Here is a 57,671-nt window from a genome sequence, read left to right as displayed (position 1 = left end):
TCGCCGCCGTGATGGTGGCGTCGATCGGCTTTTCCGCCACGATGGCGCTGTCGCTCACGCCGGCGCTGTGCGCCACGCTCCTCAAGCAGGTGCCGGCCGGCCACCACGAGGAGAAGGGCGGCTTCTTCGGCGCCTTCAACCGCGTGTTCCAGCGCACCGCCAAGGGCTACGAATCGGTCGTGGCCCGCATCCTGCGCCGCGCCGCCCGCTACCTGATCATCTACGCGGCGATCGCCGGCGTGGCGGCGCTGATCTACTCGCGCCTGCCCACGTCCTTCCTGCCGCAGGAGGACCAGGGCAACATGCTGGTGAACGTGCAGCTGCCGCCCGGCGCGACGCTGGAGCGCACCCGCAGCGTGATCGAGCAGGTGGAGGCGTTCATCCTCAAGCAGCCCGAGGTGCAGAGCATGGTGGGCGTGCTGGGCTTCTCCTTCTCCGGCCAGGGGCAGAACGCGGCGCTCGCCTTCGTCACGCTCAAGGACTGGGACGAGCGCAAGGGCGAGCAGCATTCCGCGCAGGCGCTCGCCGGCCGCTCCTTCGGCGGGCTGTCCGGCATCCGCGATGCCTTCATCTTCCCGCTCAGCCCGCCGCCGATCCCGGAGCTCGGGACGGCTTCGGGCTTCACCTTCCGCCTGCAGGACCGCGGCGGCAACGGACACGAGGCGCTGCTGGCCGCGCGCAACCAGCTCCTGGGCATGGCGGCGAAGAGCAAGGTGCTGGCGCAGGTGCGCCCGGACGGCCTGGAAGACGCGCCGCAGCTGCAGGTGGACATCGACCGCGACAAGGCGCAGGCTCTGGGCGTGAGCTTCGACGCCATCAACGGCGCCCTCTCCACCGCGCTCGGCTCGGCTTACATCAACGACTTCCCCAACCGCGGCCGGCTGCAGCGGGTGGTGGTGCAGGCCGATGCGCCTTCGCGCATGCAGCCGGAGGACCTGCTGCGCCTGAACGTGCCCAGCACGCAGGGCAAGGTGGTGCCGCTGTCGGCCTTCGCGACCACGCGCTGGATCACCGGCGCGATGCAGGCGGTGCGCTACAACGGCTATCCGGCCATGCGCATTTCGGGCGCGCCGGCCCCGGGCTACAGCACCGGCGCCGCGATGGACGAAATGGAGCGATTGGCCGCGCAACTGCCCGCCGGCTTCGCCTACGAGTGGACCGGCCAGTCGCGCGAGGAAAAGCTGGCCGGCTCGCAGGCGCTGGTCCTGTACGGCTTCGCCATCCTGTCGGTGTTCCTGTGCCTGGCGGCCCTCTACGAAAGCTGGTCGATCCCGCTCGCGGTGATCCTGGTCGTGCCGCTGGGGGTGCTGGGCGTGCTGCTGGCCACGCTCCTGCGCGGCTACGCGAACGACGTGTACTTCCAGGTCGGCCTGATCACGATCATCGGCCTGTCGGCGAAGAACGCCATCCTGATCATCGAGTTCGCCAAGGACCTGCAGGCGCAGGGCAAGGGCGTGATCGAGGCGGCGCTGGCGGCGGCGCACCTGCGTTTCCGGCCGATCATCATGACCTCGATGGCCTTCGGCCTCGGCGTGCTGCCGCTGGCCATCGCCAACGGCGCCGGCTCCGCCAGCCAGCGGGCCATCGGCACCGGCGTGCTGGGCGGCATGCTCACGGGCACGGGCCTGGCCATCTTCTTCGTTCCCATCTTCTTCGTGGTGGTGCGCGGCACCTTCAAGGGCAACGAGCGGCAGAACAAGCTGTACCGGCACGAGCTGCAGCGCGAGATTCCCGCCGGCGCCACCGCGGGAGATCAGATATGAGTTCGCCCGTGAAGACCCTCTGCGCACTGGCCGCGGCGCTGGCGCTGGCCGGCTGCACCTCGCTGATCCCGGCCTACGAACGGCCGGCGCTGCCGGTGCCGGATGCCTTCCCTTATCCGGCGGCGGAGCAGGGCACGCCGGCGGCGGCGCTGCCCTGGCAGCAGTTCTTCGACGACGAGCGCCTGCGCACGCTGATCGCGACGGCGCTGCGCAACAACCGCGACCTGCGCGTGGCGCTGCTCAATATCGCGCAGGCCCGCGCCCAGTACGACATCCGCAATGCGGACCTGCTGCCGACGGTGGCCGGCACCGCCAGCGCCTCGCGCGGGCCGAGCCCGGTGAGCGGCAGCCAGGTCACCACGCTGCAGGCCAACGTCGCCTTCAGCGCCTGGGAGATCGACCTGTTCGGCCGCATCGCCAGCCTGAGCGAGGCGGCGCTGGCGCAGTACTTCGCCACCGAGGAAGGCCGCAGCGCGGCGCAGACCGCGCTGGTGGCGAGCGTCGCGAACACGTGGCTGAGCCTGGCCGCAGACGAGGAACTGCTGGCGATCACCCGGCAGACCCTGAGCACGCGCGAGGAGTCGCTGCGCCTGACGCGCCTGCGCTTCGAGAACGGCGCCTCGTCGGAGATCGACTTCCGGCTGGCGCAGTCGCTCTACGAGACGGCGCGGGCGACGCTGGCGCAGCTGCAGCGGCAGCGCGCCACCGACATCAACTCGCTCGCGCTGCTGGTGGGCGAGCCGGTCGCGCCTCAGTACGAAGTCGGACTCACGACGGCCAAGGTGAGCCTGCCCGACGTGCCCGCGGGCCTGCCCTCGGACGTGCTGGTGCGTCGGCCCGACGTGCGGCAGGCGGAGCAGCAGCTGCTCGCCGCCAACGCCAACATCGGCGCGGCCCGGGCGGCGTTCTTTCCCCGCATCTCCCTGACCGCCGGCGTGGGCACCGCCAGCTCGGACCTGGCCGGCCTGTTCAAGGGCGGCTCCTGGGGCTTCACGGTGGCGCCGACGCTGGTGCAGACGCTGTTCGATGCCGGCCGCAATCGCGCCGGCCTGGCTTCCGCGCAGGTCTCGCGCGACATCGCCGTGGCGCAGTACGAGCGGGCGATCCAGCAGGCCTTCCGCGAAGTGGCCGATGCCCTGGCCGGCCGTGCGACCTACGGCGAGCAGGTGCGCGCGCAGGGCGCCGTGGTCGAGGCGGAAGAGGTCCGCTACCGGCTGGCGCGGCTGAGGTACGACAACGGCGTGGCCAGTTACCTGGACCTGCTGGACGCGCAGCGTTCCCTCTTCACGGCGCAGCAGTCGCTGGTGCAGGCGCGCCTGGCCGGCCTGCAGAACCAGGTGCAGCTCTATCGCTCACTCGGGGGCGGCTGGAACCCGTGATCGCGGGATTTCAGTAGCGCGTGCGCCTCAGTAGCGCGTGCGCCGCGGCAGGGTCGACACCGCGCGCAGCCACTGTCCGAAGCGGGACTGGGCGATGGAAGAAAGCAGCGAAATGGCGAGCATCGTTCCGTCCTCGAAAATCGTTCAACGGATGCGATCTTCGGGCCGGAGCCGTGGCGGGCCCGTCGGTGCGGTGCGCAACCGTGGGTGGCGCAGCTTCCGACGGGCGTAGGAACGGTCGGGCGACCGACCTTCGCTCGCTTCAGGGAGCGGCCTGGGCCGGAACCTGGTGATAGACGCTCGTGATGGCGTAGCCCTTTTCGGCGATCTGGGCGCGCGGGTTGTCGATCTCGTACGGGTGCAGGTGTTCCTGCGTATCGTCCACGTCCACGCTCAGCTGGCGGACGTGCCAGTCGACGTTGTCCGCTTCCGGGGGAATATCCTGTCCCTGCGGCACGATGAGGTAGCTGAACTTCTGCTGCGCTTCCTCGCGCCGGTAGATGTCGACTTTCATCGGAGGGGGTCCTTTCAGGGTGGGGTACGGACCCATTCTGGTAGGCCGCCATGCCGGCGCGAGTAGGACAAATACCATTCAGCCGATGGACGCCCGGGCTGCCACGGTCGGGCTGTCAGAGGGTTTCGATGCGCTGTGCGCGCACGACCAGTTCCTTTTGCCGCATGCGGGCCGTGAGCTCCTCCCGGTAGGCCTGCCACCAGCTGCGGTCCAGCGTGGCGACCATCACTTCGTAGACCACGATGTCGTCGTGCTCCACGCCTTCGCCGGGGCCTTCGGCCCAGAGACCGGTGGCGGGCGCCCGCGAATACGCCGTGAGCCCGCCGAAGCGCTGCACCAGCTCCGCGCGCACGGCGCCGAACAGCGCCGCCGGCAGCCGCTCGCCATCGTGCGCGTAGAGGGGAAGCAGCAACTGCACGAGGTGCATGGCACGCACACGCGATGGTCAGGTGTCGGTCAGGTCCGGCTCCTTCGCCGGTGCGGGCGGGGGTCGGCCCTCAACAGGATACGCCAGCTCCCTAATTCTTGTGGCTGGGCATCCGGTCGCGCAAGCCTTACACTGTCGCCTCTGCTCCTTCCGCTACTCGATGATCGACAGATCGCACCATAGTGTCCTTGTCGTGGACGACAACCCGTCCACCCGGTATGCCACCGCACGCACGCTGCGCGCTGCCGGCTTCAACACCGTCGAGGCAGCGGCCGGCGCCGAGGCGCTGGAGCTGGTGGAGTTCGTGTCCGCCGCGGTGCTGGACGTGCACCTGCCGGACCTGCTCGGATTCGAGGTCTGCCGCCTGCTGCGCAAGCGCGCGGCCACGGCTTCCCTCCCCGTGGTGCACGTCTCGGCCGTGTTCGTGAGCCCCGCCGAACAGGCTGCCGGCATGGAAGCCGGCGCAGACGCCTACATGGTCGCCCCGGTCGACCCCGAGGCGCTGGTGGCCACGCTCGATCACCTGATCGAGGAACGGCCGATGACCACCCAGCACTAGACCACCATCGGCGTCGCCGCCCCGTCCATCGACAGGATCGCGCCCGAGATGTAGGAAGCCCGCGGCGAAGCCAGGAACAGCACTGCCGCCGCGACTTCCTCCGGCGTCGCGATGCGACCGAGCGGCAGCTTCTTCTCCGCCTGGCGCTGCACCTCCTCCTGGCTCGTGTTGCGCAGGCGCGCGTCCACCGCGAAGCCTTGGGCCAGCCGCTGCGTGAGCGTCAGCGTGGGGTTCACGGCGTTGATGCGCACGCCGCGCGGCCCCCAGGCCGCCGCCAGGCCGGCGGTGGCCAGCATCAGCGCCGCATTCGCCGCGCCGCCGGCCAGGTGCGTGGTCGTGGCCACCTTGCCGCCCATGCCGATCACGTTGACGATGGCGCCCGTGCCGCGCGCCCCCATGCGCTTGACGACCGGGTCCATCACGTGGATGTAGGTGAAGAACTTGGCCTGCATCGCGTCGTGCCAGGCCTGCGGCTGCAGTTCGTCGTGCGGGGTGCGGCGGGCCGCGCCGGCGGAATTCACCAGCACGTCGATCGGCCCGAGCGCCGCCTGCGCCGCGTCCACCGCTTCCAGGGCCGCCGCCGGATCCGCCAGGTCGGCGCAAAACCCATCGACCTCGCCCAGCGGCCGCAGTTCGGCCAGGGCGCGCTCCATGTGTTCCGGGCTGCGGCCGACCAGGCTCACCTTGCAGCCTTCGGCCACGAATTCGCGCGCGCACGCCAGGCCGATGCCGCGGCTGCCGCCGGTGATCAGCACGTGACGGCCGTGAAGTTGCAGGTCCATGTCAGTGGTCTCCCTGGGGAATGTCGAGGACGACGTTGCCGATCAGCCGGCCCTGCTCCACGGCGTCGTGGGCGCGGGCGATCTCCGCCAGCGGCAGGCGCAGCGCCACCGTGTGCTGCAGCGCGCCATCGCGCAGCAACGTGCCGAGTTCGCGCAGGCAGGCTTCGCGCTCGGCGGCTTCCATCTCGTACACGTAGACGAACTTCAGCGTGATGCGGTTGCGCATGAACCAGAAGGTGGGCAGGTTCGCCTCCATCTGTCCCATTCCGTACACGACGACCGTTGCGCCGGCGCGCAAGCAGGCGGGGTAGAGCCGCGCGTTGGCGGTGAAGTCCATCTCGATCACCGCGGCTGCACCGCGCCCGCCGGTGAGTTGCTGCACGCGCTCGCCCACGTCCTCGTCGCGGTAGAGGATGGTGTGCGCGGCGCCGGCGCGGCGGGCGTGGGCCGCCTTCTCTTCGCTGCTCACCGTGGCGAGCACCGTCGCGCCGCGCAGCTTCGCGAACTGGATCGCGTAGTGGCCCACCGAGCCGGCGCCGCCCGCGACGAGCACGGGCATCCCGGGCTCGATGTTCGTCAGCCGCACCGCATGCAGTGCTGTCAGGGCGGGAATGCCGAGGCAGGCCGCCTGCGCATCGTCGACGGAGCCGGGCAAGGCGACCGCCTGCGCCGCGGGCAGGGCGATCCATTGCGCCGCGGTGCCGGATGGGCGCATCCACTGCCCGTTCCAGATCCAGACCCGCTCGCCGACGCGGCTGGCCGCAACGCCTTCACCCACGGCGTCGATCACGCCGGCGCCGTCGCTCTGGGGGATCACCAGCGGATACGGCAGCGCCCGGCCGAAGCCGCCCTTGCGCACCTTGTAGTCGGACGGGTTGACACCGGAGGTGCGCAGCCGCACGCGGACCTCCCCGGCGCCGGGTTGGGGCGTCGGCTGCTCGCCAACCTGCAGCACCTCGGCCGCCGGACCTTGCCTGGTATAGAACGCTGCCTGCATGCGCTTGCCTCCGCCGTGAACAGGGACGTAGCGTACGTCAGGCGGCGGCGCGGCGCTGCAGGGCCCGCGCGAAGGCCCACCCGGCGCAGGGCAGCACCAGCGCCGGCACCAGCAGCACGGGCGCGGCGCCGAAGCGGTCGAAAGCCTGGCCGGCCAGCGACACGCCGATGGCCTGCCCGATGAAGAACGAGAACGCGAACAGCGACATGCCCGTCCCGCGCGCCGCCGGCGCCATCTGCGTGCCGTGCGTCTGCAGCGTGTTGTGGAACAGGTAGGTGCCGAAGCCCACCGCCAGGGCCACCGGCGCCGCGATCCAGCCGCGCGGGATCAGCCACCAGGCGAGGAAGCCGGTGCCCACCACGATGCCGCCCCACAGCACCATCCTGCGCTCGCCGAAGCGCCGCACGACGTGCTGCGCCACCATGGCATAGAACACGCCGCCGATCGCATACAGGGCCACGTAGCCCGCCGCCACCGACAGCGCCAGCCCGAAGCGCTGGTGCAGGTAGGCAGGCAGGTAGGCCAGCGGGCCGAGCAGGAAGATGCCCTCCGCCATCACCGCGGCCAGCACGACACGGGGCCAAGGCAGGCGCAGGATGTCGCGCGCCGGGGCGAGCCAGCTCCCGCGCGGTGCGGTTGCCGCCGTGTGCCCCGGGATGCTGCGCAGGCGCGCCAGCAGCAGCGTTCCCACCACCAGGTAGCCGCCGCACAGGGCCGTGAAGGCGCCGCGCCAGCCCCAGGCGGAATCCGCGAACAGGCCGCCCGCGAGCTGGCCGGCCGTCATGCCGGAAAGGGTGCCGAGCAGCAGCCGCGCCAGCGTGGCCTGCCGCTGTTCCCAGGGCACGTTGTCGCCGATCCACGCCATCGACATCGGGATCACGCCGCCGGCCACGGCGCCCCAGAACACGCGCAGCCGCACCAGCACCTCCAGGCTCGGGGCCAGCGTGCAGGCGAGCGCGCCGGCGGCGGAGGCGAACAGCGCGCAGCAGACGACGCGCGCCTTGCCGTAACGGTCCCCGAGCTGGCCGTACGCCAGCTGCGAGATGCCGTACGCCATGGCGAAGGCCAGGATCACCTGGCCGGCGGTCCCGGGCGTGACGGAGAAATCCCCCGCCAGCCGCGGCAGCAGGCCGTCGCAGATGCGCAGGGCGGCGCCGCTGAAGAAGCTGGCGATGGCGAGCAGGGTGACGGCGGCGCGGGTGGCCGCGGCGGGATCGTGGGCGGGGGCGGAGACTGCGGGAGAAGGCACGGGCCATCCTACAACGGGTGCGGCGCGGCCGCGGCGGCGCCATGGAAACGCGCCTACGGAGCGCGGCGCGGATGCGCGGCACCATACGATCGCATGAACCTTCCCCGCATGCAGCTCACGGCCGGAGAGCACACCCTGCTGGTGTACGTGGCGCGCAGCGCCGAGGAGCGGGCCGTCGGCCTGCAGCACCGGCGCGAACTTCCCGCCCACGAGGGCATGCTGTTCATCTGCGACCGCCGCGAGGTGCTGTCGTTCTGGATGAAGGACACGCCGCTGCCGCTGTCGATCGCCTTCCTGCACGAGGACGGCACCGTGCTGAAGATCGCGGACCTGGAGCCGCACGACCTGGAGGGCGAATCCTCCGAGCACCCGGTGCGCTTCGTGCTGGAAGTGAACCAGGGCTGGTTCCAGGAACGTGAACTCGGGCCGGGGGCGAGGTTCGACGGGCCGGTGTTCCTGGCACGCCGCGAGCAGGAACTCAGCCCGCAGCGCGGATGAAGCGCGCGGCCGCCTCTATCACCGCCTGCGGCTGGTCCCGGTGCGGCGAGTGGCCGCAATCCGGCAGTTCCAGCAGCTGCGTGTGCGGCACGGCGCGCGCGATGCCGCGGATCTGCTCCAGGGTTCCGTATTCGTCGTCCACGCCCTGCACGGCCAGCAGCGGGCAGCGGATGGCCGCGATCTCGCGCTCGATGTTCCAGCTGCGGAAGGCCGGGTCCAGCCAGATGTCGTTCCAGCCCCAGAAGGCGGAATCGGCATCGTCGTGGTAGCGGCCCAGGCGCTGCTTGAGATCGGTCTCCAGGTAGGCCTCGCGCGCCTGCTCGATGCTGGTGACGGACACATCCTCCACGAAGATGTGCGGCGCCAGCACGATCGCCCCGCGCAGCGCCTGGGGGAAGGCTGCGGCGTAGAGCAGGGCGATGGAGCCGCCGTCGCTGTGGCCGAACAGCCAGAGCGGCTCGCGCGCGGGATCGAGTTGCAGCGCCTGCAGCAGGGCGGGCAGGACTTCGTGCGCCTGCCGGTGCATGAAGCGGGGCGTCCAGCGTTCTTGCGCCGGGCGCGGCGTGGAGCGGCCGTAGCCGGGGCGCGAATACATCAGCCCGCGGGCGCCGGCGGCCTCGCACAGGCGCGCGGGGAAGTCGCGCCACATCGCCACCGACCCGAGCCCCTCGTGCAGGAACACGAGCACCGGGGCGCCCGGCGCGGCGCTGCCCACCCACTGGTATTCGATGTGCACCGGCTGGCCCGCCCAGTCGATCTGCGCGCGGCCGGCGTTTCCAACAGAAGCTGACATGGCACCGCAATATAGTGGATGCCCACAGGAGAGCTTCGATGAAGGAAACTGCCGCCCGCCCCGAAGGCGCCGAGGAAATGCCGCAGGCCACCCGCCTGGACGACGTGCGCATCCGCGACGTCCGGCCGCTGATCTCGCCCGCGCTGCTGCAATACGAACTGCCCGTCGACGAGGCGACGCTCGCGTTCATCGAGCGCAGCCGCGCGCAGGTGTCCGACGTGGTGCACGGGCGCGATCCGCGCCTGCTCTGCGTGGTGGGCCCGTGCTCGATCCACGACCACGGCCAGGCGATGGACTACGCGCGCCGCCTGCAGGCGCTGGCCGGCGAACTGCAGGAGGACCTGCTGCTCGTGATGCGCGTGTACTTCGAGAAGCCGCGCACCACGGTCGGCTGGAAGGGCTACATCAACGACCCGCGCCTGGACGGCAGCTTCCGCATCAACGAGGGCCTGCGGCTGGCCCGCGAGCTGCTGCTCGAGATCGCGCACGTCGGCATTCCCGCCGGCACCGAGTTCCTGGACCTCCTGAGCCCGCAGTACATCTCGGACCTGATCTCCTGGGGCGCGATCGGCGCGCGCACCACCGAGAGCCCCAGTCATCGCCAGCTCGCCTCGGGCCTGAGCTGCACGGTGGGCTTCAAGAACGGCACCGACGGCAGCGTGCAGATGGCGGCCGACGCCTGCATCGCCTGCCGCTCGCCGCATGCCTTCCTGGGCATGACCAAGATGGGCGTGGGCGCGGTGTTCGAGACCGAGGGCAACGAGGACTGCCACATCATCCTGCGCGGCGGCTCGCGCGGGCCCAACTACGAGCCGCAGGACATCGAGGCGGCGTGCGCGATCCTGCGCAAGGCCGGCACCATCGGGCGCGTGATGGTGGACTGCTCGCATGCGAATTCCGCCAAGGACTGGCGGCGGCAGCCCTGGGTGGCGCGCGAGGTGGCGCGGCAGATCCGGGCCGGCGAACAGCGCATCCTGGGCGTGATGATCGAGAGCCACCTGCGCGAGGGGCGGCAGGACCTGAAGGCCGGCGTCGCGCTCGCGCCCGGGGTCTCCATCACCGACGGCTGCCTGGGCTGGGAGAGCACGGAGGAAGTGCTGCGGGAGCTGGCCGCGGCCGTGCGCGAGCAGCGCCGGTAGCCGGCGCGCCGGACCCGTCCTCCGATCGCACGAGCCGCGCCGCTGCGCTCCTGCCTTCTGCCGCTATGCTGCCTGGATGACCGTCGCCGCCTGCGCACCCGCCGATCGCCTGCAGCGCCTGAGCGCGTACCTCGAGCAGGACCCCTCCAATGCGGCGCTGCTGGCGGAGGCTTGCGACACGGCGATCGGTTGCAGCCAGCACGAGCGGGCCGAGGCGTTCATCGCCACGGCCGAACGCCTGGGGCTCGATGCGGCGCAGTGGATGTTCCGGCGGGCGCGCATCGCGATGGCCCGCCGCGAACTGGCGACGGCGGCAGACCTGCTGCGAGAAGTGCGGACGCTGGCCGGGGAGCATCCCGCCATCGCGCACGATCTCGCCTACGTGCACCTGCTGCAGGACGATGCGCAGGCCTGCCGCGAGGCGGTGCAGCCGTGGCTGGCCGCCTGCGCGGACGCGCCGGACCAACTGGAAGCCCTGCAGCTGCTCTGGCTGCGGGCGATGCACCGCCTGCACGCGCTCGACGAGGCCATGGAATGGGCGCAAGCCCGGGTCGCGGACGGCACGCTGCAGCCCCGGGCCGCCGGTGCCGCCAGCCTGATCGCGCTGGACCTGGAAGCCTTCGCCGCAGCACGCGAATGGGCCGAGCTGGCGCTGGCCGCCGACCCGCAGCAGGTCGAAGCCCTGGTCGCGCGCGGCTCGGTGGCACTGGCCACGGGCGAACCGGCGCAAGCCAGTCACCTGCTGCAGCAGGCGCTTGCGCGCAACCCCGACGACGGCCGCATCTGGTCTGCCCTGGGCATGGCCAGCCTGCAGGCGCAGGACCTGCCGCAGGCCCAGGCGCAACTCGAACAGGCGGTGCGCGCCATGCCCGGTCACCTCGGGACCTGGCATGCGCTCGGTTGGGCGCGGCTGCTGCGGGGCGACCGGGAAGCTGCACTCGGCGCGTTCCGGGCCGCGCTGGAGATCGACCGCAACTTCGCGGAAACGCACGGGGCCATCGGGCTCGTGCTCGGTCTTTCCGGGCTCGGCGCCGAATCGCAGCATCACCTGGCGCTGGCGGACCGGCTCGATCCGGCCAACGTGACCGGCCGCTACGCGCGCGCGCTGCTCGCCGGCGAAGCGGGCGACCGGGAAGCGCTCGCCCGGCTGGCCCGGCGCCTGCTGGACCGCCGCGGCTTCTTCGGCGGGAAGTTGAGCGAGACGGTCCTGCGCCAGACGGGTCGCCGGGACTGAGCGGCCCTTCGGCTGGCGCCGGCTCTCCGTTCTGGCCCGCCGCGGTCGGCCCGCCGCCGCACACCACATCCCTCCGATCGCCATCGATGCCGGTTTAGCCCGCTAAACCGATCCGCTCCCGCACGGATGTACTGACCGAGGCGTCCACCCGGAATGCCGCAGTCATCAACCCGCATCGAAAGAGCAAAAGATGGTAGCGATTGTCAGCGGCATCAGGCCGGGTCTGGACCTCTCATCGCGTGAAGTGCTCGGCCAGGCCGGGATGATCGGCAACGCTGCGGAGGGTCGCAACGGGCAAGGGGTCTACGTCAACGTCGCCAACGGGCTGCTGGTCCTCCAGAGCCGTGACGAGCTCCTCGTCGGTCGGGGCGAGGATGCCGCGGTCGTGCGCACCTACAACAGCGCCGGCGTGTTCAACGACGACAACGGGGACAACTGGGCGAGCGGGGTCGTTTCGCTGCAGCTTGCCGGCGTGCTCAATGCGGCGGGCAGCACCATCAGCCGCACCGAGCGGGACGGCAGCACCGCCGTCTACACCTTCGATGCGGTGCGCAGCCTGTATGTCAGCACCGAAGGCGCGGGCGCCTACGACACCATCGCCTACGTGGCGGCCGACGCGCAGTTCGAATGGCGAGACGGCGGCACCGGCGCGACGCAGCGCTTCGAAGGCACCGGCGCGCGCAGGCTGCTTTCGAGCAGCGACACGAACGGCAATGCGCTCAGCTACGCCTATGGCGCGAACGGCTTCCTGAGTTCGGTCAGCACCGCCACGGGCGAAACCACCTTCTACGATTACGCCGGCAACAATCTCTCGCAGGTCCGCACCGTGGCCGGAACGGTCACCACCACGCGCGTGCGCTACGGCTACGACCTGAGCAACCGTCTCTCGACGGTCACCGTCGATCTCTCACCGGCGGACGGCAGCATCGTCGACGGCAAGACGTACCAGACCACGTACAGCTACGACGGCACGAGCAAGCGCATCGCCAGCGTCACGCAGACGGACGGCAGCAGTCTCGCCTTCACCTATGTCGAAGCGACGCCCGGCAACTTCAAGCTTGCCACCGTGCGCGACGCGCTGAACCAGACCACCACCTTCACCTATGGCGCGGGCCTGACCACGGTCACCGACGCCCTGGGCCTGGCGACCCGCTATTCCTTCGATGCGTCCGGGCGGCTGACGAAGATCGTCGCACCCGCCGTGACGGGCACGACGCCGGTGCAGCAGTTCGGCTACAACGCCAACGGCGACGTGACTTCGGTGATGGATGGCCAGGGACGCGCGGTCACCTTCGCCTATGACGCCAACGGCAACCAGGTCCTGCAGCGCGACCAGGCCGGCAATACGGTCACGCGCACCTTCGACGCGCGCAACCAGCTCCTGACGGAAAGCGTCTACGTCGTACCGGATCCTGACGGTGCCGGGCTGGCAGAGGCCGCCACCCCGCTCACCACGCGCTACGTCTACGACGCCGCGGGCCGCAACCAGCTGCGCTTCGTGGTGAGCGACGAGGGCCGCGTGACGGAGCATCGCTACAACGGCTTCGGCGAGCGCATTGCCTCCATCACCTATACCGCGGCGCTGTATCCCACGGCCGCGCTCGCCGCCGGCGCGGCGCTGGCCGAAGCGGGCGTCGCGGCGTGGGCGGCCTTACAGAACCCGGCGGCCACGCAGCGCGTGGACTTCGCCTACGACGGGCGTGGCCAGTTGCAGTCGCGCACCAGCTTCGCGAGCGTCAGCGCCACCGGCGCGGGCGTCGCCGACGGCTCGCAATCCGTGCAGGCCTACGTCCATGACCAGGCCGGCTTCCTGCTCAAGACGGTGTCCGCGGTCAACGGCACCACCAGCTACACCTATGACGGCCTCGGCCGCGTCTTGAGCACGACGGATGCGCTGGGCTCCGTCACCCTGACGCAGTACGCGGACAGCGCAGGCAAGACCGTCGTGACGCTCGCCAACGGACTCGTCAAGACTTCCACTTACGACAAGGCCGGTCGGCTGGTCTCGGTCGCCGAAGGCAGTGCTGCCGGGGCGCTGCTGGGCGAGACGAAATACTTCTACGACGCCGACAACCGCCTGCGCATGACGCAGGATCCCACCGGCGCGCGCACCTGGATCCTGTACGACGCGGCCGGCCGCAAGGTGGCGGACGTCGATGCGAACGGCTCGATGACCGAGTACGCCTACGACGGCAGCGATCGCCTCACCTACGCTATCGACTGGGGCAACGCCGTCGATACGGCGCTGCTGGTCGACCTCGCGGGCCAGCCGGTCACCACCGTGACTGCGGCGGCGCTGCGTCCGCTGGCATCCACCTCCGACCATGCCACCTGGCGCGAGTACGACGCAGCCGGGCGACTGCTGCGCCTGGCGGAAAGCTCCGGCAGCGGGCAGACGGCAGCCGTCACGGAGAACCGATACGACGGCGCTTCCCGGCTGCTGGATGTCGTGCGCTACGCCACGCTCGCCCCCACGTCGGGAGTGACGGGCGTGGTGAAGCCCGGTGCAGTGCCCGCCCCCGCTGCGTCCGTCGACGATCGCCTGACGCGCAACTTCTACGGCGACGACGGGCTGCTCGCGGGAACGCTGGACGCCGAGGGTTACCTCACGAGCTTCAAGTACAGCGCGGCGGGCCAGCTCGCGGAAACCATGCGGTACGCCACTGCCACCGCCGCCGCGCTGCGCGCCGAGGGCACGCTGGCCCAGCTCACGCCCGTGGCCAACAAGGCCGATCTCCGCAGCGTGAACCTCTATGACGGCAAGGGCCAGTTGATCGGCGCCGTCGACGCCGAGGCTTACCTCACGGAATACGTCTACGACAACAACGGCAACCAGACCGTCTCCATCCGCTACGCCACCCGCGTCACGGCCGCCGTCACCACCACCAGCAGCGTCGGTGCGATCCGGCCGGCCGCCAGCCCGCAGGACCGGACCACGTCGCGCACCTATGACCCGCTGGACCGGCTGCTGGCCGAAACGACGCCCGAAGGCGTGCGCACCGAGTACGGCTACGACCGGCTGGGCAATGTGGTATCGACCGTGCGGGCGGCGCTGACGACCGAAAAGCGCACCTTGCTCGCCCAGTACGACCTGCAGGGCCGGATGGTCGCCGAGTTGTCGGCGAAAGGCGCCGCCCTGCTCACCGGCGGCCAGACGCAGGCGCAAGTGGACGCGATCTGGGCGCAATACGCGAAGCGGCATACCTATGATGCCGCGGGCCGTCGCACCTCCACCACCGACGCGGTCGGCAACCGCACGCTGTTCTTCTACAACGTGGACAGCGCGCTCACCCATACGGTCAACGCGCTGGGCGAAGTGAGGGAAACGGTCTACGACGCCCGCGGCCGCGCGATCCAGCAGATCTCCTATGCCAACCGCATCGCCACGACCGGCCTGGTGGGCGGCCTCGTTCCCTCGGCGCTGACGACGGCCCTGGCCGCTGGCGCGAACGCGCAGCTGGATGCGAAGGTCACCTTCACCTACACGCGCGACGACCGGACGGCCACCACGATCGACGCGCTGGGCAACGCGACGAGCTTCAGCTACAACACCTTCGGCGACCAGGTGGCCAGTACGCAGGCACTCGGCGACGGGCGCAACCTCGTGCAGGGCTACACGGTGGACCACCGCGGCCTGCGCACGGCGGAAGCGGCGGATCCTGGCGGCCTCAACGCCGTGACTTCCACGGTGTACGACGCATTCGGCCGCGCCATCCGCACGGCGGACGCGAACGGCAATGTGCGCGAGCAAACCTTCGACCGCCTCGGCCGGGTGGTCGCGACGCGCAACCCGCTGGGCGCCGCGGGCAGCAGGAGCTACGACGCCATCGGCCGCGTCCTGACCGAAACGGATGCGCTCGGCAACGTCACCGCCTATGCCTACGACGCGGTGGCGCGCACCGTCGTCGTCACCACGCCCGAAGGCATCCGCACCACGACCGCCTACACGCGTCACGGCCAGGTGCAGAGCATCACCGACGGCAAGGGGCAGGTCACCAGCTACACCTACGATGCCGATGGCCATCTCCTGCAGACGACCACGCCGCTCGCGACGACGGACACGGCCACCTACGACGCCGCGGGCCGCCAGATCGAAACGAAGGATGCGAGAGGCATCAAGGTCGTGTACGCCTACGACGCCGCCAACCGTGTCCTCACCCGCCGCCTCGACCCCACCGGCCTGAACCTGACGACCACCTACGCGTACGACGGCAAGGGGCAGCAGGTCACCGTGACGGATGCCAGCGGCATCGTCACCACCCGCGAGTTCGACAACCGCGGCCGCGTCCTGCGGGAGACGGTGGATCCCGGTGGCCTCGAACTGCAGACGGTCTACACCTACGACGCGCGCGACAAGGTCCTCACCGTGACGTCGCCGGCCGGTACGGTCACGCAGTACGTCTACGACATGCTGGGGCGCCGCGTGCAGCAACGCGATGACCCGGCAGGGCTCGACCTGACGCGCAGGTGGACGTACGACGGCGAAGGCAACGTCGTCTCCAGCACCGATCCCCTCGGGAACATCACACGCTACGCGTATGACGCGGCCAACCGCCTCGTCTTCACGCTCGACCCGTTGGGCAACCTGCGCCAGAACACGTACGATGCCGCCGGCCGGGTGATCAAGACCATCGCCTACGTCACCCCGATTGCGACGATCGGCCTCGCGGCGGCGCCCACCGCAGCCGAGATCCAGCCCCTCATCGTCAAGCTGCCGGCCCAGGATGCCGTCGAACAGCGGGTCTACGACAAGGACGGCCGGGTCGTGGCCACGGTGGACGGCACCGGCGGGGTGGTGAAGTACGGCTACGACGCCAACGGCAAGGTGGTCAGCCGCACCGCGTACGCCAATCGCATCACGCTGGGCACCTGGGTCGTCGGCACCGTGCCGGCTCCGCTGGCCGACGCCGCGAGCGACGACACGACGCAGACCGTGTACGACGCCCTCGATCGTGCCATCTACACGATCGACGGCGTAGGGGCGGTCGTCGCCCAGACGTACGACGGCAACGGCAACGTGCTGCAGCGCACCGCGTACGGGGCCGCGATTGCGCCCACCACCGCGGCGACCCAGGCCGCGATAGCCACCGCAGTGGCCGCGGTGGCGAATCCCGCGCGCGATGCGCTCGTGCGCAATACCTACGACGCAGCGGGCCGGCTCACGTGGAGCGCGGATGGCACCGGCGCCGTCACCCAGCGTGTCTACGACAAGAACGGCAACGTGGTGCGCCAGGTCGCCTATGCCACGGCGGTCGCGGCGAGTGCGGCGCCGGCCAGCGTGCTGGCCAGCGCGAACGACCGCGCCACGGCCATGGCCTACGACAATGCCAATCGACGTGTGTTCACGGTGGATGCGCTGCGCGGCGTCACCGAGCTCGCGTACGACGCCGACGGCCAGGTCGTCCGGCGCACGGAGTACGCGAAGGCGATCGGCTCCATCCCCGCGCTGGGAAGCACCGGCACGGCGGCAGCCATCCGCAACCTGGTGACCGTCAACCCGGCCGCGGACAAGACGACACGCTACGGCTTCGATGCCGCCGGGCGCCAGGCGCTGGTGATCGACCCGCTAGGAGCCGTCACCGAGACCCAGTACAACGCGGCTGGCCAGGCCACCGCCGTGATCGCGTACGCAAGCGTGGCCAGCCTGGTCACCCTTCCCGCCGTCCCCACTCTCGCCGCGATGAAGTCGCTGGTGGAGCCCGACCCGAGCGCGGACCGCGTCACCAAGTACGCCTATGACGCCGCCGGCCGCCAGGTCTACGCGGTCGATCCCATGGGGGCCGTCACGGCCAGGCGCTACGACGGCGCGGGCCGACTGACCGGTACGACCAGCTACGCCACCACCCTTGCGGCAGCCACGCCCAGCAACGCAGCCGGCATTGCCGCAGCCCTGGCCCTGGTGGCCAGCGCCACGCTGGATCACGTCGAAACCTTCACCTACAACGCGGCCGGATGGCGGACCAGCGCGAAGGATGCGCTCGGCGCCAGCGAGACGTACACCTACGACGCGCTCGGACGCAAGCTCACGTTCGTCAACAAGCGCAAGTTCACCTGGACCTACACCTACGACGCCGCCGGCCGCATGCTGACCGAGACCGCGTCGCCGGTGTCGCTCACGACCGTCACGAACGTCGCGGGCAACCTGGTCGCAAGTGCGGCAACCGAGGTCCCGATCGTGACCCGGCTTGCGTATGACGCCCTGGGCAATCTCACGCAGCGCACCGAAGCCTCCGGCCTTCCGGAGCAGCGGACTACGAGCTACGAATACGACGCGCTCGGCCGCCAGGTCCGTGTCATCCATCCGCCAGTGGGCGTCTATAACGCGGCTGGCGATCCGCTCACGACGAACGGGGTTGCCGGCGTGGCAAGCCGGGTGGAAACGACCGAGACGCTGGAGCAACGCACGTACTACGACACTCTGGGCAATGCAGTGGCCAGCGTCGACGTGGGCGGCGCCGTCAGCCAGAGGGCGTACGACCTGCTCGGACAGGTCGTCTACGAAGTGGACGCCATGGGTTACGTCACCGGGCACACCCGGAACGCCTTCGGCGAGGTGACGAGCCTCAAGCGCTACGCCGTCGCGACGAGCCTCGCCAACGCCACCGTCACCGCTGCGGCGCAGGCGGCGACGAAGGCGCAGGTGGAGCTTGCGATCAACGGCGTCGGCGTGGACCACACGTGCGACCGCGTGCTGCTCACCACCTACGACCGCGCCGGCCGTGTCCTCGAGGTGTCGGAACCCGCGGTCTATGTCTACGATTCCAGTGCGGCGGCAGGCCTGCAGGGTGCCACCACCGGCAAGCGGACACGCAACACCTACGACGCCTACGGCCAGCTGGTGCAGGTGAGCAAGCTTCGCAACGCCAATACGAACACGTGGACCACCACGACCCACTACTTCGACGCGGGCGGGCGCGAAACGGCCACCGTCGACGCCCTCGGCTACCTGAGCGCGCGGACCTTCGACGCCTTCGGCAATGTCGTGGAGTCCACCGAATACGAGAACGCGGTGGCTGCGGGATACACGCTGTCTTCCTTTGCCGTGCCGCTGGCAGGCGACAACCGCACCACGACCTTCGCGTACGACCGCCTGAACCGCAAGACGGCGGAAAACCGGCTGAACGTGGAATTCAGCCTCACGGCGAATGCCACCAGCACCCGGGGCACCGTGAGCACGACCTACGCCTACGACGCGGTCGGCAACCAGACGCGCGTGACGGACACGGGGGGCAAGAACACCTTCACCTACTACGACGCACTGGGCCGCGTGACCGCGGTGGCCGCCCCCAGCCGCACCAGCACGGTCAACGGCGCCGCGCTCATCCCGCTGACCGAATTCAAGCGCGACGCGTACGGCAACGTGGTGCTCAAGGTGGAATACGTCAATGGCGCGGCCACGGGCGCCTTCACGGGTACGGCGGCGCCCTCCGTCACGACTTATTCGGTGGCCGCCGCCGACATCGTGGCCGACCGCACGACGCTCGCCCTGTACGACAGCTTCGGCCGCAGCACGCAGAGCACCAATGCCAACGGGGTGAACGAATACACCTCCTATGACGCCTTCGGGCACGTGGCCAAGCACTGGCAAGGCGTGACGGGCAACGACGGCCGCACCCGCACATCGTTCGAGTTCAATGCGTACGACAAGCTCGGGCAACTGGTGGAGACGCGCACGCCCGCGTCCACCTCCGTCGCCGCACTGGGCAGCATCTCCACGGTGGCGCAGTCGGTCGCGGGCGTGGTGAGCACCAGCCTGGAATACAACGCCTTCGGTGAATTGACCCGCAAGGCGACGCAGGGCGAGGAGCGCCAGGAATACTTCGACTACGACATCGCTGGCCGGTTGTGGCGTACCAACAGCGGTGACGGCGTCGACCGCATCAGCCTGTACGACGCGCTCGGCAACGCCACGGCGGAGATTCGCAGCTCGGGCAGCGGTCGCGACAACATCGACATGAGGGTCTTCGCCAGCGCGCAGGCGGCCGACGCCAATCCTTTCACCCGCCGCACCGACATCCAGTACGACGCGCTCGGGCGCGTGACTCAGCGAACGGAGGCTGCGCGGCAGGAACTGCTGGGTGGGGTGAAGGTGATGCGGCAGTTCACCTCCGCCACGGTGATCCCGAGTGCCTCGAGCCAGGTCGACGAAGCCAACATGGCGATTTCCGGCGAGGTCAACAAGGTCGCCCTGACCTGGAACAGCCTGGCGGCTCTGGGCAGCGGGGACGTGAAGGTGTATCTGGAGTACCGGACGCCGCTCGTGACCGTCACGGATGAGAGCAATGTGACGAGCGTCGAGGGCGGCATGGTGCGTTCCATCACCTCCGGGATCTTCAACGGAGACGCCAGCGCTTCAGGGCTGACCCTGCCGTGGGCCGAGATCTCCGCCACGACGAACATCACGCGCATGGTCGTCTACAAGAAGGACGTCGACGGAAACTGGCAGGTGGTCGTGGACCAGGCACCGGGCTACGGAGCCAGCGAGATCACGGTTGCGGCGCCGCCGGACCCTGGCACGAGCGTCACCCTGCAAATGCGCGCCGCCGGCAGCGCTGGCGATACGGGCTGGTGGACCGCAGGCCTCGTGGACTTCGGCAATGCCTTGCGCTTCGACGGTCGCGGCCTGGTAGCGGGCAACTACGAATACCGCGTGACCTTGACGCAGCCGAACCTGCCTGCGCGGGTGACAGGCACCGGCACGATCGGGATCACGCAGCCGCCCTTGAACACGATCACCACACCGATTGCCTACGGCGCGGCTGGCGTCGGCGTGCTGGCGTGGGCCAACCCGGGAGCCACCTACTCGCAAGTGCTGCGCTACCGCGTGAACGGCAGCACCGGCCCCTGGAACACGCTCGCCGTGGCTTTGCGCAACAACGGCCTCTCCGGCGTGGACACTTCCGGCTTCGCGGCCGGGACGTACCAGTTCGAACTGCTCTGGACGCCGGTTGGCCAAGGCGTCCCGAGCGCCCACGCCACCGGCTCCTTCACGGTGGTCGCGGCCGTGCCTCCGGTCGGGGTGCCTCCCAAGAACCTGCCCAACATCGGAGAGCTGTGGATCAGGAGCACGGTGGTGGGTGGGACCGTCGTTTTCCGGAGCGACGAGGCCGGCGGCCCCGTCCTTTTGGGCGGCACCACCGTGTACATGCTGGCCTGGGAGGCCGCGGGCGCCACCGTCGCAGCGTGGCGCGTGCCGGGCGGTGTCTGGAACTATTTCGCGATCGACAACACCTTCCAGTCCCCGGAGGGGGCGGGCTACGCCGGGGCCCAGATGGCGGCGCTCGGCGGCATCGCCCCAGGCACGTACGAAGTCCTCATCCAGGCCGGCTCGCCCGCGAACGCGCAAGCAACAGGCTTGCTGACGATCTCCGCCCCGGTCGCCGGCCACTATGAAACCCGGCTCGGGGTTCGGACGGCGTCCCGCGTGGTCTGGGATGACCCCCCGGCCATCATCATCAGCTACGACGAAAGCGGTGCGCCCGTCTACTACGACCCGCCCGGCTCCTGGCGGACGGAGTTCTACACCGAGACCTACTCGTACCAGGTCTGGATCGACGGGACGACGCCGCCGCCGAAGGTCACGGTCACGACGCCGCCGTACACGCCTGGCTTCTGGACGCAGCCGATCCCGGTGCGGTACGGCGTCAGCGTCACGACGGCGCCCGGTTCCGTCGCCCTGAGCACGACCGAGGGAGCCGTGGCCTCGCAGGCCGCCGTCACCAACGGCGACAACCGGTGGCTGCGGCCCACGATCTCGCAAAAGGTCGACCGCTGGGGCAATGTGCTCGAAATCACCGATCCGCGGACCGCCTACTGGAAGACCACGTACAAGTACAACTTCAACAACCAGGTGGTGCTGCAGACGCGGCCGGACACCGCGGGCAACATCAGCGCCAGCAGCCCCGTCACGGCGATCTTCTACGACCGGATGGGCCGCCAGGTCGCCGTGAAGGACGCCAGGGGCAACGTCAACGGCCAGGTGTTCGATGCAGCCGGCAACCTGGAGCGGGAGGTCCACGCCGATGGCGGCGTCGTGGTCAACGACTACAACGCGTTCGGCGAAAAGACGCAGACGACCGACGCGATGGGCAAGCTCGTCGCGTTCACATACGACAAGATGGGCCATGTGCTGAGCGTGGCCAAAGGCACCGCAGGCGTGTACCGCATCGACTCCGGGGGCGAGTTGGTCGGCGTCACGTTGACCAACCTCACCGAGCGCTGGAGCTACGACCAGCTCGGTCGCAAGCTCACGCAGACGAATGGCAACGCGGAAGTGCTCTCGTACACGTACGACCTGCGCGGCAACGTGGTGGAGACGCGGCAGCCGCTCGGGCAGGTGGTGCGCGCCGCGTACGACCGGCAAGGTCGCAAGACGGCGGAGGTCGACGCCAACGGCGCGAGCAGCAGCTGGACCTACGACTACTTCGGCCAGCTGAACGCGCGCGTGGACCTGGACGGCCGGCACTATACCTATCTGTACGACAAGGCGGGTCAACTCACCTCCCAAACAAGCGACCGCGGCCAGAACATCACCTACGGCTACGACGCGGCGGGCCAGCTGCTCACGATCCGGGATGCCGCCCTCGACAAGACCACCACCTACGCGTACGACCTGAGCGGCCGCAAGCTGCGCGAACGCGTGGTCGAGAAGGGCCTCACCTACCAGGACAACCACCTGGCGTACGACGCCTTCGGCAACCTCCGCGATATCTCCGATGCGCGGGCGCACATCGTCCTGGAGTACGACGCCGTCGGCAATCGCACGCGCGTGGCCAGCTACGTCGACTACCAGGGGACCGCCGGTGAGACGAGCTCGAGCATCGATCGCTACTTCAAGTACGACGCCATGAACCGCCAGACGACGGTGGATGCCGTCGACGCGCTGGGCAATCTCGGCACCCAAGGCCACCAGATCACGTACGACAAGAACGGCAACCGCACGAGCGACCGGTACTGGGGCAACGTCGTGGTCAGCTCGGGAGGCGCGCAGACCATCGTGGGCTTCAACGACGAGAGTGGCGTGGCGATCTACGCCACCACGCCGGTCACCTACACGCAGACGGCCGGCTACACCACCGAGGAATACCGGTACGACAACCTCAATCGGCTGCAGAGCGTGGTCAAGGACAACACGCAGATCGACGTGCGGTACTACGACGGCGCCGACCGCGTGGTGCAGTCCGGTCCTGGCGGTGCCCTGCCGCTGAAGTATGCGGAGATCCTCAATGCCGGCCTGGCACCGGACCAGAAGAACGGCAACGAGACGCGACGCAATCGGTACGACGCCAACGGGCGCCTGCTGCACCAGCGCGTGCTGAAGAGCGACAACTCCCTGAAGGCGGATGTCAGCTGGGACGCGGGCGAAGCGTACAGCGACGGTGACAAGACGATGCGCGCCGACGGCTACGACGCAGCGGGCAACGCCCTGAGCTACGTCACCAAGAATTACGACGGCGGCGCCGTCACCGAGTTCACGACCACCCTGAAGCGGTACGACGGCTACCAGGCGGCAGTGATCAATGGGGTATCTTCGAAACAGCTTCCCGGATCCACGACGCAGGAGTACGACGTCAACGGGTATCTGTTCCGTGTCACCGACTCCACGCAAGCGAACAACACGCGAAGCTTCGTGAACGACGCCAACGGGCGGGCGCTGTTCGTCAACCAGGCGGGCAACGTCCAGCGCCAGTTGATCGTGAACGGCGAGGTGCTGGGAATCTACGGCGTCGGGGTGGACGCGGCGAATCCGTCCTCGGGCAACAACAACAACCCGAACTTCGCGAACGTGGTCGATTTCGACTTCGGCTACGCGAAGATCAGCGCGAACTACCCGGCACCCGGCCCCGGCGCGTACATCGTGCGCACCGGCGACACCCTCCAGACGATCGCGCAGGCGGCGTATGGCGATAGCTCGCTCTGGTATCGCATCGCCGAACCGAACGGGCTGATGTCGAACAGCGACCTGAAGGTCGGCCAGACGCTGAACATCCCGAACCGCGTCTCGACCATCAGCAACAACAGTTCGACCTTCAAGCCCTACGACCCGTCGAAGATCGAGGGGGACAAGACGCCGAGCCTGGCTACGCCGGAGAAGAAGGGGGGAGGGTGCGGGGGGCTGGGGCAGATTTTGATGGTGATCGTTGCAGTCGTTGCGACGGTCTGGACGGCGGGGGCACTAAGCGGTGCGGTTGGCTTCGTGCAGTCGATGAGCGCCGGAATCGGAGTCATGTCGGGCTCCGGCGCCGCAGCCGCTACGGCGCTGGGAACCGTGGGAACTATGGCCGTCGCGGCGGGAGTCGGCTCCGTCGCAAGCCAGGTGGTGGGTCTTGCGACAGGAACGATAGACAAGTTCGACTGGAAAGGGGTTGCACTCTCTGCCATCAGCGCGGGGCTATCAGCTGGCGTGCCCACGAGCATGTTAAGCGGACTGGGGCCGGTGGGTGCTGTCGTTGCGCGTGCGGCTCTAAGTAACGCCTTGACACAGGGCATCGGCGTTGTGACTGGGCTGCAGAAGCGCTTCGACTGGCGTGGTGTTGCGGCGAGCGCTGTTGCCGCAGGCGCCTCCTCGGCGGCGGCGGATGGGCTGCTTGGCGAGACACTGCACATCTCTGATCCTGCCGGCCTTGAGAGTACAAGCATTCAACGCGCAGGGTCTGCGTTCACTGACGCATTCCGGGGTTCCGAACTTGCCGGGCGTGTTCTTGCAGGGACGATTCGTGGCACTGTCGGTGGAGTTACCGCGGCTGTCGCCAACGGAGGTCGCGTAGTCGTTCAGCAAATTGCGATTGACGCGTTTGGCAATGCGTTGGGGGAGTCGATTGCGGAAAGCTCGAACGGCGCGCCGGCAGCGCGGGGACAGTCCGAGGACCCGCTGGGCGACTTCATCGCCAAGAACAACAACTGGGCGGACGTCGACGTCCCGCCAGTCGCGCAGCAGCAGCGCGATGCGCTCTATGGATGGAGCACTGGCAATGACGGACTTGGTTTCAGACCGACAACGGGTGTTGGCACGGTGGGCATGCGGTATCAGGGTGCGCGGTCGCCGATGTTCGACGACACCCGGGTGTTTAGCGACTCGGTTGATCCGAACACGTCGGCCAACGTCGGACAAGATGGCCGCCCGACAGCGTTCATGCCGACGCTTCCCGTAGCTGTTGGAGGAGTTGCCGGCGGTGGAGCGGCTGCGACGGGGGGGTATGAGGTAGTGCGTCCCCGTGGAGCTGGTGGAGCGCCTGGCTATGACCTCGTTAGGGACATGCCGTCAGGCCCTCCCGCGTTGTTGCCAGGAAGCACGAGTCTTGGGCTTGGCGCACCGCCGCAGCAAGCGACAGAGAAGCCATGGTTCGACAGAGCCATTGAGGGAATGCCAATCGGTGTGAAGGCGGCGGCTGGCTTAATGCAGCTCATTACGACAAAGGTTGGCGAGGCCCTGGGGACCACTACGCCGGCTCGAGGAGGAACCTATGTGCTCAAGGACGAAGAAGGCAATGTGGTGAGATCCGGTCGAACAAACGATCTTGCTCGGCGTGAGAAGGAACACTTCCGCAACCCGGCCCTGTGGGACTACACATTCGAAGAGGTTCATCGCACTGATGACTATCGTGAACAGCGCGGGCTCGAACATAAGCTGCACGAAACCTACAATCCAGCACTGAACAAAATTCGCCCCATCAACCCGTCGAATCCGCGAATGCCTGACTATCTTGATGCAGGGGACGCGTACCTTAGGAGGCAGGGCAAGTGAAGCTCCCATACAGTGAAGGCAGCGTGTTTGCTGTTCCGCTGCGCTCTGGCGGATTTGGCATCGGCCTGGTCGCTCGTGTCGCCGCCGACGACTCAGGGGGGGTCTTGGGATATTTCTTCGGACCTAGACGCGAGGCAGTGCCGGCGCTGGAGTCGGTCAGCTTCCTGAATCCTCGCCAGGCACTAAGAGTCGTAAGGTTCGGGGATCCGTTCCTGTTGAATGGCAAATGGCCCATCCTCGGTATGCTCAAAAACTGGGACCGCGGCATGTGGCCTATGCCGGACTTTGTACGCAAGGATGATCTTACGAAGACGGCTTGGCGCGTACGCTACTCAGAAGAGAACCTGACGCAAGCCATTAGCGAAGCGCCTGAACCGTATGACTCGGTGCTTGAAAGAGCTGCCGTGTTTGGTGCCGGAGCTGTTGAACTGATGTTGACGAAGCTACTTCCCTGATGATGGGATCACCGCCTGCCGGCGGGGTTCTCCTTCTTGCGCTCCTCTGGCGGCACGAAGCCGATCGGGCGATTGGGCGGCTCGGGCGGCGTCATCAACTCGCGCAGGGCGTCGAACACCTGCTTCAGTTGCGCGCGGGTATTGCGGCTGAATGTGTCGTGCTGCAGCGCGAGCGCCTCGGTCTTCTCTTCTAGCGCGTCCAGCCGCTTGGCGAGCTCCTGGTGGTTGGCACCTAGTGTGCTGTCCCAGTAATTCGCCCGCAGAGTCGGGCGAGTTTTTCAAGGATTGAATCGGCGGTGGCCGTCCAGGTGAACGGCTTGCAGTTTTCGTTGTACTGGCTGACGAAGTTGTCGATCTTTTTGGTCAGTTCCTTGACGTTCTTGAACGAGCCACGACGGATCGCCTTGTCGGTGATGATCCCGAAGAAGCGCTCAACCTGATTCAGCCAGCTGGAGTAAGTCGGGACAAAGTGCATTTGCCAGCGTGGTCGCTGCGCCAGCCATGCACGCACCTTCGGATGTTTGCGGCTGGCGTAGTTGTCCACCACGCAGTGCACATCGAGTTCTTTGCGGCACGGCCTTGTCGATTTCGCGCAGGAAAGACAGAAACTCTTGATGGCGGTGGCGAGGCTTGCAGCTGGCCAGCACCGCCCCATTCAGCACGTTCAGCGCCGCGAACAGCGTGGTCGTTCCATGACGCACGTAGTCATGGGTGACGCTTTCGACGTAGCCCAATCCCATTGGCAGCATCGGTTGTGTGCGCTCCAGCGCCTGGCACTGGCTCTTCTCGTCCACGCACAGCACCAAGGCGTTCTCGGGTGGATTCAGGTACAGCTCCACCACGTCACGCAGCTTCTCGATGCACAACGGATCAGTCGACAGCTTGAAGCTTTCCACTCGATGCGGCTTGAGCTGAAAGGCTTGCAGGTAGCGAGCGACCGTGCTCTTGCTGATACCCGTTTCGCCCGCCAGCGTGCGCGTGCTCCAGTGCGTCGCGCCATCGGCCGGCTTGGTGTGCAACGTCTTGTTGATCAACTCGGCAACCCGCTCTTCGCCCACCGTGCGCGGTCGGCCGGGACGCAGCTCGTCATAAAGTCCGGGCAGCCGATCGCGTGCATAGCGGCCACGCCAACTTCGTCACCGTAGCCCGATTGATCCCGAGCGCTTGTGCAACGTCGGTGCTGGCCTTGTCCTCCCCTTCACAGGCCAACACGATGCGCGCACGCAATGCCAATGCGGCCGGCAGCGATCGCGATCTGGCCATCGAAGCTAGCTCCGCTCGCTCGCCTTCGGTCAGCCTGATCGTCGTCGTACGGGTATATGCGTTGGGCATGGGGCACCTCCAAGGATGCCTCATCCCATGCAGTCTTTGTGCCTGCGAATTAACGGGACAGAACACTAGCTCACGCAGCCGCACGAAGGCGCGCACCACGTACATCGACACCTCGATGGCGCGCGGGCTGTTCAGGACGGACGGCGCCATGATGGCCCCGTGCTCGGTGAACGCCCGCTGTCCCGTAGCGACGGTGGCCCAGGACGTGCTCGCCATCAGATCTCCCCACTATGTGCGGCCCGGCGTATGGTACCGCTCACATATTCCTCCGATACTGCCCCCCCACCTCAAACAGCGCCCCCGTGATCTGCCCCAGCGAGCACACCCGCACCGCGTCCATCAACACCTCGAACACGTTCCGGTTCTCCATCACCGCCTCCTGCAGGCGCTTCAACATCGCCGGCGCGGCGCCCGCATTGCGCGCATGGAATTCCCGCAGGCGCGCCAGCTGACTGTGCTTCTCGTCCTCGGTCGACCGCGCCAGTTCCAGCTTGTCGTGCACCGCATCCCCATGCGGGTTGCGGAAGGTGTTGACGCCGACGATCGGCAGTTCGCCCGTGTGCTTGAGCATCTCGTAATGCATGCTCTCGTCCTGGATCCGGCCGCGCTGGTAGCCGGTCTCCATCGCACCCAGCACGCCGCCGCGTTCGGCGATGCGCTCGAACTCTGAAAGAACGGCTTCTTCCACCAGCTCCGTGAGTTCGTCCATGATGAACGCGCCCTGGTTCGGGTTCTCGTTCTTCGCCAGGCCCCACTCGCGGTTGATGATCAACTGGATGGCCATGGCCCGCCGCACGCTGTCTTCGGTTGGCGTGGTGATTGCCTCGTCGAACGCGTTGGTGTGCAGCGAGTTGCAGTTGTCGTAGACGGCGATCAGCGCCTGCAGCGTGGTGCGGATGTCGTTGAACTGGATCTCCTGCGCGTGCAGCGAGCGGCCGGAGGTCTGGATGTGGTACTTGAGCTTTTGCGAGCGCTCGTTGGCGCCGTACTTCTCCTTCATGGCCACCGCCCAGATGCGCCGCGCCACGCGGCCCATCACGGTGTACTCCGGGTCCATGCCGTTGGAGAAGAAGAACGAGAGGTTCGGCGCGAAGTCGTCGATGTGCATCCCGCGCGCGAGATACGCCTCGACGAAGGTGAAGCCGTTCGACAGCGTGAAGGCCAGCTGCGAGATCGGGTTGGCGCCGGCCTCGGCGATGTGGTAGCCCGAGATCGAGACCGAATAGAAGTTGCGCACGTCGTGGTGCACGAAGTACTCGGCGATGTCGCCCATCACCTTGAGCGAGAACTCGGTGCTGAAGATGCAGGTGTTCTGGCCCTGGTCTTCCTTCAGGATGTCGGCCTGCACGGTGCCGCGCACGTTGGCCAGCACCCATTCCTTGATCTTGGCGGTCTCGGTGTGGGTGGGTTCGCGGCCGTTGTCGGCGGCGAACTTCTCCACCGCCTGGTCGACGGCGGTGTTCATGAACATCGCCAGGATCGATGGGGCCGGGCCGTTGATGGTCATGCTGACGGAGGTCGCCGGGTCGCACAGGTCGAATCCCGAGTACAGCACCTTCATGTCGTCCAACGTGGCGATCGACACGCCCGAGTTGCCGACCTTGCCGTAGATGTCCGGCCGCGGGTCGGGGTCGTTGCCGTACAGCGTGACGGAGTCGAAGGCGGTCGAGAGGCGCTTGGCCGGCATGCCTGCCGAAAGCAGCTTGAAGCGCTTGTTGGTGCGGAAGGCATCGCCTTCGCCCGCGAACATGCGCGTGGGGTCCTCGCCCTCGCGCTTGAACGCGAACACGCCCGCGGTGTAGGGGTAGCTGCCCGGCACGTTCTCCAGCATCAGCCACTTGAGGATCTCGCCGTGGTCCTCATACTGGGGCAGGGCGACCTTGCGCACCGTGGTGCCGGAGAGCGACTTGTAGGTGAGCCGGGTGCGGATCTCCTTGTCGCGGATCTTCACCACGTATTCGTCGCCGGCGTAGGCCTGCTGCATGTCCGGCCACTGCTTCAGCAGATGCAGGGCGTCCTTGTCCATGCGCGCCAGGCGCTGCGCGGCCAGGTCCAGCGTGGCCTCGGCGGCGGGCGATCGACTGGGCTTGTCCACCTTCAGCATGCGCGCCGCTTCCCTCAGTTGCTGGATCTCGCGCGCCATTTGCGCCTGCTGCTTCACCCGGACCTTGTAGCCGCGCACCGTGTCGGCGATATCCGCCAGGTAGCGCGTGCGTGCCGGCGGCACCACCGGAGTCTGGTTGGTGCTGTGGCGCACGTCCACCGGCAGCAGCCGCCCTTCCTGCAGCGGCAGGCCGAGTTCGATCAGGCGCGGCTTGAGCGCCTGGTACAAGGCCGTCACGCCGTCGTCGTTGAAGCGCGCTGCCATGGTGCCGAACACCGGCATCTCCTCGGGGCGCACCGTGAAGGCCTGCTTGTTGCGCTGGACCTGCTTGGCCACGTCGCGCAGCGCGTCGGCCGCGCCCTTGCGGTCGAACTTGTTGATGGCCACGAACTCGGCGAAGTCCAGCATGTCGATCTTCTCGAGCTGGCTGGCCGCGCCGAACTCCGGCGTCATTACGTACATCGGGATGTCCACGTGCGGCACGATGGCGGCGTCGCCCTGGCCGATGCCGGAGGTCTCCACGATCACCAGGTCGAAGCCGGCGGCCTTGCAGGCGGCGACCACGTCCCCCAGCGCGGCGGAGATCTCGCTGCCGAATTCGCGCGTCGCCAGCGAGCGCATGTAGACGCGCGGGCCCTGGCGCCAGGGGCCGATGGCGTTCATGCGGATGCGGTCGCCCAGCAGGGCGCCACCGGTCTTGCGGCGCGACGGATCGATCGAGATGACCGCCACGCGCAGTGCGTCGTCCTGGTCCAGGCGCAGGCGTCGGATCAGTTCGTCGGTGAGCGAGGACTTGCCGGCGCCGCCCGTGCCGGTGATGCCGAGGACGGGAGCCTTGCGCTGGTCGGCCTGCAGCCGCAGGGCCTGGACCAGTTCGGCGTCGGCGCTGCCGTTTTCCAGTCCGGTGATCAGTTGCGCGAGCGCGCGCCAGCTGGCTTCGGTGTGCCCTTCGATGGCGGGCAGTGCCTTGGGCGCCAGCGCCGACAGATCCTGGTCGCAGCGCATCACCATCTCGCCGATCATGCCGGCCAGGCCCATGCGCTGGCCGTCCTCCGGGCTGTAGATGCGCGCGACGCCGTAGTCCTGCAGCTCGCGGATTTCGGCCGGCACGATCACGCCGCCGCCGCCGCCGAAGACCTGGATGTGCGCCCCGCCGCGCTCGCGCAGCAGGTCGACCATGTATTTGAAGTATTCGACGTGGCCGCCCTGGTACGAGCTCACGGCGATGCCCTGCACGTCCTCCTGCAGGGCGGCGGTGACGACTTCGTCGACGCTGCGGTTGTGCCCGAGGTGGATCACCTCCGCGCCCATGCCCTGCAGGATCCTGCGCATGATGTTGATCGCGGCATCGTGGCCGTCGAACAGGCTCGCGGCGGTGACGAAGCGGACTTTGTTGGTCGGGCGATAGTTCGCCAGCGCCTTGTATTCGGCGGACAGGTCGGTCATGCGGGGATTCTCCGGCGGGAAGCTGAAGCCTAGTTTACGTTGACGTAAACGTCAACGGGCGGCGGAAGGGCTTGATCAGCCCCTGCGCCGCGCCTCGAGCGCATTCTCGTAGGCGGCCATCAGCGGGGTGACGGAGATGCCGTGCACGACGACGGAGACCACGATCACGCCCAGCGTGAGCGCGGTCAGGCGCTGCGCGAGCGCCGGATGGAGGCCGTAGTTGATGGCGAACATCAGGTAATAGAGCGAGCCCACCCCGCGGATGCCGAACCAGCCGATCAGCCATTGCTGCCGGCGCGACACGCGCGCGCCCGCCAATCCCAGGCCCACCGCGAGCGGCCGGATGACCAGCAGCAGCAGCGCGACGAAGCGCCAGTCGGCGCTGGACCAGTCCACGGCCCACAGCACGGCGCCCACGGCGATCACGATCGTGAGCTCGCCGATGCGCTCGGCCTGTTCGTTGAAGCCCAGGACCGCCTGCGCCATGAAGGCCGGCGCGTGGCGCGGATCCACCGCGGCGCTTTCGGCCAGGCTGCGGTCCGGATCCACCAGCGCCTGTTGCACCGAGCGCGCGTCGACCTCGCCGCTGCTTTCGCGCTGCTCCAGGCGTCGCAGGGAGACGCCGGCGGCGAACACGGCGAGGAAGCCGTAGGCATGCAGCAGCAGCGCGCAACCGTACGACAGGGCGATGAGGCCCAGCGCCAGGAAGTCGTCGAGGCCGATCGCCTCCTTGTGCTCGCGCCGCAGGTGGAGCACCAGCCGGCCGGTGGCCATGCCGAGGATCCAGCCGGTCGCCAGGCCGGCGGCCGTGGCCCACAGCACGTCGATGGCGAGCCAGCGCCAGCCGGCCGTGCCCAGGTCATGCAGGCCGAGCAGGCCCAGTCCCAGCATCACGAAGGGGAAGGCGCTGCCGTCATTGAGGCCGCCCTCGCCGGTCAGGGCGAACCGCAGCTTGTCGCGGTCACCGGGCTCGTGCACCTGCACGTCGGAGGCGAGCACCGGGTCGGTCGGTGCGAGGATCGCGCCCAGCAGCACGCAGGCTCCCGGGGGCAGGTCGAGCAGCAGCCAGGCCGCCAGCGCGATGAGTCCCACGGTGACGACCATCGCGCTGAGCGCCAGCCGCACGGGGAGCGCCCAGCGGCTGTCGCGCAGCCCCGCGCTGAGCTTGAGCCCGGCGGTGAACAGCGAGAGCAGCACCACGACTTCCGCCATGCGCTCCAGCATTCGCGAATCGGTGCCCGGCTGCAGCGCCAGCAGGTGGAGGCCCAGGGGACTGACGCCGATGCCGACCAGCAGGTACAGCATGCCGGTGGAGAGGGGCAGGCGCTTGAGGACCGTGGAGGCCAGCGCCATCAGCACCAGCAGCATCCCGACGATCACCGACCAGAGGGCGAAATCCATGTGCGTCGATTCTTGCGCGACGATCAGGGGGAACTTGTGGGCCGAGGACGCAAGCTGTTCGGGCGGCACGCCGCTGCGCCTTCTGCATCACCACCCATGTCGCGGCCGTCTTCTCCTGCTCCAGAAATGGAAAAGCGGCCGAAGCCGCCTTTCCTCGCCCACACTCCTAGCGTGCGTACAGCACGGAGGGCAGCCACAGGCCCACCTCCGGCCAGACGTACAGCAGGAAGATCGCGACGATCTGCATGCCCATGAACGGCATCATCCCTATGAAGATCTCGTTCAGGGTCACGTGCGGCGGGCTCACTCCCTTCAGGTAGAAGGCGGACATGGCCACCGGCGGGGACAGGAACGCAGTCTGCAGGTTCAGCGCCACCAGCAGGCCGAACAGCAGCGGGTCCACGCCGAACTTGTCCAGCAGCGGCACGAAGATCGGCATGAAGATCACGATGATCTCGGTCCATTCCAGCGGCCAGCCCAGGATGAAGATGATCACCTGCGACAGCAGCATGAATTGCGTCTTGCTCAGGTTCATGCCCAGCACCCAGCGCTCCACCAGCTCCTGGCCTCCCAGCAGCGCGAAGGCCGCCGAGAAGATCGCGGAGCCGACGAACAGCCAGCACACCATGGCCGAAGTCTTCGCGGTGAGGAAGACGCTTTCCTTGATCACGTCGAACGTCAGCTGCCGGTAGGCGATGGCGAGCAGGAAGCCGCCGAGCGCTCCCACTGCGGCCGCCTCCGTCGGCGTGGCGAGACCCAGGACGATCGAACCGAGCACCGCCAGGATCAGCACCATCAGCGGGAAGAAGCTGGTCAGCAGCATCTTGAACACTTCCAGCCGCGCGAAGCTCAGCAGCGCGTAGAAGACCGCCAGCAGGAAGCCGAACACGCCCAAGGTGATCCACCACCCGGTCGGCGCGGCGCGCTCTGCGCCCGGCTGGGCGGCCGTCGCCGCGGCCCCGGCGCCGGGAGGCTCGCGCACGCTGCCGGAGAGCGCCGGATCCTGCACGCTGCTGGAGGGCTCGGCGACACGGCCGGCGGCCGGAGGCTCGCTGACGCCGCCGCTGGCCACCGGCGGTTCGGCGACCCCGCCTTGGGCGGGAGGCTCCGCCAAGCTGCCCGGCGCCGCGGGATCCGCCGGCGGTTCGGTGAGGCTGCCACCCGCCGGGGGCTCCGCCAGCCCACCGCTCGCCGGGGGCTCTGCCAGGCCGCCGGCAGCAGGCGGTTCCGCCAGCCCGCCCGCGGCCGGGGGCTCCGCGAGCCCGCCCGCGTTGCTGCGCAGGGCAGAGGGGCCACCCTCGCCCATGCGGGTGAGGCTCTCGTACTGGGCCTCGGCCTCCAGCGGCTCGGTGACGAGCTTGTAGCTCCAGAGCGAGGCGAACACGAACAGCAGCAGCGGCGCGAACACCAGTGCCAGCTGCCCCGCCAGGTAGCGGGTGGGCACGTCGTGGTTGCGACGGCCCTTGAGCGCCGCGACCAGGCCTGCCAGCGCGTACTGCGTGCCATTGGGGTTCGTGATCCGCTGCGTCATGGGAGGCAGCGGAACGAAGCGGTCTTCGGCCGTCAGCGGCGGTGCGATCGACGGCTTCAGCTTGGCCAGCAAGATCACGTAGATGATGTACAGGCCCGTGAGCATCAGGCCGGGGAAGAAGGCCCCGGCATAGAGCTGCACCACGGAAACGCCGGCGGTCGCGCCGTAGACGATCAGCAGCACCGAGGGCGGGATCAGGATGCCCAGGCATCCGCCCGCCGTGATGGAGCCGGCCGTCAGCCGCACGCTGTAGCCCGCCTTGAGCATCGCAGGCATCGCCAGCAGGCCCATGAGCGTCACGACGGCCCCCACGATGCCGGTGGCAGTGGCGAAGATCGCGCAGGTCACCAGCGTGGCCACCGCCAGGGCGCCGGGCAGGCGCGCCAGTGCGAGGTGGATGCTCTTGAACAGGCGCTCGATCAGGTTCGCGCGCTCGACGATGTAGCCCATGAACACGAACAAGGGGATGGCGATGAGCACGTCGTTGCCCATCGTCTTGAACGTGGCCTGCACCATCAGGTCCAGCGTGTGCGTCGTGTTCCTGTTGTAGGCGAGCCAGGTGAAGATCATCCCCATGCCCATCAGCGTGAAGGCAGTGGGGAAGCCCAGCATGATGGCCACGACCACCAGGGAGAGCATCAGCAGGCCGATGTGGCCGCGCTCGATGTGCTCGACGCTGACCAGCATGTAGAGGGCGGCGCTGACGATCACCGCCATCAGCGAGAAGCCGAACCAGAGTTCCTTGCGGATTTTCACAGCGGTCCCCCTCCACGCTCGGCGGGCGGCGCGGCCAGTTCGGAGTGCGGATCGGCGTGCACCATCGCCTTGAGCTTGTCGACGTCCACTTCCTCGACGTCCTGTTCGCGCGAGGGCCACTGGCCTTCGCGGATGCAGATCACGCAGCGCGCGATCTCGACGAGGCCCTGCAGCAGCAGGATGGCACCTGCGAAGGAGATGAAGAACTTGAACGGATAGACGGGGATCGGGTCCGCGTTGAAGGTGGTCTCCCGGATGGCGAGCGACTCACCGAAGTAGACCCAGCCGGCGTACGTCATCGCGATCACGCCGGGCAGGAAGAACAGGATGTACAGGATCAGGTCCAGCGTGGCTTGCGTGCGCGGCCGGAAGAAGCCGTACAGCACGTCACCGCGCACGTGCCCGTTCTTGGACAGCGTGTAGGCGCCGGCCATCATGAACAGGATGCCGTACAGCATGATCTGCACGTCCAGCGCCCAGCCGTGCGGCTTGTCGAGCGCATAGCGGGAGAAAACCTCCCACGAGATCAGTCCCGTCAGGAGGACGATCGCCCAGGCGAACAGCTGCCCGATCCAGGTGGACAACCGGTCGATGGCCAGTAATAGTTTCTGCATAGTTATCCTTCATCGCAGGCCCATCCCGGTCAAAAAAAGGGCGGCTGGCGCCGCCCCCTTCGCCGGCCCGCCCGATCAGGTCTTCTTGCCGCCGGCCTGGCGGAAGTAGCGGTTGAAAGCCATCTTGTAGTCGACGAAATAGTCGTTCTGCCACTGGACGGCGCGCTCCGCGAAGGCGCGCTGGGAGGCCAGCACCTTCTGGAAGAACGGGTTTTCCTTGGACTTGGCGGCCACCACCTTGTCCCAGGCCTCCAGCTGCGCGCGCAGGATGGAATCGGGCGTCTTGTAGAAGGCGATCTTGTCCTTGGTCTTCAGCTCGATGTAGTCCTTGGAGTTGCGGTCGATCAACTTCCAGGATTCGTCGGCGCTCGCAGCCTGGACCGCGTAGTCGATGATCGCCTTGAGGTCGGCGGGCAGCGCGTTGTACTTCGTCTTGTTGAACAGGATCTCGAACTGCTCGCCCGACTGGTGGAAGGACTGCAGCATGCAGTTCTTGGCCACGTCGGGGAAGCCGAGGATGCGGTCGGAGCTCGCGTTGTTGAATTCGGCCGCGTCGATGAGGCCGCGGTCCAGCGCGGGCACGATCTCACCGCCGGGCAGCGGGTTCACGGAGGCGCCGAGTTCCTTGAACATGTCGACCGCGAGGCCCACGGTGCGGTACTTCAGGCCCTTGAACTGCGCGACGTTGGCGACCGGCTTCTTGAACCAGCCCAGGGGCTGGCAGGGCTGCGGGCCGTACAGGTACGAGACCACGTCCATGTTGATGGACTTGTAGATCTCGTCCAGCAGCGCCCTGCCGCCGCCGTAGTAGTGCCAGGACAGGACCATGTTCGGGTCCATGCCGAAGGCCGGGCCGGAGCCCCACAGCGCCAGGGCGGAGTTCTTGCCATAGTGGTACGCCACCACGCCGTGGCCGCCATCGAGCGTGCCCTTGTTGACGGCTTCGAGCAGCTGGAACGCGGGGACCACCGCGCCCGAAGGCAGCACCTCGATCTTGAGGCGGCCTCCCGCCATGTCGTTCACCTTCTTGGCGAAGTCGTTGGCGAACTCGTGGAACAGGTCCTTGGCTGGCCAGGTGCTCTGGAAGCGGAAGGACGTCGTCTGCGCCATGGAGACCATCGGGGCCGACATGGCACCGGCGGCAACGGCGGCTCCCTTCAGCAGACCGCGACGGCGGGGGGTTTTCATCTCGCTCATGCTTGTCTCCTTGCGTTGGTTTATGCGACGGGCTATCTTTGATTCGGCACTTACAAGCGCCGAGAGGGTTTACACGGATCGGCTAGCTCCGAATGACGCAGTTTCCTGACGGATGGCTGTCAACCGTGGACCCGCACATCCCCACATCCAGGAGACAACAACGTGAAGATGAAAAGAAGGCGTTTCTTCCAGGGGTCCGCAGCCATGGCGGCTGCCGGCCTCGGCGGCTGCGCTGCGATGGGCGGCGCCGCGGGCAGCGGGCGCACCCCCTTCGCCGTGGCGGACAGCACCATTCCCGTGGCGGGCTCCGACATGGCGTTCCCGGTGCGCCGCATCTACTGCATCGGCCGCAACTACCGCGCGCACTCGATCGAGATGGGCTCCGACCCCAACCGTGAACCGCCGTTCTTCTTCCAGAAGCCCACCGACGCGATCCAGTTCGTGGCACCCGGGACCGTAGGGGCGCACCCTTATCCCAGCTTGACGAAGAACTACCACTACGAGGTGGAGCTGGTGGCCGCCATCGGCCGCGGCGGCCGCAACATCCCGGTCGCCAGCGCGCTCGACCACGTGTGGGGCTACACGCTGGGCCTCGACATGACGCGCCGCGATCTGCAGCGCGCCATGGGCGACCAGAAGAAGCCGTGGGAGATCGGCAAGAGCTTCGACCACTCGGCGGTGCTCGGGCCGATGCACACCGCGGCGCAGACCGGCCACTTCCGCGAGGGCGCGATCTGGCTGAAGGTGAACGGGCAGGTCAAGCAGAACGCCAACCTGAACCAGATGATCTGGTCGGTCGCCGAGCAGATCGCCCACCTCTCCGAAGCCAACGAACTGTTCCCTGGCGACATCATCTACTCGGGCACGCCGGAGAACGTCGGGCCGGTGGTGAAGGGCGACGTGATCGAGATCCACATCGACAAGCTGCCCAACCTGCAGGTCCGGATCGTGTGATCCGGGGCGGCGGCGCTGGCAGAATCCACGCCATGAACGCCGCCGCTTCCTCCCCGGACGACCTCGACCCGCCCCGGCCCGCCGAGGGCTACGCCGGCGACGTCACGCCCGAACTCGCGTGCCGCTGGTGGCAGTCGGGCCAGGCGGTTCTGGTTGACATTCGCACCGACGCCGAGCGCGACTGGGTGGGCTACATCCCCGGCGCGATCGCCATCGAGTGGAAGCACTGGCCGGGCATGCAGGTGCGCGCCGACTTCGACGAGCAGCTGCGCGCCCAGGTGCCGGCCGGCAGCCGCATCGTCATGCTGTGCCGCAGCGGCGTGCGTTCGGTCGCCTCGTCCCGGCGGGCTGCCGAACTCGGCTACCAGGCCTACAACATCCTCGAGGGCTTCCAGGGCGACCCCGACGAGCAGGGGCATCGCGATACGCGCGGGGGCTGGCGCCGGCGCGGGCTGCCGTGGCGGCAGGGCTGATCCATCCCGTCACCCCCGTGCAGGCAGGGGTCCACCGCACTTCTCTTCATCACAAGGGCATTCCATGGCAGTCAACCTGAGCGCCCCGGGCGCGGCAACGCTGCACCCGGTTCCGGGCGTTCGCATCGGCGTCGCCGAAGCCGGCATCCGCAAGGCGAATCGCAAGGACCTCACCGTCGTCCTGCTCGACGAAGGCACGGCCGTCGGCGGCGTGTTCACCCAGAACCGCTTCTGCGCGGCGCCGGTGCAGGTGTGCCGGGAGCACCTGCTGGCGGGCGACATCCGGGCGATCGTGATCAACACCGGCAACGCGAACGCCGGAACCGGCGAGGAGGGGCTCGCGCGGGCCCGCGCCACGTGCGCCGCGGCCGCCAGGCTGCTGCAAGTGGCACCCGCGCAGGTCCTGCCCTTTTCCACCGGCGTGATCATGGAGCAGCTCCCGGTGGAGCGCATCGAGGCGGGCCTGCCGGCGGCGATCGCCGATGCGCAGCCGGCGCACTGGCTGCGCGCCGCCGAAGGCATCATGACCACCGACACGGTGCCGAAGGCCTTCAGCCGGCAGGTTCGCATCGAGGGTGCCACGGTGACGATCACCGGCATCAGCAAGGGCGCGGGCATGATCCGGCCGAACATGGCGACCATGCTGGGCTTCCTCGCCACCGATGCGCAGATCGATCCGCGGCTGCTGCCGCAACTCGCGTTCGAGCTGGCCGAGGGTTCGTTCAACCGCGTGACGGTCGACGGCGACACGTCCACCAACGACTCTTTCGTGGTCATCGCCACCCAGAAGGCGCAGCACCCGGTGATCACCTCGCTGCACACGCCCACGGGCACGGCGCTCAAGGAAGCGATGCTGGAAGTGGCGCGCCTGCTGGCGCAGGCGATCGTGCGCGATGGCGAGGGCGCGACCAAGTTCATCACCGTGCGGGTGGAAGGCGGCAGGGACGCCGCCGAATGCCGGCAGGTGGCTTATGCGATCGCCCATTCGCCGCTGGTGAAGACGGCGTTCTTCGCCAGCGACCCGAACCTCGGGCGCATCCTGGCCGCCGTCGGCTATGCCGGCATCGCCGACCTGGACCAGACGAAGATCGAGCTGCACCTGGACGACGTGCACGTTGCCACGCGGGGCGGGCGGCATCCCGCCTACCGCGAGGAAGACGGGCAGCGCGTGATGAAGCAGCAGGAGATCACCGTGCGGGTCGGCCTGGGCCGCGGCGGTGCCGCCGACCAGGTCTGGACCTGCGACTTCAGCCACGAGTACGTGAGCATCAACGCCGATTACCGTTCCTAGTGATGACCCAAGAGAAATTCGACGTCCTCATCGACCGCGCCATGCAACTGCTCGGTCGCATCGAGGCGATCCTGCCGCAGCCGCTGTCGGCGCCCGACTGGAATGGCGCGATCGCCTGGCGCTATCGCAAGCGCGCCAGCGGCCATGGCGTGCTGGAGCCGGTGCGCCACGTGGGCACGATCGCGCTCGACGACCTGAAGGAGATCGAGCCGCAGAAGGAGAAGATCCAGCGCAACACGCTGCAGTTCGTGCAGGGCCATCCGGCCAACAACGTGCTGCTGACGGGTGCGCGCGGCACCGGCAAGTCTTCCCTGATCAAGGCCTGCCTCAATGCGTATGCGCAGCAGGGGCTGCGGCTGATCGAGGTGGACAAGGCGGACCTCACGGATCTCCCCGACATCGTCGACGTGGTGTCCGGCCGGCCCGAGAAGTTCATGATCTTCTGCGACGACCTGAGCTTCGAGGAGGGCGAGGCGGGCTACAAGGCGCTCAAGTCGATCCTCGATGGCTCGGTGGCCGCTTCCACGCCCAACGTGCTGATCTACGCCACCAGCAACCGGCGCCACCTGCTGCCCGAGTACATGAAGGAGAACCTCACGTATACGCACACCGAGGATGGCGAGGTGCACCCTGGCGAGGTGGTGGAGGAGAAGATCTCGCTGTCCGAGCGCTTCGGCCTGTGGGTGAGCTTCTATCCCTTCAGCCAGGAGGAATACCTGCACATCACGGCGACGTGGCTGCAGCACTTCGGCGTGCCCGAGGCGGACATCGCCGCGGCGCGCCCGCAGGCGCTGGTGTGGGCGCTGGAGCGCGGCTCGCGCAGCGGCCGCGTGGCCTACCAGTTCGCGCGCGATTACGCAGGACGGCACCACGCGTGAGCGAAGCACCGGTCCTGGTGGCCGACGGCGATCGCCCGCGCGAGGGCGGGCCCGGACGCAAGGAGGTCGCGGTCGCCGTGGGCGTGTTGATCCGTGCCGACGGCGCGTTCCTGCTCACGTCGCGTCCGCCCGGCAAGGTCTACGAGGGCTACTGGGAATTCCCGGGCGGCAAGGTGGAGCCGGGCGAGACGGTGGAGCAGGCGCTGCGGCGCGAGCTGCAGGAGGAGATCGGACTCACGATAGGCGCCGTGCATCCCTGGCGCGTCGAGCGCGTGGACTATCCGCACGCGCTGGTGCGCCTGCATTTCTGCAAGGTGTACGAGTGGAGCGGCGAGCTGCACATGCACGAAGGGCAGCAGTGCGCGTGGCAGCAGCTGCCGGTGACGGTGCGGCCGGTGCTGCCGGGGACCGTGCCGGTGCTGAAGTGGTTCGCCGGGGAGCGTGGGTTCGCCGGCGCGACGCACTCAGGCAGCTAGAACGCAAAAGCCGCAAAAGCCTCGCAAAGACCGCAAAAGGACAACCCGAATCCTTTCGCGGCTTTTGCGCACTTTTGCGGCTTTTGCGTTCCGGTTGTCCGCCTTCACTGCTCCTTCGGGTCACCAAAGGGCAGGTCGTCCGGCGGCGTCTCGTCCGCAACGCGGAAGCTTTCGCTCGCCCAGGCGCCCAGGTCGATGTTCTTGCAGCGCTCGCTGCAGAAGGGCCGATAGCGGTTCTCGGGCCCGTACACGCTGTCGCCGCCGCATTGCGGGCAGCGCACGATGTGCCGCTTCACCGGTTTCTCGGGTCGCATCGCCATGGCCGTCTCAGGCGCAGAGAGTCAGTTCGAAGGGGGCGTTGTCGGTGCTGGGGAACAGCCGGTCGTTGTCCTGCCGCATGAGGCGCACCGCGACGATCAGGCGGTTGCCGCTGATCTCCGGCACCAGGCCGAGCGTGGGGTCGATGCGCAGGCGCAGCAGCTGGAAGGTCCGCCCCTGCGGCAAGGCCTGCTGCAGCTGGCCGCCATTGGCGATCACCTTCTGCGGCGAACCCGAATCGCGCAGCAGCTTGAGCAGCAGGTAGATCGACTCGGCCAGCGGGCCGAGCGTGGAGGCCCAGCGCTCCAGGTCCGCGCGCCGCTGCTCCGCCGGATGGTGCTGCCACGCGTAGTACGAGGGCAGGTCGAATTCGCAGGTGCCGCCCGGGATGCTCGCGCGGCTGCGAATGCTCATCAACCATTCGTTCTCGGTGAGCGGCTGGCCCGCCTTGCCCGGCGTGTTGTTGACGGTGCTGAAGCAGCCCTCGAGCTGGCCGATCACCTGGTCCAGCACGGCTTCCGAAACGCCCGGATTGCCGCGATAGCCATTGAGCATGCTCTTCTGCCGCTCGAGATCCTTCAGCACGTCGGATTTGAGGTCCGCGCGCGCGGCCACGTCCATCACCTCGAAGATGGTGGTCAGCGCGTAGTGGTGGTCCAGCGGATGGCTGCGCGGAATCAGTTCGCCCAGGCGGCGGAACAGGTGTTCCAGCCGCAGGTAGGTCCGGATGCGTTCGTTGAAGGGATATTCGTAGAGGATCACGCGACGGGTGGACGACGGGCGGGGACGGACGGCATCATAGCCCGAAGGACCGTGCCGCCTGTTCCACAACGTTGCGCAGCGCCTCCAGCGAAAGCCCTTCGTTGCAGATCACGAGGTCGGCCGCCGCCAGCCGCAGCGCCCGCGGGGCCTGCGCCGCGATGATCGCGCGCACTTCCTCGGGGGCCAGGGCGCTGCGCGCCACGACGCGCGCCACCTGCGTCTCCGGTTCGCAATCCACCACCAGCACCCGTTCGAGCTGTGCGCGCCAGCGGCCGGATTCGACCAGCAGCGGGATGTCGAACACGATGCAGCGCGCGCCCGCCGCCTGCGCGGCCTCCACCTGGCGCTGCACCTCGGCGCCCACCAGCGGATGGATGATCTGTTCCAGCTCGCGCCGCGCCTGCGGTTGCGCGTAGGCGCGCTCGCGCATGCGGGCGCGGTCCAGCGCGCCATCGGCCGTGATGAAGTCGGCGCCGAAGCGCTGCGCGATCAGCGGGATCGCGGCGCCACCGGGTGCGGTGGTCGCGCGCGAGATGGCGTCGGCATCGATCGCCGCCGCGCCCAGCGCCTGCAGCATCGCCAGCACGGTGCTCTTGCCGCTGCCGATGCCGCCGGTGAGCCCGATGCGCCTGGGCAAGTTGTCCTCACCGGCCGAAGGGGAAGGCGAAGGGGAGCAGCGCGGGCAGGGCCGCGGGGCTCAGGGCCAGGCACAGCAGGCCGGCGCCGGCCAGGTAGGGCCCGAAGGGCATCGGGATGTCCTTGTGGGCGAGCTTGCCCACGACCAGCAGCACCACGCCGATCACGGCGCCGACGACGGACGACAGCAGGATGACGGCCAGCAGGTATTCCGCCCCCAGCCAGGCGCCCAGGGCGGCCAGCAGCTTGAAATCGCCGTAGCCCATGCCTTCCTTGCCGGTGGCGAGCTTGAAGGCCTGGAAGATGCCCCAGAACACCAGGTAGCCGAGCGCCGCGCCCCACACCGCGGAGGCCAGCGGCACCGTCCAGCCGGACGCCGCGACGAGCAGCCCGAGCCACAGCAGCGCGTAGTTCAGGTCGTCCGGCAGGAGCTGCGTATCCATGTCGATCAGGAACAGGCAGATCAGCAGGGCGGCGAACGCGGCCCAGGCGCCTGCCTGCAGCGTCAGGCCCCAGCGCGCGCCGCAGAGCGCGAAGAAGGCGGCCGTGACCAGTTCGACGACGGGATAGCGGACGCTGATGCCGTGGCGGCATTGCGAGCACTTGCCGCGCAGGGCCAGCCAGCTCACCACCGGGATGTTCTCGAACCAGCGGATCTGGTGGCCGCAATGCGGGCAGCGCGAGCGCGGCACCACGAGGTTGAAGGCCTCCTGCTGCTCCACCGGCTGGCCGCTGAGATCGGCGCATTCCGCCGCCCATTGGCGCTCGAGCATCAGGGGCAGGCGGTGGATCACCACGTTGAGGAAGCTGCCCACGAGCAGCCCCAGGACGCCGGCGACGACGGCCTCCACCCCGAACGAGGCGAGCATCAGACCACGGAACCCAGCTTGAAGATCGGCAGGTACATGGACACCACGATGCCGCCGATCAGGCTGCCCAGGAACACGATGATCATCGGCTCCATCAGGCTGGACAGGCCGGCCACCATGTCGTCGACCTCCGCTTCGTAGAAGTCGGCGGCCTTGCCCAGCATGTGGTCGATCGAGCCGGATTCCTCGCCGATCGCGCACATCTGCAGCACCATCGACGGGAACACGTTGGTGTTCTGCATGGCCACCGTGAGGCTGGTGCCGGTGGAGACTTCCTGCTGGATCTTCTGCGTGGCGATCTCGTACACCGAGTTGCCGGCGGCGCCGCCCACGGAGTCGAGCGCTTCCACCAGCGGCACGCCGGCGGCGAACATGGTCGACAGGGTGCGCGTCCAGCGGGCGATCACCGACTTGTAGATCAGGTCGCCGAACAGCGGCATCTTCAGCAGCAGGCGGTCCATCACCATCTGGACCTTCTCGTTGCGCTTCCACGCCTGCAGGAACATGTACAGCGCGCCGCCGATGCCGCCGAAGATCAGCCACCACCACTTGACGAACATCTCGCTCATGGCCATCACGAACAGCGTGGGAGCGGGCAGCTCGGCGCCGAAGGAGGTGAACACTTCCTTGAAGGCCGGGATCACGAAGATCATGATCACCGCGACCACGACCAGTGCGACCACCACCACCGAGATCGGATACATCAGGGCGGACTTGATCTTGGACTTGATCGCCTCCGTCTTCTCCATGTACACGGCGAGGCGGTCCAGCAGGCTGTCCAGGATACCGGCGGCTTCGCCGGCTTCCACCAGGTTGCAGTAGAGGTTGTCGAAGTACAGCGGGTACTTGCGGAACGCCGCCGACAGCGAGGTGCCGGTCTCGACGTCCGTGCGGATGTCGTTGAGCAGCTTGGTCACGCTGGCATTGGAGTTGCCGCGCCCGACGATGTCGAAGGCCTGCAGCAGCGGCACGCCGGCCTTCATCATGGTGGCGAGCTGGCGGGTGAAGATCGCGATGTCCTTGGGCTTGATCTTCGCGCCCGAGCGCATGCGGCGCTTGCGGATCTTGGTCGGGTTGACGCCCTGCCGCCGCAGCGACGCCTTGACCTGGTTCTCGCCGGCGGCGCGCGTCTCGCCGCGCACCTGCTTGCCGTTGCGGTCCCGTCCTTCCCATTCGAAGACGAATTCCGCGATCTTTGTCGCTGCCGTGGCCATGGGGGCTCCTCTTGCGTCCTTGCGCTGTTATTCGTTCGTGACGGCCAGCACTTCCTCGAGGGAAGTCAGGCCCAGCCGGACCTTGTGCAGGCCGGACTCGCGCAGGCTGCGCACGCCCTCCTTGCGGGCCTGCTCGGCGATCTCCAGGGCGCTGCCGTCGGCCAGGATGATGCGTTGCATGTCTTCGCTGATCGGCATCACCTGGTAGATGCCGACCCGGCCCTTGTAGCCGTTGTTGCAGGCGCTGCAGCCCACCGGGCGGTAGGGCGTCCAGGTGCCGTCGACGTCCTCCTCCCGGAAGCCCGCGTCGATCAGGTTCTCGTAGGGGATGTCGGCGGGCTGCTTGCACTGCGCGCACAGGCGCCGCGCCAGGCGCTGCGCCGTGATCAGGATCACCGAGGATGCGATGTTGAAGGGCGCGATGCCCATGTTGCGCATCCGGGTGAGCGTGGTCGGCGCGTCGTTGGTGTGCAGCGTCGACATCACCAGGTGGCCCGTCTGGGCGGCCTTGATCGCGATGTCGGCGGTTTCCAGGTCGCGGATTTCGCCGACCATGATGATGTCCGGATCCTGCCGCAGGAAGGACTTCAGCGCCGCCGCGAAGGTGAGGCCCGCCTTGTCGTTCACGTTCACCTGGTTGACGCCCGGCAGGTTGATTTCCGCCGGGTCTTCCGCGGTGGAGATGTTCACGCCGGGCTTGTTCAGCAGGTTCAGGCAGGTGTAGAGCGACACCGTCTTGCCCGAGCCGGTCGGGCCGGTCACGAGGATCATGCCGTAGGGCCGGCCGATGGCCGTCATCAGGCGCGCCTTCTCCTCGTTCTCGTAGCCCAGGGCCTCGATGCCCAGCTTGGCGCTGCTCGGATCCAGGATCCGGATCACGATCTTCTCGCCGAACAGCGTGGGCAGCGTGGAGACGCGGAAGTCGATCACCTTGTCGGGGCCGACCTTGAGCTTCATCCGGCCGTCCTGCGGCACCCGCTTCTCGGAGATGTCCATGCGGGAGATCACCTTGATGCGGGAGGCCAGCTTGTCCTTGATGGCCACCGGCGGCGCGGCGATCTCGCGCAGCTCGCCGTCGATGCGGAAGCGCACGCGGTAGATGTGCTCGTAAGGCTCGAAGTGCAGGTCCGATGCGCGGGCGCCGATGGCGTCGAGCAGCATCTTGTGCAGGAACTTGACGACCGGCGCGTCGTCGACGTCCGGAGCGGCACCGGCGTCGTCCTCGACGACGTTCTGCTCCATCGACGACTCGTCGAATTCGAAGTCGTCGCCGATGATGCTGTCCATGGCCTCGGTGGCCGTGGTGGCCTGCGCCTCCACCATCTTGATCAGCTTGTCGTATTCGGCGATGACCCAGTCCACGCCCATCTGGGTGGCGAACTTGATCTTTTCCGCCGCCTGCTGGTCCGACGGGTCGGCGGTGGCGACGATCAGGCGGTTGTTGCGCTTGGAGAGCACGACGACCCGGATCTCCTGGCAGATCTTCGGATCGAGCAGGCCCTTGGGCAGGCGAAGCGTGTCGATGGCCTCCAGGTCCAGCAGCGGTGCGCCGAAGGCCGTGGACATGGTGTGCGCCAGGTCGAACGCGGAAACCGCGCCGGAACCGGTGAGTTCGGCGATGAAGCTGGTGCGGTTGGCCTTGGCCTTGCGGAAGATTTCCTCCGCGGCCTTCTGCCCCAGCTTGCCGGCCACCACGAGCGCGCGGCCAAGGCCAGGCAGCGCGACGGCTGAGGCTTCAAGGGCGGGATCGACTGCGGCCATGGATGATTGACGTTGCGAAGCTCAGACGACAACAGTCTGAGCCCAAAGATAGGGGATCAGGCCTGATCATCCCGAAAAGCCGAGTTGAAGTAAATGCGAGAGGCTGACGTGAACGCCGGACGTTGGTAGGAAGTCACGGGGGCCTGCGAATGATGCTGCATCCGCGGCATGACTTGCAACGACCGTGCTCCATTCCGAAGGTGCAACGACCCGCGGATCAGGAGACTGGTCGGGGTGAGAGGATTCGAACCTCCGGCCTCTACGTCCCGAACGTAGCGCTCTACCAGGCTAAGCTACACCCCGATTTCCGTGCCGCGACGCGTGCTGAATTCCTTCAGTAGCGCCGCACGAGCAGCGAAGCCGCCAATTGTACCAAAGCCTGAGCATGGTCATTGTGCGGGAGCTGAAGCGCTGCTGACATGGCGCGTTGCGCTTCCGCCGCGGCCGCCTCGTGCGCCACTTCCAGGGCCCCGGTTTCGCGCACGATGGCCATGATGTGATCGAGTTCCTCGAGGCCGCCGGTCTCCACGGCGTGGCGGATCAGGTCCCGCTGGGCGGCGCTGCCGCGGCGCATGGCGGCGATGAGGGGCAGCGTCACCTTGCCTTCGCGCAGGTCGTCGCCGAGGTTCTTGCCCATTTCGGCGGTGGCACCCGTGTAATCGAGCACGTCGTCGATCACCTGGAAGGCGGTGCCCAGCGCCTGGCCGTAGTCGGCGCAGGCCTGTTCCACCTGCGGGGTGGCCCGCGCCAGCACGGCGCCCAGGCGCGCGCTCGCCTCGAACAGCTTGGCGGTCTTGGAGCGGATCACCTGCACGTAGGCCGGCTCGTCGAGCTCGGGGTCGTGCATGTTCATCAGCTGCATCACCTCGCCCTCGGCGATCACGTTGGTCGCGTCGGCCAGGATCTCCATCACGCGGATGTCGTGGGCGTCCAGCATCATCTGGAAGGCGCGCGAATAGAGGAAGTCGCCCACCAGGACGCTCGCGGGGTTGCCGAAGCTCTCGTTGGCGGTGGCGCGGCCGCGACGCAGGGTGGATTCGTCGACCACGTCGTCGTGCAGCAGCGTGGCAGTGTGGATGAACTCCACCACGGCCGCGAGGTTGAAGCGCTGCTCGCCGCGGTAGCCCAGGGCGCCGCACACCATCAGCAGGAGCGCGGGGCGCAGGCGCTTGCCGCCGGAGGAGATGATGTAGTGCGACACCTGGCCGACCAGGGGGACGCCGGAGTCCAGGCGGCGGGCGATCACTGCGTCCACCTCGCGCATGTCGTCGGCGATCAGGGACAGGACGGTGGCGGAGGTGGGGGAAGAATCGGTCAAGGGAAAACCCGAAGAGTTGCCGGGATTATAAGAAGGGGGTTCCTGCCTCCTCCCGCGCATCGGCGGCCATCTTGTGAGCGCCCGCCAACTACGCTATAATCGAGGGCTTTTCCGGAGCTGGTTCCGGGAAGACTGGAGGGCCTTTGCGGGCCCAATTCGAGGCCTCCCACGAGGCCGTTCCTAAAGAGGTCATCCATGTACGCGGTCATAAAAACCGGAGGCAAGCAGTATCGTGTTGCTTCCGGCGACAAGATCAAGGTAGAACAGATTGCTGCGGACATCGGCCAGGAAATCACCATCGACCAGGTTCTCGCAGTCGGCAACGGCGGCGACCTGAAGATCGGGGTGCCCCTGGTATCCGGTGCCACGGTGAAGGCCACGGTCGTGGCGCACGGCAAGCACGACAAGGTGCGCATCTTCAAGATGCGTCGTCGCAAGCACTACCAGAAGCACCAGGGTCATCGCCAGCAGTACACCGAACTGCAGATCGGCGACATCGCCGGCGCTTGAGGAGCAGGACAAATGGCACAGAAAAAAGGCGGCGGCTCTACGCGAAACGGGCGCGATTCCCAGCCGAAGATGCTGGGGGTCAAGGCCTTCGGCGGTGAACTGATCACCGCCGGTTCCATCATCGTGCGCCAGCGCGGCACCAAGTTCCACCCCGGCACCAACGTCGGCGTGGGCCGTGACCACACGCTGTTCGCCCTGGTGGACGGCAACGTCAAGTTCGAGACCAAGGGCGCGCTGAACAAGCACCAGGTCAGCGTCATCCCGCTGGCGGCCTGAGTTCGCTCCGTTCCGCCAGGTCTGGAATAGCCCCGGAATCGCGGGGCCCAAGCAAGGCCCCGACAAGTCGGGGCCTTGTGCTTTGCAGAGGACCGAGACATGAAGTTTGTTGACGAGGCATTCATCGACATCGCCGCCGGCGATGGCGGCAACGGCTGCGTCTCGTTCCGCCACGAGAAGTACAAGGAGTTCGGCGGCCCGAACGGGGGCGACGGCGGCCGCGGCGGCCACGTGTGGGCGGTGGCGGACCCGAACCTCAACACCCTGGTGGACTACCGCTTCTCGCGCCGCCACGAGGCCGGGCGCGGCGAGCACGGCATGGGCTCCGACATGTTCGGCGCCATGGGCAACGACATCGTGCTGAAGATGCCGGTGGGCACCATCATCACCGACGCCGAGACCGGCGAGGTCCTGTACGAACTGCTGCAGCCGGGCGAGAAGATCATGATCGCCAAGGGCGGCGACGGCGGCTTCGGCAACATGCGCTTCAAGAGCTCGATCAACCGGGCGCCGCGCCAGAAGACGCCCGGCTGGCCCGGCGAGAAGAAGAACCTGAAGCTCGAACTGAAGGTGCTGGCCGACGTCGGCCTGCTCGGCATGCCCAATGCCGGCAAGTCGACGCTGATCGCGGCGGTGTCGAACGCGCGGCCCAAGATCGCGGACTATCCCTTCACGACGCTGCACCCGAACCTCGGGGTGGTGCGGGTCGGACCCGAGCAGAGCTTCGTCGTCGCCGACGTGCCGGGGCTGATCGAGGGCGCGGCCGAAGGCGCGGGCCTGGGCCACCAGTTCCTGCGCCACCTGCAACGCACGCGCCTGCTGCTGCACGTCGTGGACATCGCGCCCTTCGACGAGGGCGTGGACCCCGTGGCGCAGGCGAAGGCGATCGTCGCGGAGCTGAAGAAGTACGACCCGGCGCTGCACGAGAAGCCGCGCTGGCTGGTGCTGAACAAGCTGGACATGGTGCCGCAGGAAGAACGTGCGGCGCGCGTGAAGGACTTCGTCAAGCGCTTCCGGTACAAGGGCCCGGTGTTCGAGATCAGTGCGCTGACGCGCGAAGGCTGCGAGCCGCTGATCAAGGCCATCTGGCAGCACATCCACGCGCTGCAGGTCGCGCAGCACGCGCCGGTGGAGGTCGACCCGCGCTTCGCCTCCGACGACAATGCGCCATCATGAATAGCAGCAGCGAACGCGACGCGACGCAGGCCTTGCGCGAAGCCAGGCGCATCGTCGTGAAGGTGGGCTCCAGCCTCGTCACCAACGAAGGCCGGGGGCTGGACGAGCGCGCCATCGGCGAATGGAGCCGCCAGCTCGCGGCGCTGGCCGCCGACGGGCGCGAAGTGATCATGGTCTCCAGCGGCGCGATCGCCGAAGGCATGAAGCGCCTGGGCTGGAAGGCGCGGCCCAGCGAGCTCAACGAACTGCAGGCGGCCGCCGCCGTCGGCCAGATGGGCCTGGCGCACATGTACGAGACCAAGCTGCGCGAGCAGGGCATGGCCTCGGCCCAGGTGCTGCTCACGCATGCGGACCTGGCGGACCGCGAGCGCTATCTCAACGCGCGCTCCACGCTCGTCACCCTGCTGTCGCTGCGGGTGGTGCCGGTGATCAACGAGAACGACACCGTCGTCAACGACGAGATCAAGTTCGGCGACAACGACACGCTCGGCGCCCTGGTGGCCAACCTGGTGGAGGCCGACCTGCTGGTGATCCTCACCGACCAGAAGGGCCTGTACAGCGCCGATCCGCGCAAGGACCCGGAGGCGCGCTTCATCGATGTCGCGCGCGCCGGCGACCCGTCGCTCGAGCAGATGGCGGGCGGCGCAGGCTCCAGCATCGGGAAGGGCGGCATGATCACCAAGGTGCTGGCCGCATCGCGCGCTGCGCGCTCCGGCGCCTCCACGGTGATCGCCTGGGGCCGCGAGCCGGACTGCCTGCTGCGCCTGGTGCGCGGCGAGGTCATCGGCACGCTGCTGGTCGCGCCGACGCAGAAGAGCCAGGCCCGCAAGCGCTGGATGGCGGACCACCTGCAATTGCGCGGCGCTGTCACCGTCGACGCCGGCGCGGTGGCCAAGCTGCGTTCGGACGGCAAGAGCCTGCTGCCGATTGGCATGACGGCGGTGGAGGGCGACTTCGCTCGCGGCGAGGTGATCGCGGTGCGCGATCCGGCCGGCCAGGAGATCGCGCGCGGGCTGGCGAACTACGCCTCGGCCGAGGCGCGCATCCTGTGCCGCAAGCCTTCGAGCGAGATCGAGAAGCTGCTCGGGTACATGGCGGAGCCGGAGATGATCCACCGGACCAATCTGGTGTTGACCCGGTGATTTCGTAGGCTGGTGGTGACCCGCGGCAGCGCGGGAACCCCAGCGCTTTCGCATCGCTGGGGTTGCGCTTCGCTCCACCGCCAGCCTCCACGGCGTGCGGCAAGCCCGAACTACCGGTTCACCCCACCCCGCTCGAACCTCCGGTCGATCGGCGCGCGCAGGTCCAGCACGATCTGCGCCGCGGTCCCGTTCGGCCCCCGGCCCATGCAGGCGCCGCTGCGTGCCACCGCCAGGCTGTGGCGCGAATTCGGCGTCGTCGTGAGCGGCTGCCAATCGCCGCCGCGGGAGGGCACCCAGCCGCTGTCCGGGTTGTGGCGCGCGTAGACCTTCACCTCGCCGCCTTCGCAGCGGATGCCTTCGTACATCGCATTGACGGCGCCGCTGGGGCTGGTGGCGACGATCACGTAGCGCACGATGCGATCGGCGCCGACGCTGACCGAAGCGGGATCGACGCCGAACTGCAGGCTGGTGCCCGGCACGTCCACCGGCACCAGCCCGCTGGTGCGCAGCGCGGGCGGCGGTGGCGCCTCGACTTCCTTCCAGTCCGGATCGGCGGGAGTGACCTGGGCCGCCACGGCCAGGCATGCGCCGGCGAGCGCCAGCGCCACGAACGTGCGTTGCATGCTTATCTCTTGGCAGGCGACGGGTAAGCCCGCCCTTGCGGATTGGGTTCGAAGGTGGCGCCCGGGGGCAGTTCCATGCCGCCGGCAGGCAGTTGCGCCGGCTGCGATTCCGGGCCCGCGTGCTCGCCATCGCGCGTGCGCATGCCGCCGCGCAGGTAGCGGTTGCGGTGATCGGTGCGTGGCAGGTAGCGCGCGAGTTCGCGCAGCGCCATCTCGTACACGCCGCGCTTGAATTCGACCACCACGTCCAGCGGCACCCAGTACTCGTTCCAGCGCCAGGCGTCGAACTCGGGATGGTTGGTGGCGCGCAGGTTCAGGTTCCAGTCCTGCCCCGTCAACTGCAGCAGGAACCAGATCTGCTTCTGGCCCTTGTAGTGGCCGCGCGCGTCGCGCCGGATGTAGCGTTCGGGTACCTCGTAGCGCAGCCAGTCGCGCGTGCGCGCGATGATGCGCACATGGTCCGGCTTCAACCCGATTTCCTCGTGCAGTTCCCGGAACATGGCCTGTTCGGGCGTCTCTCCGCGGTCGATGCCGCCTTGCGGGAACTGCCAGCTGTGCGTCCGGATGCGTTTGCCCCAGAACACCTGGTTTTTCTGGTTGAGCAGGATGATGCCGACGTTGGGCCTGAAGCCGTCCCGGTCAAGCATAATCAAACCCCAAATTCTTGAACTGAGCCCATTATGCATGGCGCCCCTGCGCGCTGGAAGGGCTCGGTCTCCCCACTTTTCCCGGTCCACGAGATGAGAGCCTCGCAGTTCCTGATTTCCACGTTGAAGGAAGCCCCCGCCGATGCGGAAGTCGCCAGCCACAAGCTGATGATGCGTGCGGGCATGATCAAGAAGCTGGGCGCCGGCATCTACACGTACATGCCCATGGGCCTGCGTGTCATCCGCAAGGTGGAGGGCATCGTGCGCGAGGAGATGAACCGCGCCGGCGCCGTCGAATGCGCGATGCCCGTGATCCAGCCGGCGGAACTGTGGCAGGAGAGCGGCCGCTTCGAGAAGATGGGCCCCGAGCTGCTGCGCATCCGCGACCGCCACGAACGCGACTTCGTCGTGCAGCCGACCTCCGAGGAAGTCGTCACCGACATCGCGCGCCAGGAGCTTCGCAGCTACAAGCAGCTGCCCAAGAACCTGTACCAGGTGCAGACCAAGTTCCGCGACGAACGCCGGCCGCGCTTCGGCCTCATGCGCGGGCGCGAATTCATCATGAAGGACGCCTACAGCTTCGACCGCGACCAGGACAGCGCGAAGAAAAGCTACGAGACCATGGCGCAGGCCTATCGCCGCATCTTCGATCGTTTCGGCCTGCGTTATCGCGCCGTCGCGGCGGACAGCGGGGCCATCGGCGGCGACCTGTCGGAGGAATTCCAGGTGATCGCGGCGACCGGGGAGGACGCGATCGTCTACTGCCCGCAAAGCGAGTACGCGGCCAACATGGAAAAGGCCGAGGCGCTGGCGCCGAGCGCACCGCGCGGGCCAGCGAAGCAGGCGATGCAGAAGGTGCCCACGCCCGGCAAGAGCACCTGCGAGGACGTCGCCGCCCTGCTGGAGGTGCCGCTCGCCAGCACGGTCAAGTCGATCGTGCTCGCGACCGACAAGCTCGACGCGCAGGGCGCGCCCGTGAGCACGCAGGTGTGGCTGCTGCTGCTGCGCGGCGACCACGACATGAACGAGATCAAGGTGGGCAAGGTGCCGGGGCTCGATGCGGGCTTCCGCTTTGCCACCGTCGCGGAGATCGAGGCGCACTTCGGCACCCGACCCGGCTACCTGGGGCCGATCGGCCTGAAGCAGCCGGTGCAGATCGTGGCCGACCGCGAGGTCGCCGTGATGGCCGACTGGATCTGCGGCGCCAACGAGGAAGGCTTCCACACCACCGGCGTGAACTGGGGCCGCGACCTGCCGGAGCCGGCGCTGGTGGCCGACATCCGCAACGTGGTCGAAGGCGACCTGTCGCCGGACGGCAAGGGCCGGCTCGCCATCGAGCGCGGCATCGAGGTGGGCCACATCTTCTACCTGGGCACCAAGTACAGCAAGGCGATGGAGGCCACCTTCCTCGACGAGGACGGCAAGCCCAAGGTGTTCGAGATGGGCTGCTACGGCATCGGCATCACGCGCCTGCCGGCGGCCGCCATCGAGCAGAACCACGACGAGCGCGGGATCATCTGGCCCGACGCGATCGCGCCTTTCACCGTGGTGGTGTGCCCGATCGGCATGGACCGCAGCGCCGACGTGAAGGCGGCGGCGCAGCAGCTGCACGACGAACTGGCGGCGGCCGGCATCGACGTGCTGCTGGACGACCGCGGCGAGCGCCCCGGCGCGATGTTCGCCGACTGGGAATTGATCGGCGTGCCGCACCGCGTGGTGATCTCCGACCGCGGCCTCAAGGAAGGCCAGCTCGAATACCAGCATCGCCGCGACGCCGCTGCCACCAAGGTGCCCGCCGGCGAGATCGCTGGCTTCGTGAAGGGGCGGCTGTCGGCGTGACGTGATGGCCACGCGCAGGACCTTCCTGAAGCCCGGGCTGGCGGCACTCGCCTGGCCCTGGCTGCCGCGCGCGGCCCATGCCGGTGCGCAGGTGGAGGAGCCGCTCGCCGATGCGGTGCGCACGGCACTCACATCGGCCATCGCGAGCAGCGCTCCGCCGGTCCTCGTGTTCGCGGACACCGAGGCGCGGCTGGCCTACCTGCGCTGGCTGGGCGCCATGAGCCACAAGCTCAAGGCGCGCAAGTCGGACTGGGACGAGCGCCGGGAATTCCTTCAGACGGTCTGGTACGAGAGCCGGCGCGCGGGCCTCGACACGGGATTGGTCCTGGGGCTGATCCAGGTCGAAAGCGCGTTCCGCAAGTTCGCGGTGAGCCCGGCCGGCGCGCGCGGCTACATGCAGGTGATGCCGTTCTGGACGCGACTGATCGGCAACGGCGATCCGTCCAGCCTGTTCCACATGCAGACCAACCTGCGCTTCGGCTGCGTGATCCTGCGGCACTACCTCGATCGCGAAGCCGGCGACCTCTACCTGGCCCTGGGCCGCTACAACGGCAGCCGCGGCCGCCCCGCCTACCCCAACGCGGTGTTCCGCTCGGCGAAGCACTGGGAGTGGACGGACCGTCCCGAAGGCCCCGCCTCGTAGGCTGGCGGTGAGCCGCGCAGCGCGCGAACCCCAGCGTTGAAGCCGGACAACCGAACGCAAAGGACGCGAAGGTTTCGCAAAAGGCGCAAAAAAGGAACATCCATCAAAGGGTGTTCTTTGCGTCCTTTGCGGAACCTTTGCGTCCTTTGCGTTCGGTTGTCCGTATCCCTACTGCACGAACCCCATCTTCGTCTTGCCCGCGTTGCACTTCGGCAGGTCCGCGGGGTCGATGCGCTCGCGGTGGGCCAGGCGGGCGTTGCCGAAGCCTGTCATCAGCGCGCGGCGCATTTCGCGCGGCGCCAGTTCGGCCAGGCAGTCCAGCACGTCGTCGGCCGGTTCCTCGTCGAAGCGGCGGCCCCAGCCGTGGTCGTCGCGGATCGCCCGGTACAGGTTGCGCGCGATCATGCGCGCCTGTTCGTGCGTGGGCGCTTCGATCTCGAACACGTTCATCCGGTTGAGGATCGGCTCGGGGATGCAGCGGTCGTCGTTGGCCGTCATGATCCAGATCACCTGGCTGGCGTCGATCGCGATCTCCGCGAATTCGTCCATGAAGGCGCCCGCGGTGTCGTGTTCCAGCAGGCCATAGAGCGCGCCCAGCGGGTCGTACTGCGCATCGGCGCTGGCCTTGTCGATCTCGTCGACCACCAGCACCGGGTTGGCGTACTGGCCATCCACCAGCGCCTCGAACACCTTGCCGGGCTTGGCGCCCTTCCACTGCGAGGAGGCGCCGGAGAGCAGCCAGCCGGCCGTCATGGAGCTCATGGGGACCAGGCTCATGCCCGTGCCCAGCAGGTCGGCGAGCTGCCGGGCGAAGTGCGTCTTGCCGATGCCGGGCGGCCCGAGCAGCAGCATGGGCGTGATCTCGATGCCGTCGCCCGAATCCTGCGCCAGCGCGACGTGGCGCTTCACGTCGTCGAGCGCGTCGCTGAAGTTGGGGAGTTGCTCGTAGAGCGCCGCCATCTCGGGGACGCCGCTGGGCTTGACGTTGAAGCGCTCGGGCCCGCGTTCGAGCATGCGTTCGTAGGTGGCGCGCAGGCTCTCGTGGTCGCGCGCCGGCAGCTTGGCCAGCTTGCGCTCCACGTCGTGCGGCCGGAACACATGGCGCAGGTTGGCGATCGGCAACTGCAGGCCGGGGGACGTTTGCGGAACCAGACTACGCGATTGCATGGCCACTCCTTCAACGACTTTGCTTGGATTCGAGCATAGGCCGTGCCAGGCGGCAATCGGGAGGGTCAGCAGGCGCACGACGATGTCAGCGGCCGTCGACAGCCGAAGCGGGACCGGCCGCCATTGGCAGCCGGTCTTTTGGAGTGCTGACGGGGGAATTCCCCCGCCGCGGGGGGCTCAGGCCGGTGAAGACCCGAGAACCTGCTGCAGCTCGCCGCTCTGGTACATCTCCATCATGATGTCCGAGCCGCCGATGAACTCGCCGCGCACATAGAGCTGCGGGATCGTCGGCCAGTTGCTGTATTCCTTGATGCCCTGGCGGATCTCGTCGTCCTCGAGGACGTTGACGGTCTTGAGCTGGTTCGGGTCGACCCCGCAGGCCTTCAGGATCTGCACGGCGCGGCCCGAGAAGCCGCACATGGGGAAGGCCGCGCTGCCTTTCATGAACAGCAGGACGTCGCTGCTCTTGACCAGTTCGGCTATGCGTTGCTGGGCGTCGCTCATGGGGTTTCTCTCCTGGATCCGGTTTGCTTGAACGCGATTATCCCAGTTCGGGCGCCTGCCCACCGGAACAGCGGATGATGCCTCCGAGGTCCTTGCGGTTGCTCAAACGGGAAAACCCGGCGCCCGCCAGCAGGGCCTCGACGGCGGCGGCCTGATCCCAGCCGTGTTCCAGCAGCAGCCAGCCGCCCGGCGCGAGGTGGCCCGGCGCCGCGGCCACGATCGCGCGCAGGTCGGTCAGCCCGTCTTCGCCGGCGACCAGGGCCGAGCGCGGCTCGTGGCGCAGCTCGCCCAGGTGCTCGTCGTGTTCGCGCACATAAGGAGGGTTGCTGACGATCAGGTCGTAGCGACCGGCGCCCGCAAGCCAGTCGCCCTGGCGGAATTGCACCGGCAGGTTCAGCCGCCGGGCGTTGGCCTGCGCCACCTCCAGCGCTTCGGCGCTGCGGTCCACCGCCTCGACCGTTGCATCGGGCCGTGCGGACTGGATCGCCAGGGCGATGGCGCCGCTGCCGGTCCCTAGATCGATCACCCGCGGGCTGCGCAGCGGGCCCAGCAGTTCGAGCGCCCACTCCACGATCGTTTCCGTGTCGGGGCGCGGCACCAGCACGCGCGCGTCCACCTGCAGGGGCAGGCCGTAGAACTCCTTCTCGCCGGTCAGGTAGGCCAGCGGTTCGCCCCCGGCGCGCCGGCGGCACAGGGCGGCGAAGGCCTCTTCGGTCGCGGCCGCGAGGACCTCGTCGTCGTGCGCCACCAGCCAGCCGCGCTCGCTGCCGGAGCGCACGAGCACGTGCAGCAGCAGCAGCTGGGCGTCGATGCGCGCCAGCCCGAGCGCCGCGGCGCGCGCGAGCGCCTCCCGCAAGGTCATGCGCGCGCCGCGCCCATGCCGACCTCCAGTTCCTCGAGCTGTTCGGCGCGGCGCGCCAGCAGCAGGGCCTGGATCACCTCGTCGAGGTCGCCCTCCATGATCGCCCCCAGCCGGTACAGCGTGAGGTTGATGCGGTGGTCGGTCATGCGGCCCTGCGGGAAGTTGTAGGTGCGGATGCGGTCGGAGCGGTCGCCGCTGCCGATCAGGCCCTTGCGGGTGGCGGCCTCCCTGGCGGCGCGCTCCGAACGCTCCTTCTCCTGGATGCGCGCGGCCAGCACCTGCAGGGCCTTGGCCTTGTTGCGGTGCTGCGAGCGGTCGTCCTGGCATTCGGCCACGATGCCCGTCGGCAGGTGCGTGATGCGCACCGCGGAATCCGTCTTGTTCACGTGCTGGCCGCCGGCGCCGGAGGCGCGGAAGGTGTCGATGCGCAGGTCCGCCGGGTTGATCTGCACCGCCGCGGCCTCGTCCGGCTCGGCCAGCGCCGCCACCGTGCAGGCGCTGGTGTGGATGCGCCCCTGGTTCTCGGTCGCCGGCACCCGCTGCACACGATGCCCGCCCGACTCGAACTTGAGCTTGCCGTGGCAGCCCTCGCCGATGACGCGCACGACCACCTCCTTGTAGCCTCCGACTTCGCCTTCGCTCTCGCTCATGAGCTCGGTGCGCCAGCCCTGGCGCTCGGCGTAGCGCGTGTACATGCGCAGCAGGTCGCCGGCGAACAGGGCGGCCTCGTCGCCGCCCGTGCCGGCGCGGATTTCCAGGAAGGTGTTGCGCGCGTCGTCCGGATCGCGCGGCAGCAGCAAGGCCTGCAGCTCGCTTTCCAGCGCCGGCAGTTCGGCCTCCAGCGTCGCGATCTCCTCGCGCGCCATCTCGGCGAACTCCGGCTCGTCCAGCATCTCGCTCGCCTGCGCGAGGTCGCGCTCGCACTGCAGGTAGCGCTCGAATTGGCCGGCGACGACCGTCACCTCGGCATGCTCGCGGGTGAGCTCGCGAAAGCGCTCCATGTCGTTCACCACTTCCGGCTGCGACAGGTAGAAGTCCAGCTCCTGCAGGCGGACCGGGAAGCGCTCGAGTTGCTGGCGGAGGAAAGGTTTCACTGGGATGACGGAATGACGGAATGACTTCGCTGCGCCTCAATGACGCCGCTGCGCGGCACGGCACGAGCCACGCCGATTGTCCTCTGTCATTTCGTCATCGATGCGCAGCAAGGTCATGCGCCCGCAGGGCGCGTCATCCGCTAGCGCTCCTTGCGCAGGAAGAAGTGCTCGATCGCCGCGCTGGCACGCTGGCGCGAGTCGGGGTCGGCGGCGCGCAATTCGGCCATGGCCCCGTGCAGCATCTTCTGCGTGAGGCCGCGCGACAGGGCCTCCAGCACGGCGTCGATGTCGTCGCCCTTGGCCAGCTGCCTGCGGGCGCGGGCG

The 57,671-nt window shown here is 68.2% G+C and carries 44 protein-coding genes, 1 tRNA gene and 1 pseudogene (2 of these 46 only partly in view); 19 read left to right on the top strand and 27 right to left on the bottom strand.

Translation table 11 applies throughout. The annotated features are described in order from the left end of the window. Both JI746_RS13755 and JI746_RS13750 read left to right on the top strand, forming a co-directional pair. On the top strand, positions 1-1,763 hold the 3' portion of the coding sequence (locus JI746_RS13755; protein ID WP_201690199.1) for an efflux RND transporter permease subunit. Its footprint begins 1,408 nt before the window's first position; the window shows 1,763 of its 3,171 coding nt (coding positions 1,409-3,171); its start codon lies beyond the left edge, outside the window; the stop codon is at positions 1,761-1,763. Beyond that, positions 1,760-3,142, top strand: coding sequence for an efflux transporter outer membrane subunit (locus tag JI746_RS13750; protein WP_201690198.1), 1,383 nt, complete (start codon positions 1,760-1,762; stop codon positions 3,140-3,142). Before JI746_RS13755 ends, JI746_RS13750 begins: the two co-directional genes overlap by 4 nt. A gap of 262 nt (positions 3,143-3,404) precedes the next feature. Here JI746_RS13750 and JI746_RS13745 read toward each other — a convergent pair whose 3' ends face one another. Together JI746_RS13745 and JI746_RS13740 are read right to left on the bottom strand one after the other, a co-directional pair. Then, positions 3,405-3,656 (bottom strand): DUF6139 family protein, encoded by a 252-nt coding sequence (locus tag JI746_RS13745; protein WP_201690197.1) that lies wholly within the window; start codon positions 3,654-3,656, stop codon positions 3,405-3,407. A 115-nt stretch (positions 3,657-3,771) separates the two neighbouring features. After that, a complete protein-coding gene (locus JI746_RS13740; RefSeq protein ID WP_201690195.1) occupies positions 3,772-4,083 on the bottom strand; it encodes a hypothetical protein in 312 nt (103 codons plus the stop codon). A gap of 193 nt (positions 4,084-4,276) precedes the next feature. Here JI746_RS13740 and JI746_RS13735 point away from each other — a divergent pair, with 193 nt between their 5' ends. Continuing rightward, positions 4,277-4,642 carry a response regulator transcription factor gene (locus JI746_RS13735; protein WP_330893003.1) on the top strand — a complete coding sequence of 122 codons (366 nt, stop codon included), beginning with the start codon at positions 4,277-4,279 and terminating at the stop codon, positions 4,640-4,642. On the opposite strand, the gene JI746_RS13730 is transcribed toward JI746_RS13735, so the two are convergent. The 3 genes from JI746_RS13730 to JI746_RS13720 are packed head-to-tail and all read right to left on the bottom strand — an operon-like array spanning position 4,639 to position 7,670. Beyond that, positions 4,639-5,424, bottom strand: a complete 786-nt coding sequence (locus tag JI746_RS13730) for an SDR family oxidoreductase (protein WP_201690192.1) — start codon at positions 5,422-5,424, stop codon at positions 4,639-4,641. The two genes, JI746_RS13735 and JI746_RS13730, sit on opposite strands and share 4 nt — an antisense overlap. A 1-nt stretch (position 5,425) precedes the next feature. Further along, positions 5,426-6,421, bottom strand: coding sequence for an NADPH:quinone reductase (locus JI746_RS13725; RefSeq protein WP_201690190.1), 996 nt, complete (start codon positions 6,419-6,421; stop codon positions 5,426-5,428). A 37-nt stretch (positions 6,422-6,458) separates the two neighbouring features. Next, positions 6,459-7,670 carry an MFS transporter gene (locus JI746_RS13720; RefSeq protein ID WP_330893002.1) on the bottom strand — a complete coding sequence of 404 codons (1,212 nt, stop codon included), beginning with the start codon at positions 7,668-7,670 and terminating at the stop codon, positions 6,459-6,461. A 93-nt stretch (positions 7,671-7,763) separates the two neighbouring features. Between JI746_RS13720 and JI746_RS13715 the strand changes: the two genes are divergently transcribed. Continuing rightward, on the top strand, positions 7,764-8,168 hold the full coding sequence (locus tag JI746_RS13715; protein WP_201690188.1) for a DUF192 domain-containing protein: 405 nt from the start codon (positions 7,764-7,766) through the stop codon (positions 8,166-8,168). On the opposite strand, the gene JI746_RS13710 is transcribed toward JI746_RS13715, so the two are convergent. After that, a complete protein-coding gene (locus JI746_RS13710; protein WP_201690186.1) occupies positions 8,149-8,961 on the bottom strand; it encodes an alpha/beta fold hydrolase in 813 nt (270 codons plus the stop codon). The genes JI746_RS13715 and JI746_RS13710 overlap by 20 nt on opposite strands. Positions 8,962-8,999: 38 nt before the next feature. Here JI746_RS13710 and JI746_RS13705 point away from each other — a divergent pair, with 38 nt between their 5' ends. From JI746_RS13705 to JI746_RS13690, 4 genes are all read left to right on the top strand, one after another. Further along, a complete protein-coding gene (locus JI746_RS13705; protein WP_330893001.1) occupies positions 9,000-10,100 on the top strand; it encodes a 3-deoxy-7-phosphoheptulonate synthase in 1,101 nt (366 codons plus the stop codon). Between the two features lie 76 nt (positions 10,101-10,176). Next, entirely contained in the window at positions 10,177-11,334 is a 1,158-nt protein-coding gene (locus JI746_RS13700) for a tetratricopeptide repeat protein (protein WP_201690185.1), read from the top strand. Between the two features lie 190 nt (positions 11,335-11,524). Further along, a complete protein-coding gene (locus JI746_RS13695; protein WP_201690184.1) occupies positions 11,525-25,078 on the top strand; it encodes a LysM peptidoglycan-binding domain-containing protein in 13,554 nt (4,517 codons plus the stop codon). Then, positions 25,075-25,533, top strand: coding sequence for an Imm26 family immunity protein (locus tag JI746_RS13690; protein WP_201690183.1), 459 nt, complete (start codon positions 25,075-25,077; stop codon positions 25,531-25,533). Before JI746_RS13695 ends, JI746_RS13690 begins: the two co-directional genes overlap by 4 nt. Before the next feature lie 232 nt (positions 25,534-25,765). Here JI746_RS13690 and JI746_RS13685 read toward each other — a convergent pair. The 6 genes and pseudogenes from JI746_RS13685 to JI746_RS13660 all read right to left on the bottom strand — a co-directional run bounded on the left by JI746_RS13685 (position 25,766) and on the right by JI746_RS13660 (position 35,914). After that, positions 25,766-26,889 (bottom strand): annotated as a pseudogene (locus tag JI746_RS13685) (IS630 family transposase). A gap of 232 nt (positions 26,890-27,121) precedes the next feature. Beyond that, complete coding sequence (gene icmF, locus JI746_RS13680; RefSeq protein WP_201690182.1) at positions 27,122-30,415, bottom strand: fused isobutyryl-CoA mutase/GTPase IcmF; 3,294 nt, start codon at positions 30,413-30,415, stop codon at positions 27,122-27,124. A gap of 75 nt (positions 30,416-30,490) precedes the next feature. Next, a complete protein-coding gene (locus JI746_RS13675; RefSeq protein ID WP_201690181.1) occupies positions 30,491-31,816 on the bottom strand; it encodes a cation:proton antiporter in 1,326 nt (441 codons plus the stop codon). Between the two features lie 166 nt (positions 31,817-31,982). Continuing rightward, complete coding sequence (locus JI746_RS13670) at positions 31,983-34,103, bottom strand: TRAP transporter large permease (protein WP_201690180.1); 2,121 nt, start codon at positions 34,101-34,103, stop codon at positions 31,983-31,985. Continuing rightward, the gene (locus tag JI746_RS13665) at positions 34,100-34,717 is read right to left on the bottom strand and encodes a TRAP transporter small permease subunit (protein ID WP_201690179.1); all 618 of its coding nucleotides are present in this window, start codon (positions 34,715-34,717) and stop codon (positions 34,100-34,102) included. Before JI746_RS13665 ends, JI746_RS13670 begins: the two co-directional genes overlap by 4 nt. A 75-nt stretch (positions 34,718-34,792) precedes the next feature. Next, positions 34,793-35,914 carry a TRAP transporter substrate-binding protein gene (locus JI746_RS13660; protein WP_201690177.1) on the bottom strand — a complete coding sequence of 374 codons (1,122 nt, stop codon included), beginning with the start codon at positions 35,912-35,914 and terminating at the stop codon, positions 34,793-34,795. A gap of 168 nt (positions 35,915-36,082) precedes the next feature. Between JI746_RS13660 and JI746_RS13655 the strand changes: the two genes are divergently transcribed. The 5 genes from JI746_RS13655 to JI746_RS13635 all read left to right on the top strand — a co-directional run bounded on the left by JI746_RS13655 (position 36,083) and on the right by JI746_RS13635 (position 39,986). Beyond that, positions 36,083-36,868, top strand: a complete 786-nt coding sequence (locus JI746_RS13655) for a fumarylacetoacetate hydrolase family protein (protein WP_201690176.1) — start codon at positions 36,083-36,085, stop codon at positions 36,866-36,868. 32 nt (positions 36,869-36,900) lie between these two features. Next, entirely contained in the window at positions 36,901-37,341 is a 441-nt protein-coding gene (locus tag JI746_RS13650) for a rhodanese-like domain-containing protein (RefSeq protein ID WP_201690175.1), read from the top strand. A 64-nt stretch (positions 37,342-37,405) separates the two neighbouring features. Beyond that, positions 37,406-38,632, top strand: a complete 1,227-nt coding sequence (argJ, locus tag JI746_RS13645; protein ID WP_201690174.1) for a bifunctional glutamate N-acetyltransferase/amino-acid acetyltransferase ArgJ — start codon at positions 37,406-37,408, stop codon at positions 38,630-38,632. Between the two features lie 2 nt (positions 38,633-38,634). Continuing rightward, on the top strand, positions 38,635-39,510 hold the full coding sequence (locus tag JI746_RS13640; protein WP_201690173.1) for an ATP-binding protein: 876 nt from the start codon (positions 38,635-38,637) through the stop codon (positions 39,508-39,510). Further along, positions 39,507-39,986, top strand: a complete 480-nt coding sequence (locus JI746_RS13635; protein WP_201690172.1) for an NUDIX domain-containing protein — start codon at positions 39,507-39,509, stop codon at positions 39,984-39,986. Before JI746_RS13640 ends, JI746_RS13635 begins: the two co-directional genes overlap by 4 nt. Before the next feature lie 104 nt (positions 39,987-40,090). Here JI746_RS13635 and JI746_RS13630 read toward each other — a convergent pair whose 3' ends face one another. From JI746_RS13630 to JI746_RS13595, 8 genes are all read right to left on the bottom strand, one after another. Next, complete coding sequence (locus tag JI746_RS13630; protein WP_201690171.1) at positions 40,091-40,306, bottom strand: DNA gyrase inhibitor YacG; 216 nt, start codon at positions 40,304-40,306, stop codon at positions 40,091-40,093. A 7-nt stretch (positions 40,307-40,313) separates the two neighbouring features. Then, positions 40,314-41,066, bottom strand: coding sequence for a cell division protein ZapD (gene zapD, locus JI746_RS13625; RefSeq protein ID WP_201690169.1), 753 nt, complete (start codon positions 41,064-41,066; stop codon positions 40,314-40,316). Positions 41,067-41,100: 34 nt separating this feature from the next. Beyond that, positions 41,101-41,703 carry a dephospho-CoA kinase gene (coaE, locus tag JI746_RS13620; protein ID WP_201690168.1) on the bottom strand — a complete coding sequence of 201 codons (603 nt, stop codon included), beginning with the start codon at positions 41,701-41,703 and terminating at the stop codon, positions 41,101-41,103. 7 nt (positions 41,704-41,710) lie between these two features. Next, the gene (locus JI746_RS13615; protein WP_201690167.1) at positions 41,711-42,571 is read right to left on the bottom strand and encodes a prepilin peptidase; all 861 of its coding nucleotides are present in this window, start codon (positions 42,569-42,571) and stop codon (positions 41,711-41,713) included. Beyond that, positions 42,571-43,785, bottom strand: coding sequence for a type II secretion system F family protein (locus tag JI746_RS13610; protein WP_201690166.1), 1,215 nt, complete (start codon positions 43,783-43,785; stop codon positions 42,571-42,573). Before JI746_RS13610 ends, JI746_RS13615 begins: the two co-directional genes overlap by 1 nt. 27 nt (positions 43,786-43,812) lie before the next feature. After that, positions 43,813-45,546, bottom strand: coding sequence for a type IV-A pilus assembly ATPase PilB (gene pilB, locus JI746_RS13605; protein WP_201690165.1), 1,734 nt, complete (start codon positions 45,544-45,546; stop codon positions 43,813-43,815). 226 nt (positions 45,547-45,772) lie between these two features. Further along, a tRNA-Pro gene (locus tag JI746_RS13600) sits at positions 45,773-45,849 on the bottom strand. A gap of 31 nt (positions 45,850-45,880) precedes the next feature. Next, positions 45,881-46,924 carry a polyprenyl synthetase family protein gene (locus JI746_RS13595; RefSeq protein ID WP_408004099.1) on the bottom strand — a complete coding sequence of 348 codons (1,044 nt, stop codon included), beginning with the start codon at positions 46,922-46,924 and terminating at the stop codon, positions 45,881-45,883. A 135-nt stretch (positions 46,925-47,059) separates the two neighbouring features. Here JI746_RS13595 and rplU point away from each other — a divergent pair, with 135 nt between their 5' ends. The 4 genes from rplU (at position 47,060) to proB (ending at position 49,968) form a co-directional block, all read left to right on the top strand. After that, the gene (gene rplU, locus JI746_RS13590) at positions 47,060-47,374 is read left to right on the top strand and encodes a 50S ribosomal protein L21 (protein WP_201690164.1); all 315 of its coding nucleotides are present in this window, start codon (positions 47,060-47,062) and stop codon (positions 47,372-47,374) included. Between the two features lie 12 nt (positions 47,375-47,386). Next, complete coding sequence (gene rpmA, locus JI746_RS13585; protein WP_201690163.1) at positions 47,387-47,650, top strand: 50S ribosomal protein L27; 264 nt, start codon at positions 47,387-47,389, stop codon at positions 47,648-47,650. 99 nt (positions 47,651-47,749) lie between these two features. Further along, the gene (gene cgtA, locus JI746_RS13580; protein ID WP_201690162.1) at positions 47,750-48,826 is read left to right on the top strand and encodes an Obg family GTPase CgtA; all 1,077 of its coding nucleotides are present in this window, start codon (positions 47,750-47,752) and stop codon (positions 48,824-48,826) included. Next, a complete protein-coding gene (gene proB, locus JI746_RS13575) occupies positions 48,823-49,968 on the top strand; it encodes a glutamate 5-kinase (protein ID WP_201690160.1) in 1,146 nt (381 codons plus the stop codon). Before cgtA ends, proB begins: the two co-directional genes overlap by 4 nt. Before the next feature lie 110 nt (positions 49,969-50,078). Here proB and JI746_RS13570 read toward each other — a convergent pair whose 3' ends face one another. Both JI746_RS13570 and JI746_RS13565 read right to left on the bottom strand, forming a co-directional pair. After that, complete coding sequence (locus JI746_RS13570) at positions 50,079-50,591, bottom strand: CNP1-like family protein (RefSeq protein ID WP_201690158.1); 513 nt, start codon at positions 50,589-50,591, stop codon at positions 50,079-50,081. A 2-nt stretch (positions 50,592-50,593) separates the two neighbouring features. Next, positions 50,594-51,238, bottom strand: a complete 645-nt coding sequence (locus tag JI746_RS13565; RefSeq protein WP_201690156.1) for an RNA pyrophosphohydrolase — start codon at positions 51,236-51,238, stop codon at positions 50,594-50,596. A gap of 93 nt (positions 51,239-51,331) precedes the next feature. Between JI746_RS13565 and JI746_RS13560 the strand changes: the two genes are divergently transcribed. Both JI746_RS13560 and JI746_RS13555 read left to right on the top strand, forming a co-directional pair. Then, positions 51,332-53,077, top strand: coding sequence for a proline--tRNA ligase (locus tag JI746_RS13560; RefSeq protein ID WP_201690154.1), 1,746 nt, complete (start codon positions 51,332-51,334; stop codon positions 53,075-53,077). A 4-nt stretch (positions 53,078-53,081) separates the two neighbouring features. Next, on the top strand, positions 53,082-53,720 hold the full coding sequence (locus JI746_RS13555; RefSeq protein ID WP_201690152.1) for a lytic transglycosylase domain-containing protein: 639 nt from the start codon (positions 53,082-53,084) through the stop codon (positions 53,718-53,720). A gap of 168 nt (positions 53,721-53,888) precedes the next feature. Here the strand turns inward: JI746_RS13555 and JI746_RS13550 are convergent, their stop codons facing one another. The 5 genes from JI746_RS13550 to hemA all read right to left on the bottom strand — a co-directional run. Then, positions 53,889-54,887, bottom strand: coding sequence for an AAA family ATPase (locus tag JI746_RS13550; RefSeq protein ID WP_201690150.1), 999 nt, complete (start codon positions 54,885-54,887; stop codon positions 53,889-53,891). A gap of 177 nt (positions 54,888-55,064) precedes the next feature. Continuing rightward, a complete protein-coding gene (gene grxD / locus JI746_RS13545) occupies positions 55,065-55,391 on the bottom strand; it encodes a Grx4 family monothiol glutaredoxin (RefSeq protein ID WP_201690148.1) in 327 nt (108 codons plus the stop codon). Between the two features lie 37 nt (positions 55,392-55,428). Then, on the bottom strand, positions 55,429-56,253 hold the full coding sequence (prmC, locus tag JI746_RS13540; RefSeq protein WP_201690146.1) for a peptide chain release factor N(5)-glutamine methyltransferase: 825 nt from the start codon (positions 56,251-56,253) through the stop codon (positions 55,429-55,431). Next, the gene (prfA, locus tag JI746_RS13535) at positions 56,250-57,347 is read right to left on the bottom strand and encodes a peptide chain release factor 1 (protein ID WP_201690144.1); all 1,098 of its coding nucleotides are present in this window, start codon (positions 57,345-57,347) and stop codon (positions 56,250-56,252) included. Before prfA ends, prmC begins: the two co-directional genes overlap by 4 nt. Before the next feature lie 140 nt (positions 57,348-57,487). After that, a protein-coding gene (gene hemA, locus JI746_RS13530; protein ID WP_201690143.1) for a glutamyl-tRNA reductase crosses the window boundary here: on the bottom strand, positions 57,488-57,671 show its 3' end. Its footprint extends 1,088 nt past the window's final position; 184 of the gene's 1,272 nt are visible here — the last part of the coding sequence; its start codon lies off the right edge, out of view — the gene reads right to left on this strand; the stop codon is at positions 57,488-57,490.

It is taken from the genome of Ramlibacter alkalitolerans, from assembly GCF_016722765.1.
GTDB lineage: Bacteria > Pseudomonadota > Gammaproteobacteria > Burkholderiales > Burkholderiaceae_C > Ramlibacter > Ramlibacter alkalitolerans.
This window is presented reverse-complemented; position numbering and strand designations above follow the sequence as displayed.

Bases quoted from the DNA above. Each gene is read 5' to 3' on its own strand.
- JI746_RS13750 (WP_201690198.1), top strand. From the start codon at position 1,760: ATGAGTTCGCCCGTGAAGACCCTCTGCGCACTGGCCGCGGCGCTGGCG.
- JI746_RS13745 (WP_201690197.1), bottom strand. From the start codon at position 3,656: ATGAAAGTCGACATCTACCGGCGCGAGGAAGCGCAGCAGAAGTTCAGC.
- JI746_RS13740 (WP_201690195.1), bottom strand. From the start codon at position 4,083: ATGCACCTCGTGCAGTTGCTGCTTCCCCTCTACGCGCACGATGGCGAG.
- JI746_RS13730 (WP_201690192.1), bottom strand. From the start codon at position 5,424: ATGGACCTGCAACTTCACGGCCGTCACGTGCTGATCACCGGCGGCAGC.
- JI746_RS13725 (WP_201690190.1), bottom strand. From the start codon at position 6,421: ATGCAGGCAGCGTTCTATACCAGGCAAGGTCCGGCGGCCGAGGTGCTG.
- JI746_RS13715 (WP_201690188.1), top strand. From the start codon at position 7,764: ATGAACCTTCCCCGCATGCAGCTCACGGCCGGAGAGCACACCCTGCTG.
- JI746_RS13710 (WP_201690186.1), bottom strand. From the start codon at position 8,961: ATGTCAGCTTCTGTTGGAAACGCCGGCCGCGCGCAGATCGACTGGGCG.
- JI746_RS13705 (WP_330893001.1), top strand. From the start codon at position 9,000: ATGAAGGAAACTGCCGCCCGCCCCGAAGGCGCCGAGGAAATGCCGCAG.
- JI746_RS13700 (WP_201690185.1), top strand. From the start codon at position 10,177: ATGACCGTCGCCGCCTGCGCACCCGCCGATCGCCTGCAGCGCCTGAGC.
- JI746_RS13695 (WP_201690184.1), top strand. From the start codon at position 11,525: ATGGTAGCGATTGTCAGCGGCATCAGGCCGGGTCTGGACCTCTCATCG.
- icmF (WP_201690182.1), bottom strand. From the start codon at position 30,415: ATGACCGACCTGTCCGCCGAATACAAGGCGCTGGCGAACTATCGCCCG.
- JI746_RS13675 (WP_201690181.1), bottom strand. From the start codon at position 31,816: ATGGATTTCGCCCTCTGGTCGGTGATCGTCGGGATGCTGCTGGTGCTG.
- JI746_RS13665 (WP_201690179.1), bottom strand. From the start codon at position 34,717: ATGCAGAAACTATTACTGGCCATCGACCGGTTGTCCACCTGGATCGGG.
- JI746_RS13660 (WP_201690177.1), bottom strand. From the start codon at position 35,914: ATGAGCGAGATGAAAACCCCCCGCCGTCGCGGTCTGCTGAAGGGAGCC.
- JI746_RS13655 (WP_201690176.1), top strand. From the start codon at position 36,083: ATGAAAAGAAGGCGTTTCTTCCAGGGGTCCGCAGCCATGGCGGCTGCC.
- JI746_RS13650 (WP_201690175.1), top strand. From the start codon at position 36,901: ATGAACGCCGCCGCTTCCTCCCCGGACGACCTCGACCCGCCCCGGCCC.
- argJ (WP_201690174.1), top strand. From the start codon at position 37,406: ATGGCAGTCAACCTGAGCGCCCCGGGCGCGGCAACGCTGCACCCGGTT.
- JI746_RS13640 (WP_201690173.1), top strand. From the start codon at position 38,635: ATGACCCAAGAGAAATTCGACGTCCTCATCGACCGCGCCATGCAACTG.
- JI746_RS13630 (WP_201690171.1), bottom strand. From the start codon at position 40,306: ATGGCGATGCGACCCGAGAAACCGGTGAAGCGGCACATCGTGCGCTGC.
- JI746_RS13615 (WP_201690167.1), bottom strand. From the start codon at position 42,571: ATGCTCGCCTCGTTCGGGGTGGAGGCCGTCGTCGCCGGCGTCCTGGGG.
- JI746_RS13610 (WP_201690166.1), bottom strand. From the start codon at position 43,785: ATGGCCACGGCAGCGACAAAGATCGCGGAATTCGTCTTCGAATGGGAA.
- pilB (WP_201690165.1), bottom strand. From the start codon at position 45,546: ATGGCCGCAGTCGATCCCGCCCTTGAAGCCTCAGCCGTCGCGCTGCCT.
- JI746_RS13595 (WP_408004099.1), bottom strand. From the start codon at position 46,924: ATGCGCGGGAGGAGGCAGGAACCCCCTTCTTATAATCCCGGCAACTCT.
- rplU (WP_201690164.1), top strand. From the start codon at position 47,060: ATGTACGCGGTCATAAAAACCGGAGGCAAGCAGTATCGTGTTGCTTCC.
- rpmA (WP_201690163.1), top strand. From the start codon at position 47,387: ATGGCACAGAAAAAAGGCGGCGGCTCTACGCGAAACGGGCGCGATTCC.
- cgtA (WP_201690162.1), top strand. From the start codon at position 47,750: ATGAAGTTTGTTGACGAGGCATTCATCGACATCGCCGCCGGCGATGGC.
- proB (WP_201690160.1), top strand. From the start codon at position 48,823: ATGAATAGCAGCAGCGAACGCGACGCGACGCAGGCCTTGCGCGAAGCC.
- JI746_RS13570 (WP_201690158.1), bottom strand. From the start codon at position 50,591: ATGCAACGCACGTTCGTGGCGCTGGCGCTCGCCGGCGCATGCCTGGCC.
- JI746_RS13565 (WP_201690156.1), bottom strand. From the start codon at position 51,238: ATGCTTGACCGGGACGGCTTCAGGCCCAACGTCGGCATCATCCTGCTC.
- JI746_RS13560 (WP_201690154.1), top strand. From the start codon at position 51,332: ATGAGAGCCTCGCAGTTCCTGATTTCCACGTTGAAGGAAGCCCCCGCC.
- JI746_RS13555 (WP_201690152.1), top strand. From the start codon at position 53,082: ATGGCCACGCGCAGGACCTTCCTGAAGCCCGGGCTGGCGGCACTCGCC.
- JI746_RS13550 (WP_201690150.1), bottom strand. From the start codon at position 54,887: ATGCAATCGCGTAGTCTGGTTCCGCAAACGTCCCCCGGCCTGCAGTTG.
- grxD (WP_201690148.1), bottom strand. From the start codon at position 55,391: ATGAGCGACGCCCAGCAACGCATAGCCGAACTGGTCAAGAGCAGCGAC.
- prmC (WP_201690146.1), bottom strand. From the start codon at position 56,253: ATGACCTTGCGGGAGGCGCTCGCGCGCGCCGCGGCGCTCGGGCTGGCG.